Origin of the sequence: Pseudoalteromonas shioyasakiensis, from assembly GCF_001550135.1 — a bacterium.
In the GTDB taxonomy this organism is placed as follows: Bacteria; Pseudomonadota; Gammaproteobacteria; order Enterobacterales; family Alteromonadaceae; genus Pseudoalteromonas; species Pseudoalteromonas shioyasakiensis.
The window spans coordinates 1-57671 of record NZ_LRUE01000022.1; the positions used below are offsets into that span (position 1 = coordinate 1).

The window sequence follows — 57671 nt, forward strand, 5'->3', positions numbered from 1 at the left end:
CTAATGCTGATCAGTTAAGAAGTTGATCAGTTGACCGATCAGAATGATCATGCACAATCCGTAGTTAGGCAACTAACTACGGATTTTTTTGTGAATATAGAACAAGCTCTTCATTCTGCTTTCGAAGAAAGCACTCGTTATCACACGTTTGAAAAATTATCTGAAATTTTATCTTCTGACCTGATTGAACAAGGCTTTCAACAAGCTGGAGTAGCCACAGTTAGAAAGCGCAGGTTGCCTTTAGAAGCTGTGCTTTGGTCTGTTATTGGCATGGCATTATTTCGTAAAGAATCTGTCTGGAATATTGCGAATAAACTAGACATTATGCTGCCTGGCAAAAATCAGTTAGTCGCCCCGAGTGCCATGGTTCAAGCTCGCCAGCGATTAGGTGATGACCCCGTTAAGCAAGTCTTTAATAAAGCTGCTGATAATATGTACCATACAGAAGAGTTTGACACGTGGGCTGGGTTAAATTTATTAGCGGTTGATGGTGTTGTTTGGCGTACGGCCGATTCAGATGAGAATCGTGAAGCATTCTCATCGGCTAGCAACCAATATGGTGATACAGGATTCCCACAAATTCGCATGGTTTGTCATATGGAACTCACCAGCCACCAACTGATAAGCAGTGAGTTTGATAACTATAAGACGAATGAAATGAAGCTTGCTGAACGACTGATTGAGCGTACACCTAACCACTCGTTGACCATGTTTGATAAAGGGTACTATTCACTGGGCTTGTTAAATCGATGGCACAGCACTGGAGAAGAAAGGCATTGGCTAATACCTGCAAGACCTGATTTACAATACGAAGTCGTTTCTAAGGTTGGTAACAATGACCTGATAATTGAGCTCAAAACCACTAAGCATGCGCAAAAGAATTTCCCCGATGTTCCCGAAGTTATTAAAGCAAGACTGGTTAGTAAAACCATAAAAGGTAAAAATTACCGAATATTAACCTCGATGGTAGATAGACTTCGTTTTCCAAGTAGCGAAATAGTTGATTTATACAGCCATCGCTGGGAAATAGAATTAGGGTATCGAGAAATAAAGCAAACAATGCTAGATAGCACATACCACCTTCGGAGTAAGCGCCCTGATATGGTTAGACAGGAGCTATGGGGGATCCTCCTCGCATACAATTTAATTCGAAGGTTGATGACCCTAGCAGCAAAAGCTGAAGGAATATGGCCTAACCAACTCAGTTTCTCAAGCTGCTCGATGGCAGTTATTCAATACTTTTCATCAATATCAATTATGAGCCCCGGTAATATTCCAATTCACTGGGAGCATCTGTTAGGTACGCTGAGACTATTTAAACTGCCACCTAGAAGAGAAGATAGGCGATACCCAAGAGCGATAAAGCCTAAGCCATCAAAGTACCCACATAAAAAAAGAAATGCCAGTCAGCTTAACTGACTGGCATTGGCCTTTTGGCGCTTTTTTTGTGTCTGATTTAAAGGTAACTCACTATCTTTTCGTAAACTGCAACACCCCAAACTAAGGCTAGAATTAGCAAGCTCAATGTCACTGCCGCAGAAGCCATATCTTTAGCTCGTCCCGATAATACATGATACTCAATCCCTACTCGGTCAGTGAGCGCTTCTATCGACGAGTTCAGTAACTCAACAATTAATAATAACAAGTAAGGTATAAATAGGACTAACCAATGATTTAATGACTGTGCAAAAACCACTGACAAGGGTAATAAGCACACCCCTAAATAGATTTCAGAGCGAAATGCCGACTCTTCTTTAAATGCCGCTTTAAAGCCTTTAATAGAACACTTGGTTGCTTTTAAAATACGCCCAAAGCCAATACCATTTGGCTTATTAACTAGGGGAATTTTTGGTTCTTTCATTTTTTACCTACCCGCTCAGAACTAGCCTGATCATAATGATAAATTCTTACTCTGTCACCCAAATACGCTTGATTAAAAACTAGCAATCACCTGGAATGCTGCTGGTGTTAGCGCGGGAAAACTGATTGTTAGTTAATTGTTCTCTCAGTGCTTGTAGCGTTTTATAAACGCTTTTTAGGGATACCTTGTTACTTAACCAATGCGGAATGGAACCACCTGGGTCTGCGTAGGCTTGATGGCTTACTAACAAGTTACTTTGTTGCTGTTCAAAGCGCCAATAGGCGGTAAGGTCTTTAATACGCACAACGCCAGAGACTTCGGCTTTTGCATAAGGTTGGCTTTTGATTTGTAACTCGGATTTGTGCTCATCTAATGCGTGATAACAAGAATAACTCACCAAGTCACGGTCTGACACCGGCCAAGGTGAATTAAAATGAGTATAAACAAGGGTTTCTGAGGGGCTTAAGCGCTCCATTAGCGTCACGCTTTTGACATTTTCAAGCCAGTTTGCGGCGTTGTCGGTATCACTGAGCAATGCCATAAAGTCACTGGCTTTGGCATTTTTCACCAGCACAGAAGCATTAATTTCAATAATGCCAGTTTCGTGCTTTTTATAGCTAACGGTGATGTCGTCTTGCTGTTTGTAAGTTTGCCATTCAATAGGGTTAGCTACTGCCGAGAGACTCAAACATACTAACCCTATCCATAGGCACAAGTGCATTTATTTAAAACCAATAAGGGTCTGTATTAAATGACGCGTGGCGACTTTGCTCCATCGCACTGACCAGAAACTCTGACTTTTGATCAAGCCATGATTGAATTTTGGTCAGCTCTAAGTCGTCTTGTCCTGCGCATAACTGCTTTAAGTACTCAAGGGTGCTTAACTCATAAATACCATGAGAGATATCAACCCACGGCATACGGAACTCATTTCTGTCTTCTTTATCGAACAAAGCGCCTAAGCAATTGCCGCTGAGTAATGAGTTTTCAAGGCGAGTGCGTAGTGCCAAATAGTCTTTATCTGTAAACACTTGCTGCTCAGGAATAAGCTCGTGCATGTCGTGCCAGTCTTTGGCAAATAAACGCTTAGCAATATCGGCAACTGGTTTTTCTGCTGCCTGAAACTCAGCCTGCCCCCATGATTTGCGCCATTGTTTTTCAATTAACCACGTAGTTAATTGTAACAATAAGCGGTTGTATCGGGTGCTATGAAAAAGAGTTTCAATATCATCAATGCTTGGCTGTAACTCTTTTAAGTCATTAATAACTTGTGTGAGCTCAGGCGCACTGTTGATTTTTTTGTAGTATGCGTGGCGCTTAGATGTGTAGGTTTTTAGCTGGATAGCATTTTCAACCCACGCTAATTCGCTCAATAACCACTTTAACTCTGTACGCAATGAGTCGGTATCGTCTTTACTAACAATATCGTCAAACAGCCAAAATGTATGGCGAATTAAACGAATACCGTCTGTGACACGCTTAAGGGTTTTTAAGCTTGGTTTTATGAAATAGCAGGCTTCATGTTTTTGTACAAAGCGAATCGCGTAGTTAATGCTTTCTACTAAAGCTTGTTCTTGGGTTGCACCACGTTTTAGTGGCACAAAGCCAATTGATTTGCTTGCTTTTAATGGTTTGTCATCAGCAAGACGATAACCCCGAGCAGCTTTAGAATAAAGCCCTAAGCGAACATGGCTTTCACTAACCAGTTTATCTGCCAAAGCAAACAACTCATTACGACTACCTTCGATCAGTTCGATTTCAAGTTCAGAGATTGGCTCAACCTGACCCGAGGCAGCAACTTCACCTTTATCTAATACCACTTCAATTTTTGCGCCATTTTCGGTTTCGAGTAACCAAGTACGGCGTATAAAGTTAGTGCTAAAAATTGGGTATAGGTTTTCTGCAATACCAGACACTTGCATGCCATGCGGCCAAATAGCAGCATCAAATGCGAGTAAATCAGGGCGGTTACCTGACAGTGGTAAGTTGTATTCTGGGCGCTGATGTAAGCCGCCAACCACTTCGCCAGCAAGCTTGATAGTTTGTTCACACTCACCATCACAACAGCGAGTACGAAGGCCAATATCTAAAGCGCGTAATTCTCGGCTTGGCGTATCGTAATAAGCATTTTGTAAATTGCGTGACGGTTTGTTAGTAACGGTTTTTGCAAATTGGGTAATTAATGCGGGGATCAGTGGAACAACGGCATCTGACACCAAAAACTTCAGTTCTATCTCAGTATCCATTCGCTTTGCGGAGTACATTTAAAATAAATAAGTGATCAAAATAAACAAAGCAGACTGTTAATGCAAATTTTTTCCTGTTTTTTACGGTTAAGCTCACGCACGGATTACAATATCAGCCTTGCTATTAATAGTTGAAATCCCTACTATCTCTATACATAAAGAAATTATAAATTTAGCCACTTCTAGGCAAGATCACATTAACAAGGTAGATTGATGTTAAAACAGTGTATTTTTGGGTTGCTCCTTGCGGCCACCTCTTTTATTAGCTACGCAGAAGAAGCTCCAAGCAGCGACAGCCAAAACACCGCATACATAGTCGATAACCTGTACACCTTTATGCACTCAGGCCCAAGCAAAAACTACCGCATTTTGGGCTCAGTTGATGCTGGTACGCAAGTTGTGTTGTTGTCAGGTGAAGATAATGGCTACTTTAAAATTCGTGATGATAAAGATCGTGAAGGTTGGGTAGAGTCAAAATTTGTTACTGAAAACGCGGGTATTCAACAACAATTTCAAGCGCTGAATAACGACATGACGGTAATGCAAGAGCAGCTTCGCCAAGCTGAAATTGAACTGCCACAACTTCAAGAGCAGAACAAATCACTTACAGAGCAAAACCTAGCTCTTAGCAAGCAAATCGAAACACTTAAGAACACCATTGAGTCTGAGCGCAACGCAAAGCAAACAGCCAGTGCTAAAGAGAAGCGTCAGCTACTTACATATGGCGGAGCAATTGCATTTATCGGCTTACTGTTAGGTATTATCTTAACCGTGGTGTTATCTCGCCGTAAACGTTACGACGGCTGGGCATAAGCCACTAAATAGTCAATAAAAAAGCACCTGATGGTGCTTTTTTTGTATCTATATATCGAACCTTAGTCCGGTATCTTGTTTAATTTTTTCGATCACCATATAGGTGTGATGCGTACCTACCCCTGGGATATCAACTAAATCCCCCAGCACTTGGCGGTATTCATCCATATCAGACACCCGTACTTTTAATAAGTAGTCATAGCCACCAGCAACCATGTCGCATTCAACCACTTGTGGAATATTTAAAATATATTCACGAAAGACTTTAAATACCGATGTATTCGAGGTCACTAACGATACCTGCACATGTGCTAACAAGCTCTGGTTAAGCTTTGCTTCGCTAAGCTTTGCGTAATAGCCTTCGATGTAGCCTTCTTGCTCTAAACGTTTTACACGATCTAGACACGGGCTTGGGCTCAGATTTACCTGTTTTGCGAGGTTTACGTTCGATATTCTGCCATTTTTTTGCAGAGCGTCTAAAATTGCTAAATCGATGCGATCTAACATGCGTAATCTATTCGGACTGGTCATAACAGAATTTTATGCGGCTAAGTTAACGGTATGCCCTGTAAATTATCGTAAATCGAAAAATTTAACCAGCATATTCTGCTGGATTTTAATTAGAATGCACGAATTATATCAATGGTAAGAAATGCAATAAGTTCATTTCTAGACTCCACATACCAGAGGGTTACATATGCTATTTAATGGCGATTTGACAACTGAATGTCCAATTAGACAAAAGATCCGTGATTTCTACCGTATTGACGAAAATGCGGTTATTGATCATATTTTGCCTTTGGCTGAAGTAGGCGTGAAAGCGCGTAGCCGAGCGTGGGAACGTGCTCGTCAAATGGTTTTAAATATCCGTCGCGATCAGGATGGTCAAAGCGGTGTAGATGCACTATTAAATGAATTCTCACTTTCAAGTGAGGAAGGCGTTGTATTAATGTGTCTTGCAGAAGCACTATTACGTGTTCCAGATAAAGCAACGCAAGAATCACTAATTCGTGACAAACTTGCTAAAGGTGACTGGAGCTCTCATTTAGGTAGCAGCGATTCTTTATTTGTAAACGCCTCTTCTTGGGGTCTGTTAGTAACCGGTAAAATGGTTAACTACAGCGACAAGTCAAAAGAGCAGCAATTCGGTGTTCTTAAGAAAACAATTGGTCGTTTAGGTGAGCCTGTTATTCGTAAATCTGTGAACTTCGCGATGAAGATCATGGGTAAGCAATTCGTTATGGGTCGTACTATCGACGAAGCAATTGAACGTGCAGCCGATAAAGAGCAAAAAGGCTACGTATACTCATACGATATGCTAGGTGAAGGCGCACGCACAATGAAAGATGCAGAGCGTTACTTCAACAGCTACATGACAGCTATCCACGCGATTGGTAAAGCAGCAAATGGCCGTGGTCCAATCAAGAGCCCTGGTATCTCAGTTAAAATTTCTGCGATTCACCCACGTTATGAATTCACACATCGTGAACGTGTTATTGCTGAAATCGTACCTAAGTTAAAAGAACTTGCGCTTGCAGCGAAAAGCTACGATATCGGCTTTACTGTTGATGCTGAAGAAGCTGACCGTTTAGATATCTCTTTAGATGTTATTGAAGCGGTATTCAGTGATGACGATTTAGGTAACTGGAACGGCTTTGGTTTAGCAGTTCAAGCATACCAAAAGCGCGCTATTTTTGTCGTTGAGTGGGTTGCAGAGCTAGCTCGTCGCGTTGGTCGTAAACTAATGGTTCGCCTTGTAAAAGGTGCATACTGGGATACAGAAATCAAAACCACTCAACAAGATGGTTTAGATCATTACCCGGTATTTACACGTAAAGCGACCACTGACGTTTCTTACAAAGCTTGTGCAATTAAGCTTCTAGAAGCACGTGATGTACTGTACCCGCAATTTGCTACACACAACGCCTACACTGCAGCAACAATCTTAGAAGTTGCAAAAGGTGATAACGAAGGTTTTGAATTCCAACGCCTACACGGTATGGGTGAGTCGTTATTCGACCAAATCGTAACCCAAGAGAAAATTCAATGTCGTGTTTACGCACCAGTGGGTCAACACGAAGACTTACTTGCCTACTTAGTACGTCGTTTATTAGAAAACGGTGCTAACTCGTCATTCGTTAATGCGATTGTTGATACGACTAAGCCTGTTGAATCACTATTACCTGACCCTGTAGAAACACTGCAAGGTTTACGTAACAAGTACAACACGCAAATTAAGATGCCTATTGATTTATACGGTGAAGAACGTGCTAACTCAAAAGGCATGGACTTAACTGATATCAATGTAATCACACCATTTAAAGAAAACCTTGATACCTGGTTTGCTGAGCACCGCATTGAATTAAGCGATGTGCCAGAAGGCTCTCTTCCTGTGAAGAACCCTGCAAATCACAAAGAGATCATTGGTCATGTGAAACTACAATCTTCTGACGAAATGACTGCTCTTTTAGAAAATGCAGAAAAAGCATTTGAGTCATGGTCACAAACGCCAGTAAAAGAGCGCGCAAACTTATTACGTCGTGTTGCTGATATCTTAGAGCGTCATCACGATGAGTTAGTGGCACTATGTATCAAAGAAGCAGGTAAAGTAACTCAAGATGGTATCGATGAAGTTCGTGAAGCAGTGGATTTCTGCCGCTACTACGCTGCACGCGCTGAGGAACTTTCTGAAGATGAGCGCTTCGAAGCACGTGGTGTGATCTTATGTATCAGCCCATGGAACTTCCCACTTGCAATCTTCTTAGGTCAAGTAGCTGCAGCAATCGTGACAGGTAACACAGTTATTGCGAAACCAGCTGAGCAAACAAGCTTAATCGCACTTCGTACCATTGAACTTATGCTATCTGTAGGCTTACCAGAGCACGTTGTACAACCTGTTATTGCTCGTGGTAGCGAAGTAGGTAAAACCATCGTTCCTGATGAGCGTATTCAAGCTGTTATGTTCACAGGTTCTACAGAAACAGGTACTGTTATTTCGCAAACACTTGCTGCGCGTAATGATATTCAAGTACCGCTTATTGCTGAAACTGGTGGTCAAAACTGTATGATCGTTGACTCAACCGCTCTACCAGAGCAAGTTGTTGACGATGTGATCAGTTCAGGTTTCCAAAGTGCTGGTCAACGCTGTTCTGCACTGCGTGTATTATTCTTACAAGAAGACGTTGCTGATGGCATCATTGAGATGATCAAAGGTGCTTTAAAAGAGCTTCACGTTGGCGACCCGTCATTGCTTTCAACTGATATCGGTCCTGTTATCGACGAAAAAGCACTGAAAAATTTAAATGACCATGTTGAATACTTAAAAGGTAATGCCACACTTCACTATGAGTGTGCTATTCCTGATAACAATGAAAATGGTGCTTACTTCTTCGCGCCTCGTTTATACGAAATCAAAGATTTATCTGTACTTAAGCGCGAAGTATTTGGCCCATGTGTACATATCATCCGCTTTAAAGGCACAGAGCTTGATAACGTGATTGACCAAATCAATGGCACGGGCTTTGGCTTAACTATGGGTGTGCATTCACGTATCGAAGAGCGCTGTGAATACCTAGCGAAAATGTCACGTGCAGGTAACGTTTACATCAACCGTAATATGATCGGCGCGATTGTTGGCGTACAACCTTTCGGTGGCCGTGGTTTATCTGGTACAGGCCCTAAAGCGGGTGGTCCTAACTACCTACAACGTCTAGTGAAAGAAAAAGCATCACCAGATAACGTACAAATGACTAATCTAACACCTGATGAGTTAGATACTCACCACTATTCAGGTGCAGCTGAGCAGGTTGCTACGCTAATGGATAACTCATTACGCGACGAGAAAATCTGGCGTGCAACACCACTGAACGACCGAGTTTCTGCTGTGCGTCAATTACTTGCAAAAGTAGCGACTGTAGAAATTATCGACGAGCTTGCCGATGATTTAGCATTAACGCTAGCTGATGCTCGTGCGCAACTTAACCGTCTTGAAAAACACATGCGTAAGCACACTGTGTTGCCTGGACCAACGGGTGAGTCAAACACACTTCACTTAGAGCCTCGTGGCTGTGTGGTTTGTTATGCTGATAAGAGTACGTCATTTAACTTCTGGGCAATTTCGATTATCACAGCACTTGCTGCTGGTAACACAGTAATCACGGTTGCTTCTGAGTTATTCTTTGACGAAGCGGTTGCATTCAGAGACAAGTTTATCTCAACAGGTATCGCTGAAGGTGTATTCCAAGTAGCTAAACCTAATCAGTTACAAGCTATCTTGGCGCACCCTCACCTTGCAGGTGCGGTTGTTGCAGCTCGTTCATCACGCTTAGGCTACTTTAGCCAGCAGCTAGCACAACGTAAAGGTGCTATTCTGCCAGTGATCAGCTCTGAGTACTACGACACGCTAATCAAGCGCTTACTCACTGAGAAAACAATCAGTGTTGATACAACCGCATCAGGTGGTAACACATCACTAATGACCTTAGTTGAAGACGACGAGTAATCGTATAAGTTAAAGGAAATTAAACTTTCCTGAGCTAATTAAAAGCCCTCGCATTTGCGGGGGCTTTTGATTTTACAGATACCTTTTTACTATTCTTGTTTACCGAGCTACAAATTTTCTGCTAGTTTTATAGTAATGTATTCGACTAGAAGTAAAGGCTTTGAAAACACTCCCTATCAATCAACTAAAGCCCGGCATGTTTGTCCAAAGTGTGACAAAACAAACAGGCAAGATCCGTATAAAAAACCAAGGTTGGGTAAAAACACAGGGAAGTATAGATAAGCTGATCAAGGCTGGCATATTAGAAATAGCTATCGACCCAGACAAAACACTGACCTTAGACAGTGAGAATAAAGTGGTTGAGCAGCAACATAATCCGCAACCTGTTGGCGAGACGACCGCATTCGATCCTTGGCACACCACTCACAGTGTGTCGGCAGAAATGGGCAAAGCAAACAGCTTATATAACGAAGCAAGGTCATTACAAAGCAAAGCCTTTGACGATATCCGCGATGGCAACAAAATTGATATAGCCCCTTTTAAAGAACTCGCAAGTGGCTTTATTGATTCGGTTTTTCGTAACCAAGATGCGCTTGCCTGTATCACTCGTATGCGTGAAAAAGATGCTTACCTACTTGAGCATTCTATCAATGTATCAATTTTGATGAGTATTTTTGCTAAGCACTTAGGTATTGAAAAAGCCATTATTGAAGAGCTTGCGACCGGTGCTTTACTTCACGATATTGGCAAGATCAATATTCCCGATGAGATACTCAATAAGCCTGGCAAATTAACCGACGAAGAGTACCAAGTAATTCAAGACCATGCTCGTTTCAGTAAAGAAATTTTAGAGCAAGCAGGCTTGAGCGGGATTGCTGTAGATATAGCTGGCTTCCATCACGAACGTTTAGATGGCAGTGGCTACCCGTTTGGTAAAAGTGGTGACGAGATAAGCTTATATGTACGTATGGCTTCGATTGTTGATGTGTATGATGCATTGACCGCTGAGCGGGTTTACAAAGCAGGCATGGAGCCAATTAAGGCGTTTAAGATACTTAAAGATGGCTGCCCAGATAGCTTTGACGGAGACCTAGTCACTAAGTTTATTCAGTGCATAGGTGTTCACCCAGTCGGCACCTTAGTGAAACTTGAAAGCCAAAAATTAGGTGTGGTCACTCACAGTAACCCTACTAGTCCTTTAAAACCTCAAGTTAAAGTGTTTTATAACGCTAAACATGCACGCTATACCGAAGTGCAAGATATTGATTTGGCTAACAGCCGTTGCCACGATAGCTTAGAATCAGCAGTCAGGCCGAGAGACTTTAACATCGACCTGATCCGCTTTTTTAAGAGTGCTATTTTACCTTAGCCCTAAAATAAAGGCTGGCTACTCAGGCCAGTCTTGTAATGCTTTTAAAGTAAACTCATAGCCATCGTAGCTTAATAAGCTCTGCTCTGGAGTGATTTCAATGACTGATAACACGCCGATGTTATCGCCTTCGTATAACTCACGACCATTTAACTTAATCCAGCGCTTCGATGTTTCTGAAGCATAAATATGCGCTTGGTATTTAATGGTAGGAATGAGACTTTGTAATGCATCAGGCAAGAGCTCAATTGGCTCTGCATAAGACGTATTTTTAGTGCTACGGGTAATATCAACACTGTGTTTGTTATCAACATCTTCAACCGCTTTAGCAAAAGCATCTTTCAATGTATCTGGTACATCTTTAAGCTCATCATTTGTTGATGGTTGAGAAGCTGGTTGAGTTGGCTGACCATTAAGTGGCTTGCCGAGCACCTTGTATTTACTTAAATCAATGCCATTACTGCTCATTTGCTGCGGATTGATTTGTTGCATTGGCTGCGAAAACTGTGGCTGTGATTGATACACTGGCTGATTTTGATACACAGCTTGTTGCTGGTACTGAGGTTGTACTTGATAACCTTGATTTGCATACACAGGGGCTGAATTTACCGGAACTTGCACCCACTGATATTGCTGACCTTGCACTGGCACCTGCTGCATCATTTGTTGTGGTACAGATTGTTGCACTTGCCCTTGTTGCATCGTTGTTACTTGGGCTGGGTTATTGGTCGCTTGCGGGGTTTGGCTTTGCGCTACTTGCTGTTGCTTAGCGGGTTGCTGTGTTTCAGGACTTACCTGAGCCTCAGTGGCAACGCTTTCTGTGGTTTCATTGCTGTTATTAACAAGCTTTGGCTGCTCAGCAGCAGGTTTAGTTTGCTGTAACCATTTACCAATCGAAAATCCTGCCATAAGCGTCAATATTGCCGCCAGTAATAGCCCAAATGAAAAAGCTAAGCGTCGATACCGTGTTAATTCTTGCTGTTGTTTGAGCGCAAGTGCGGCTTGGTCATGATCAACGGCAGTTTGTGCGTGCTGATCTGATTGTTTAATTGCATCTAGTAATAATGACATAAATGAACACTCGTTATATTAGGTAGGATAAACCAATACCCATTCCTAATACGGCTAAAAATGAAACTGGGTAAAGCCAAACATAACTCGGCTCTTTATTTGCTACAGCAACAGGAGTGCTGGTTGGCGGCAGTGCTTCTGCGGCTGAGCGCATCACAAGTTCGCTGTCGATACTCAATTTTTGCTGTGAAAATGCCCCCACTAAACAGCGCTCACATAATAAATTGATCAATCTTGGTACGCCTTGAGTAACCTGATAAATCGCTTTTAACGCATCCCCTGAGAACAATGCTTGCTCTGTGCCCGCTTTAAATAAACGGTGCTTAACATAGGCAAACACTTGTCCTTCAGTGAGTGGTAATAAGTGATAACGCGCAGTAATACGCTGGGCAAGTTGTCTTAATTCAGTGCGTTTTAGTAGTTCTTGAAGCTCAGGTTGCCCTACTAATACAATTTGCAGCAGCTTTTTATGATCTGTTTCGATATTGGTTAACAAGCGCAGCTGCTCTAGCACATCAGGTGCGAGTAATTGTGCTTCATCAATAATTAAGATGGTGTGACCGCCCGCTTGATTGTTTGCCTCAAGGTGCTTTTTAATCACATCAGTAAGGGTCTTCAGAGTCGCATTAGTACAGTCGTACTCAATCTTTAATTCATCACAAATACTGGCAAGCAGTTCAAGTTGTGACAAAGCCGGATTATGAATTTGTGCCACTTGGGTGTTTTCAGGTAACTGCTCTTGCAGACTTCTTGTTAGTGTTGTTTTACCTGTACCCACTTCGCCTGTTAACAAAACGAAGCCACCCGCTTCACCTAATCCATAGGTAAGGTGCGCTAACGCCTCTTTATGGCGCTCACTAAGAAATAAATACTCAGGATTTGGGGCAATCGAAAAGGGTTTTTCTGACAAGCCAAAATAGCTTAAATACACCGTGTTATTCCTTGCGTTTAAAATCACGGTCTATAATGGCAAAAAACATCGCTACTTAAAACCTTGTTTACATTTTATTGGCTAAATAACGTAAAATAGCGAAAAGGCAAAATTATAGGTGTTTTATGCAGGTTTATTTAGTCGGTGGCGCAGTCAGAGACGCCCTACTTGGTCGTGACGTTAAAGAGCGCGACTATGTGGTAGTTGGTGCAACGCCTGAGCAACTGATCAGCCAAGGCTATCAACAAGTTGGTAAAGATTTTCCGGTATTTTTACACCCACAAAGTAAAGAAGAATATGCGCTAGCGCGCACCGAGCGAAAACAAGGCCAAGGTTATACCGGCTTCATTTGTGATTTCGCGCCTGATGTCACATTAGAGCAAGACTTAATACGTCGAGATCTCACCGTAAATGCCATTGCTCAAGCCCAAGATGGCAGCTTAGTCGACCCATTTTCTGGTCAGCAGGATCTTGAAAATCGTGTATTACGTCATGTCTCCGATGCCTTTAGTGAAGACCCTTTGCGCATATTGCGAGTAGCCCGTTTTGCTGCTCGTTATCATTACCTAGGCTTTACTATCGCCCCAGAAACCCAGTCACTATTAACCGAGATGGTTAAAGCCGGTGAACTGAGCACCCTCACAGCTGAGCGCGTTTGGTTAGAATGCGAAAAATCCCTCAGTGATGGCGCATTTAGCGAGTTTTTAAATGTACTTGATAGTATTGGCGGCCTGCATGTAATTAGCCCTGAGCTTGAAAGTAAATGGTGTGATGAGCTTTACCGTACTTTACAAGCTCGCTTTGCCTATGCGAATAAACTGCAAGTTAGTGACACTGCGTTGTTATTTAGCCAAGTTACCTTAGCGCTTTCAAGCGACGAGATAAAAGCGATGGCTAGCAAGATACGCTTACCTAATGAAGTGCGCGATTTAGCGCTATTTAGCCAAACACATCAAACAACGTTAAGTGCAGAAAAACCATCTAGCGAGGCCGTTTTTGCTTGCTTTAACCAACTTGATTTATGGCGTCGCCCTGAACGTTTTGAGCAAGTTTTAAAGGTGTTAGAGATAAGTCAACAACAGCCAGTAACCCGCTATGACTCTTTAGTAAATGCAGCCACGCAAGCACGAGCAGTCAGCCCGCAACAGTTTATTGCACAAGGTATTAAAGGCGCAGAAATAAAAACCGCGCTTGAGCAAGCGCGGTTAGAGATTATTAAAGGCTACTTTTCGTAGCGCACTAAACGCAAATAAACATCGGACGTTTTTGCGTGAAGGCTGTTGATGCCTTTATCAAATTGATACACCCAAGCTAGATCAGTGCGACTGATCCCTGAAGTGCTACTCCAGTAGTTTTGCAGCTTAGTCGATAAAAATGCGTTTTCGTTAATGCTAGGCTGCACACAACTATGCTCTAAAATACTTGCTAACTCTTTAACATTTGGTACATGCCAATCGCTGTAATCAGCAAAGGTTGCATTTTCAGCCCCGCGTAAAGCTTCGCCCCAAGTAAGTTGCTGGCTCGTGCCCTCGCAAGTATCCGTGTCACTATCATAACTTTGACCAAACGTACAACGTTGCCACATAAGACCCGTTTCGCTATCACTTACTGTACCATCTTCGTTTATTACAAAACGGCTATCAGGGGTCGTCTCTGTGACGGCGCTGTAACATACTTGCGCAGCAGCAAAACCCGATTGCAGAGCAATACCGGTAATTACTGTGATTAAAGGTAACTTTCGCATATTACTCTCCCGGCGTTCTAACTAAGCGCACAAAGGCGGTATTACTTTTTGGATATGCTAAGTCATTAGCACTACTCATATCGATAATATAAGCTTGCGATAAACTCGTACCATCTGCCGCTGTTTGCGAAGTCCAATAAGGCATAAATGAGCTGCTATCACTGCTTAGCTGAATATCACTTGGTTGATTTGGGAAGAAATCACTATTAAGTAACGTAGACTCACCTTGCTTGGCATAATCTAATAACCCTAATAACTCGGTGTAAGTTGGCACACGCCAATTTGTACCACCGCAAAAATCGTTGCTGTTCACATCATTAATGTAAGTTTGCAGGCCACAGTCACTGGTGCTTGGGCAAGTAGAGCTCGCAGCCCCTTGCACACTACCCGTTTGCACACCACTTGAACCATTTAAATACCAGGTATAATGGTTTGTTGCTGCACGATCGGCTGTCGACGGTGGTAATGTTGAACTGGCTTCTTTTACTTCCCAAATAAGCCCCGTGACGTTATCGCGAACACAACTAAAGCTGGTCGCATCATCTGGGAGTTCGTCGGCATATTCGTTCATTTTAGTAAAATCAAACGCTAAGTCGCCCTGACCTACTTTATCTAGTTGGTTTGCGACACTATCACGACCTACATCGGCGTCTTGGCTTGGGAAGTCTTCGCTGTCACAATTAATTTTTTGTGAGTTGTTATAGCAATCACTCATGCCTGTATCGTTAATTAAACCAAGTGGTTTTGGACTAATATCGATAATCACAGTATCTGTGTCGCTTCGCGATTTACTGTCGGTCACGGTAACTTCAAAGCTCAGCTCTGAATCGGTATCAACATCAGGGGCTACAAACGTCGTGATACACTGGTTCTGGTTTGCCAAGGTCACAGTTTCGCCTGTTAATTGCTCCCAAAAACATGACTTTGTTGCCGTCACAATTTCACTATTGCTGGCATCAAGGGTTACAGTATCAAATTCAATAATCTGTTGATCTTCACCTGCATCCGCAATAATAACTTCAACGGTTTTGTTTAAGGTAAACGACGCCTCAGTGCTTGCTGAGCCACCTTCATCATCCGTTACAGTTAAACGCCATGTCATCGCTGTATTCGATTCAAGTAGTGGGTGAGTAAAGCTAATGGTTTGATTGTTGTAGCTGTCAGCCGTTAAATCAGGGCCATCAAGTTGAGTCCACAAGTAACTGTCAACTGAGCCATTTTCATCGATATCAGCAGACTCTTCGCCACTTAATGTGATCACATCACTATATTGTGATGGTAACTCTTCAGGAGCTGTTTGCGTGATCACTGCAACTGGCAGTTGATTATTTGATGTAATAAAAATACTGACTTGATCGGAAACAAGTTGCCCATCGGTTTGATAATTCACTTTTAAAACAAGTTCAGAGTCGAGTTTAATATCAGGCGCGGTAATGGTTTGTTCAGCGCCCTCTGCAGGGAACCCTTCTAGTGCGGGGCCACTGACTCGTTCCCAAGTAAAGGTGCCATCAGCTGGTGAGCCTTGGGCAGAGACAGTAAATTCACTTTTTTCAATAATTTGCTGATCTGAGCCTGCATTAACTGTTGCTGCGATTGTATTCGAATCACTCGAACCGCCACCGCCGCCACAGGCTGTTAATGTCGTTAATGCAACTAGGGTAAGAGGCACTAATCTCATGTTTACCACCTTAAAATGCAAAGTCGGTCATGGCCGACTGCCAAATAAGCTAATAACAAGCAATTAAAGTGCCAGAGTCGGGGTTATAAATAACTTTCTTGATGAATACGTACGAAGAGCTTAGTGCCTATTTTACTGTAATCAACTTTGTACTCTCTGCCATCTAAGGCTTGGATAAACAACAAACGCTTTTCTTCTGCAAATACATCTGGGCTTGATACATACACCATCTCTAAGTAGCGCTCTTTGGCTTCACGACGGTTTTTTGGCAGGTCTTCTTTAAACGGCTCTAAACCATTTTGAGTAACTTTAATGCGTGGGTGGTTCTCACCATTCACAATCACTAAGTCGAGTTTTTTATCTTTATGTATAATTGTGTTTCGACCGCTTTTAATAAAAGAACGTTCTTGACTCATAGCCTTTTCCTACTACTTACTGCCACCTATAGCTTACTTTTTCAGTAAGCGAGTCTCTATAAACTCACTAGGATTCAGTTTCCAACGATTCAAATCAGCACTAAATTGCCAAATATCAACATCAAGTACATTGGCAGGCAATAATAAGTCGTATCCTGTCAACTGCCTTAAATGCTGCGTACGATTGGCAAACATGGCAATCAATCCTTTGTAAAGCTGACCACTTGGGGCAGTGTAGTCCGTCTCTTCTATTAACCATTTTGATGGGCAATCACCATTTTTGCAATGTTTTTGAATAACTTGCATAAATAGATGACGCTGCTCTATTAGTAATCGTCCGGCAATTCTTGGGTGAATCTGTGTTAAAAATTCATCTATGTTATTGAGTTTAATACCAACTGCATTTAACTCAAGGTATTCTAAGCCCTGTTCCACTTTTGGTATACCACTATGATGAAAATTAGCATGATTTAGCTGCCAATTCCCAACTTTGTGATGATAAATAAGTAAATTCTGAGTAAATGTTAGGCTAAAGTATGGTTCTTGAGTTTTTAAAAAGCCAATAAAAATTGCCGCTATGCAGGTTGTGGCTAAAAAAATCTCAACAATGCTAATTTCACCGGGCCTCAATAGGTTAACTAGCATAATAATGATTAACCCAATACCGCCCACAATTAAAAACTCACTGCCATGGCGGGATGCTTGTGCGCGCACTCTAAGTGCAGGAGGTTTCTTATCCATAAACAGAAAAGTAAAAAATAAACATCACAATTGTGACCAAAACTATCTTTCTAAGCGTTAAACAATAATTACATTTTGGCTCTTTACCCATACTAAAACCTCTCTTTTAGTCACAATAAAGGAACAAATTAGCCGAACTTTTAACTTTTACGCCAAATGCACAAATTTATGAGATACCTGACATACGGGGCACGTACTAATTTTGTACACTACACTCAACTAATTTTCTGGTAACACGATGATGTATTCTACACAATCTGGTAAAGCACTTTTTCCTTTTATTATTACCCTTTTGCTAGGGTTATGTATTTATTTGTATTTACCTTCAAGCCAAGGTGAGCAAAGCAACTTTGGCGACAGAGCAACGCAGGTGACAGCACACACTGTTACAGCCGAAGAAAATGCGGTGCTAATAGAAGCAATTGGTAGTGCTCGTGCTAACCAAGCGATTTATATTCGCAGTGCACAAAACGATTATGTTACCGATATCTTTTTCAATGATGGCGACTTAGTTAGTAAAGGTCAAAAGCTAGTTCAATTGCAATCTCAAGAAGAAGAGTTAGCAGTAAAAGAGTTAAGCATTAATTTACGTGAAGAACGCCGTCAACTTGAACGCCTTACTGAGCTATCTCGCTCACAGGCTACGGCTAAATCGTTACTAGAAGAGCAGCTATCTCGCGTAGACGCAACCGAAGCACAACTTGAAAGCGCTAAAACAAAACTTGCCGAAATGACGATTAAAGCACCGTTTTCTGGCTTACTTGGCAAGCGCGAAATTTCAATTGGTACTTATGTTAGCAATACTACAAACATCACCACCCTTGATGATATCAGCATCATTAAAGTCGACTTTAAAGTACCAGAAAAATACCTAGCGCAGTTACAGCTAGGAATGAAAGTGATGACCCAAAACGATGCTTACCCAGATAGAACCTTTAACGGTAAAGTGACGCATATTAGCTCGCGTATCGATTCAGTCACTCGTAGCGTTGAAGTGACTGCAAGCTTTATCAATGAAAAAGGCCTTTTACGCCCAGGTATGCTGTTAAACACCGCACTAGAGTTAAGCTCAAACCAAGCGCTAATGGTGCCAGAGAAAGCCGTCATTCCTCAGCAAGACAAACACTACGTGTTCCAAATTGAAGGTGGCGTTGCTAACAAAGTCGAAGTACATGTGGCGGGTCGTCACAATGGCTGGGTAGCTATTGATAAAGGCCTTGAAAATGGTCAGCAAGTCGTGACTGAAGGCATCATTAAAATCCGTACTGGCAGCAAAGTAAGTATCAAGGGCTAAACATGAAAATTACTGATACTAGTGTTAAACGCCCGGTCTTTGCTATCGTAATAAACCTGTTGTTACTTACCTTTGGTTTAGTGGCATTTTCTATGCTGCCACTGCGCGAATACCCAGATATTGAAACACCGATTGTCAGCGTTAGCACTGATTACACAGGTGCCAGCGCAGAGATTATTGAAACGAAAATCACCCAAGTACTCGAAAACCGCATTTCGGGTATCGAAGGCATTAAAAGTATTAACTCATCAAGCCGAAATGGTCGCTCAAATATCACCATTGAGTTTAATATCAGCCGCGATATCGATGCCGCATCAAACGATGTACGCGAACGTGTAGCCCGTGCCCTTGATAGCTTACCGGAGCAAGTTCGCCCACCAGAGGTCTCTAAGTCAAATAGTGATGAAAGCCCAATTGCCTGGTTTGTACTAAACAGTACCACTATGGATTCATTGCAGTTATCTGATTACGCACAGCGCTTTATTGTTGACCGATTAGCCGTTGTTGATGGTGTCTCTAACGTACGCGTTGGTGGCGAGCGTAAATACGCAATGAAAATCTGGTTAAACCGTAAAGCGATGGCAGCACGCGGTATTACCAGTAGCGATATTGAAAACACCTTACGCACTGAAAACGTTGAATTACCTGCCGGTGAAATCGAATCTATCGACCGTGATTTTACAGTACGTACCGCGCGTAGTTATAAAGATCAGCGAGACTTTCGAAACCTAGTAATCAAACGTGGCGATGATGGCTATTTAGTACGTTTAGGTGAAGTGGCTGATGTTCACTTAGAAGCTGCTGACGACGAAAGCTTATTCCGTGGCAATGGCCGTAATATGATTGGTTTGGGTATTGTAAAACAAGCCAAAGCCAATACCCTAACCGTGGTTGATAATGCCCGCGCAGAGCTTGAAAAAATTAAGCGTAACCTGCCAGAAGGCACCACCATTCAAGACAGCTATGACTCATCTATTTTCATCAAAGAGTCTATTGATGAAGTTTATAGAACCCTTGGGATTTCAATGGCGCTAGTTGTCTTGGTTATTTACCTATTTTTAGGCAATATCCGCGCAACCCTAGTACCTGCTGTAACCGTACCAGTGGCGTTAGTAGGCAGCTTTATGTTCTTGCTGGCTATGGGTTACTCAATCAACTTGTTAACTCTTCTGGCACTCGTGCTTGCTATCGGTTTAGTGGTAGATGATGCGATTGTAATGCTTGAGAATATTCATCGTCGTATAGAGTTGGGTGAGCCGCCACTGCTTGCTGCATTCCGTGGTGCCCGTGAAGTTGGCTTTGCGATTATTGCCACTACCCTCGTATTGATTGCGGTATTCGTGCCACTAGTGTTTATGGATGGCCGTATTGGTGCCCTCTTTACCGAATTTGCGATGGCAGTAAGTGCCGCGGTGTTCTTCTCGAGTATTACGGCGTTAACGCTTTCTCCGGCGCTTTGTTCTAAAGTGTTAAAAGCTTCAGAAAAAGAGAGTAAATTTAGCCAGTGGATGGATAGAACCTTCGCCAAAATCGAAAACGCCTATCGTAACTCTCTGGCTTCAAATATGGGCCGTAAGTGGAGCTTACTACTGACTATGATTTTGGCCGGTGTTGCCAGCTTTATGCTGTTTCAAAAAGTGCCTTCAGAGCTTACTCCAAAAGAAGACCGCGGTACTTTCTTTATCATGATGAGTGGCCCAGAGGGCGCAAGTTATGAAAATAACGCTGCAAACATGGCTAAAATTGAAGAGCGTTTAATGCCTTACTCTGAGTCTGGTGAATTGAGCCGAGTGCTTGTTCGTGTTCCGGGCTGGGGCGGCCAAGGTGGTGTTGCTATCATTGGTATGGCCGACTGGGATAAGCGTAAGCGCTCAACCTGGGAAGTGATGGACGAAATCAGCGGTAAAATGACTGAAGTGACTGATGTGCGTGCGTTTGCCATTATGCGCCGTGGTATTGGTGGCGGCGGTTCATCTCGTCCGATTGAATTTGTACTGCAAGGTAACGATTACGACCAGCTAGCCGATTGGCGAGACCGTATTATTAAGCGTGCTGAGAAAAACCCAGGCTTGGTAAGAATTGATCACGATTACAAAGAAACATTCCCGCAGTTTTTAATCAACATTGATAAAAACAAAGCCGCTGATTTAGGGGTTTCTGTATCGGATGTGGGTCGCACGCTAGAAACCATGTTAGGGCAACGCCGCGTAACGACCTTTATCGACCGCGGTGAAGAATACGATGTGATTTTAAAAGGCACCAAAGAAGACTTTGCTAACCCAACTGATATCTCAAATATCTATTTAAAATCACGTAGTGGCGAATTAGTGCCGCTTGATAGCTTAATTAGCTTAAAAGAAGAAGCCACTGCATCGCGTTTAAACCGTTATAACCGTATGCGCGCAATTACGTTAAGTGCGAACTTAGCAGATGGTTATACCCTAGAAGAAGCGCTTAACTTCTTAAATCAAGTTGCAGCAGAAGAAAACGACATCGACGGTGCAATTGACTACAAGGGTGAATCGCAGCTGTTCTATGAAGGTGCATCGGCGATGACCTATGTATTCATACTGGCACTGACAGTTACCTTCTTAGTACTTGCAGCCCAGTTTGAAAGCTTTATTCACCCATTTGTGATCATGCTTACTGTGCCACTTGGTTTAGTGGGTGCGTTATTTGGCTTGTGGTACACCGGACTTACTCTAAATATTTACAGCCAAATTGGTATCGTAATGCTGATAGGCTTGAGTGCGAAAAACGGTATCTTGATTGTTGAGTTTGCAAATCAGCTGCGCGATAAAGGCGTTGAGTTTAACGAAGCGATTAGCCAAGCGGCAACGCAGCGTTTACGCCCAATTATTATGACCTCATTGACCACAGTAATGAGCTCGGTACCGCTAGTACTTGCAAGTGGCCCAGGTGCAGAAAGTCGCATGGTAATTGGTGTGGTGGTATTTACAGGTGTTATTGTTGCAACCTTACTGACCTTATTCGTAGTACCTGCAGCATACAGCGCACTTGCTCGAAATACCCAGTCGCCTGAGTACTTGCAGAGCAAGTTAGAACAACAAGCAAAAGACAAGCCGTTAGAAGAAATTTAAACAAGCTTGAGCTTTAACAAAACGCCGTCTTTACGGCGTTTTGTTTTTTCGGCTATAGTCAGCAAAACGGTAAGGGAGTGAAATATGGATAACAACATACAAATAGCCACTTTTGGCGGCGGCTGCTTTTGGTGTATTGATGCCGCATTTAGACGCGTAAAAGGCGTGCTTAATGTCAGCTCTGGCTATGCCGGCGGTGAGATTGAAAACCCAAGTTATCAGCAAATTTGTACTGGCTTAACGGGTCACGCTGAAGTTGTTCAGCTCGATTTTGACAGCAGTATTGTAAGCTATAACACCCTACTTGAAATGTTCTTCACTTTACACGATGCCACACAGTTAAACCGCCAAGGTAATGATGTCGGCACCCAGTATCGAAGTGTTATTTACTATCATGATGAAAAGCAAAAAGCAGAATCTCAAGCCATGATTGATGCCTTACAAAAGCAAATTCGTGAGCCGATTGTCACCGAGCTTAGCCCGCTTACAAACTTTTACCCTGCAGAGCAGTACCATCAAGACTATTACAATGAAAACCCAAATCAAGGTTATTGCAGTATTCTGATTGCCCCTAAGCTTGCAAAGTTCGAACAGTATTACGCAGATAAACTAAAATGAAAAAAGCCCGCTAAGTAGGTAGCGAGCTTTTAGACGCAGAACTAATAATAACGCTGAGCTTGTTTTAACTTAAGACTAATGACATCAACGGGCAAATTAATGTCAATTACTAGCTATAAGTAAACAGCTCAACTGACCTTATTGGTTATTAGAACTGATAGCGGGCACCTACAAACAGGCGACGCTCGGCCGTGTTGTAGTAATAAAATTCGTCGTTGATGTAATCACCATCTAGGTCTGTACCATAGGCATCAACGGCGTTGTACTCTTTATCGAATAGGTTTTCTACACGTAGTGACACAGTTAAGTTGTCAGTTGCTTGGTAGTGACCAACTAAATTCCATAACGTATACGAAGGTAAGTGCGTTAACTTGCCATCACGATCACCACGGTATTGCATATCGATACCGGCATCAAAATCACCCCATGCTTTGTTTAATGACCAATTCACACTGTGATTTGACACATAGGTTAGTGACTGACCTGTCTCAGTATCTTCCGCTGAAAGGTAGGTAAAGTTAAAGCTGTGATCAAAGCCAAACACCTGGTTTTTAAAGCTAAACTCAACACCTTCGTGGCGAGCTTCGTTTATATTGGTTGGGATCCACTGCCCTGATGCATTTGGTGCCCAAGCGATTTTGTTGTCGATTTCGCTGCGGAAAATCGCAATATCAAGGCTGATATCATTCACATTGAGTGATAAGCCAAGCTCTTGGTTATCTGATGTTTCAGGGTTTAACTCTGGGTTACCTGAGCCTGGGTAATATAGGTCATTAAATGTTGGAGATTTAAAACCCGTACTTTGACTTACGCGGAATGTAGCGATGTCATTTAAGTGATAGCCAACAGCTGCGGTGTAAGTTGTTTCATCACCAAACTGTTGATCATCATCTTGGCGAACTGTTAGGTTTGCCAGTACTTGTTCGTCGTCATAATAAGCGCCAACAAACGCAGCGAATACTTCACGGCTGTCTTTTAAGTAAGTACCTGAGTTAGTGTTCACTTCATCTTTATACCAATTCAAACCGCCACTAAGAGTCAGCGCTTGATTGAAAAAGTATTGGCCATTGTAATCAATTTGCTCACGCTCAGTTTCAAACTTATCGACCACCGTTGCGCCTGTGTAATCAATACGTGAGTCATCTGAACTATCACTTGATATTGCAATATCAATGGCATGGCTGTGTTTTTCGAAAGCTTTTTTCCAACCTAGTGAAGCTTGGTAGTTTTCAAACTCGCCTTTTTCTACAGTGCTGTCTGCAGGGCTATAAGCGCTATCGTATTTTGCTTCGCCTTCTGAGTATTGTGCTTGCGCTAAAAACTCACCTAACTGCTCATTTTGATAACCTAGGTTAAAGCCAAGGTTTTTGTTCTCGTAGCCGTCTTCATCTGGCGCTAAGCCTTGCAGAACATCAAATCCATCTGTTTTTTCGTAACCGGCATTAACGGCCACATCAACACCCGCAAACTGACCACCTGTCGCTACTTGGTACTCTTGGTAAGAGTCTGAGCCAAAAGTAACATCTAAGGTCGTATTTTGTGCTTTACGCGTAATGATATTAATTACACCAGCTAGCGCATCAGAACCATATACAGCAGCACGTGAGCCTTTAATTACTTCAACACGCTCAATACTGTTTAAAGGAATATTGCTAATACTTTTATAGCCAAGTGTTGCAGAGCCGGTGCGTACACCATCAATTAAAATTAGCGTATGACGAGAACTTGCACCACGTAATGACACACCTGAGCTTTGCCCAAAACCACCATTAGCATTAATTTGAAAGCCTGCTTGAGTGGCCAGTAAGCTTGGTAAGTCACGAACATAGCTTGCTTCAATATCAGCACGGTCAATGACAGTAACGCTGGCTAATACATCATTAATTGATTGTTCGAATTTATTGGCAGTAACTGTGATGTGCTCGATCGATTGCTCGTCAGCAGATACAGAAAAAGACAACGCAGCAGCAACCGCTACGCCTAACGCAGATTTATTTAGCATGATATCCCCTAGCCTGTGCCCACCGCACACGCGAATAGTAAGTTACTTCAAGGCCGGTCTCCGGACTCTGTAAATGCATGGCATATACATTACCGTTGCGGGGGCAGTGTTGGCATTGTTTTCTCCCTGAAAACGCACCGACTTCCCGATTATCTTGCGACTATTTCACCCTTTGAAATAAAACGTATCTGAAGATACAGCAAGCACCTCGAAAATAGGCCGTTATTGTGATGATTTTGGGGAAGAAAGTCAATGGACGGCTATACTTCTAAACCAAAGTTTTAAGTCTAAAGCTTCAAGCTGCAAGTTAAGTGCTAAGGTGTAAGCCGAAAGTAAAAAAGCCAATCAGCATGGCTGATTGGCTTTTATAAAACAATGATTACCAGAAATACTCATGAGGTTTCGAGTTTCCTAACGGAAAAACAATTCCTTCTGGGTCAGCACCATTCAGCACAAGCTTACAAAGAGCTTTATTTAAACGTCTTCTTGGCTTGGTCATCGTCATTTTCACCCACCAACTTGGTGTTTGTTGGTAAAAATAAGTACTGTGTGGGCCTGTGTATTTTCTGTTTATTTTACCGTGTTTATTACGATCTATTGCTTTGTTTTTTACTGACATAAATATCCTCTAGCTGAAAATAGCTAGAAGATATCTTTTTCTCTGTAACCTAATATTTGTCTCAAAATACGCTCCTTGTAAAGTTCAGAAACTTGTAGGCTTATAGCTTAAAACTTACAGCTTAAAGCTAAAAACATAGAGTATTAATCGCGGAAGTTTTTGAACTGGAATGGTTGACCTAAATCAGCAGTACGAACAACTTGCATTGCTTCTTGTAAATCATCACGCTTTTTACCAGTTACACGTAATTCTTCACCTTGAATAGCAGCTTGTACTTTGATCTTTGAGTCTTTGATTAACTTAACGATTTTCTTCGCTACGTCTTTTTCGATACCTTGCTTAAGAGCAACGTCACGCATTACGTATTTACCGCTACGCGACTCATCTTTAAGCTCAAGGCTAGATACATCTAAGCCACGCTTTGAAATTTTCGCAGCAAGAATGTCAAAAAGTTGCATAACTTGTTGTGGTGCTTCTGCTTTTAACTTGATTACTTTGTCACTTAGTTCGATTGATGCATCAACACCACGAAAATCAAAACGCGTCTCTAGTTCACGCTTTGCATTATCTACTGCATTCTGCGCTTCGTTCATTTCTACTTCAGAAACAATATCAAATGAAGGCATGGGGTTCTCCTAACATAGTCTTTTTTAAATTCATTTATGGTTGGCAATTATAACGCTTATTTGTCGATTCTTTCTATTTTTATCCGACTTGTTCAGGTGCGATGCAAAAATTGTTTGATATACTGGCCATTCAATTTCGGCATTTTTTAGGGTTTATTGTGACAAGGCGTGTTTACCAAGTTATCTTTTTAGCCAGCATTATTGGCTTTACTATTTTATTTGCCAAAGAAATTAAAGGGGTGAGCAACCTCTTTCCACACGTTGATAAAGTGGCGCATTTTGGTATTTTCTTTGTACTGGCCATGGTGATGGACAAAGCCTTTAAATTGCCACTTATGGTGCAAATTTTACTGTTAGCCGGATATGGTGCAGCCATAGAGTTTATGCAAGATATGCTGCCTTACCGTCAAGCTTCGGTTGGGGATTTTGTAGCTGATTTTATCGGCGCTGTAAGTTACTTTATTATTAAACTTGGTTTTCATTTAGGTAGTAAGCAACGTAATGGCTAACATTTTAATTGTTGGCGACGGTGCAATTGGCTTATTGTTTAGTCATTTTTTATCTGCACAACATGACATTACATTGCTGACCCGTAAGCCGACCCTGACCACGCGTTTTTATCAAGCGAGTAATGGTAAATCACACCCAATTAAAGCTCGCCTTATTCACCACAAAGAGCTAAGCCAATCCGCCCCCTTTGACTTGGTGTTAATAACAGTAAAAGCATTTCAGGTGCAAACTGCCTTTGGACAAGTAGAACCTTATCTCAGTAAAACATGCCAAATCATTCTTTCTCACAATGGCATGGGGAATGTCGATGAGCTCAATACCCAACTTTTAAACACACAAGGGTTAGCGTTTTTAACAACGCGTTTAGCTGGTTTTAAAACAACGCCTTATAGTGTGAGCCATACAGGTAATGGTGAAAGCGTGTTAGGTGCATGTAATGCAGCTGCATGTGAAAGACTCAGTGAGCTTAAGCAGCAGTTTAGTTACTTACCACACTTTTCTGTGAGCGATGATATTCACTCATTGCGATGGCAAAAACTGTTAGTGAATATTGCAATTAACCCGTTAACAGCGATTCATAACGTAAAAAATGGCCAGCTACGTGCACCGCAATTTAGCACGCGCATAATCAATTTACTTAGTGAAGCGTGCCTGGTCGCCAATAAACAAGGGGTTAAAGTAAAACTCAGCGAGGCGCTGGATCAAGCCTATTCTGTGATGACAGCCACCGCTGAAAACTTTTCTTCTATGCAGCAAGACATCAGCCATAATCGAGAATCTGAAATTGATGCAATTTGTGGTTATGTGTGCGAGCAAGGCGCTAAGTTAGGGGTAAAAACTCCCTATAATCAGGCCATGCTGAGCATGATAAAAATAAAAAGTTAAGCTACAAGGGGAAAGGAGAAAGAGTAAAGTTACTTGCTTCTCGTTTCTCGTTTCTCGTTTCTCGTTTCTCGTTTCTCGTAATTATTTCAGGCATTAAAAAAGCGCGAACATGTCGCGCTTTTATCAGTATCTCTTACGGACGATACACTTTGACGTTGCTAAAGCCTTCTTCGTGCAAGATCAGCGCTTGTAGCTGGCTCATCACACCTTTAGCACAATATAAGTAATATTCTTTATCTTTTGGTAAGTCACCAAATTTAGTCGCTAAGCGGAAGAAAGGTAAATGTACAACTTCAATACCTTCAAGCTCTAATGGGTTTGCGTCTTCTTCTTCAGGTGAGCGAATATCAACAACAACCGCCCCTTCAGGTAAATCAGATACAGACTCAGCTTCTTTCACTTCTTCTTTTGCTTCGGTGTCGATATCGCGAATATCCATCACACGCGCATTCTCAACAACTGTATTTAGCACGTCGAAGTCAAACTTAGCTTCTTCGGCAAGAATAGTTTTGATTTTCGCTTTAACCGTTGGCTTTTTAGAAATTACGCCACAGTATTCAGGCATGCTTTCTGCCATCTCAGCCGTGCCGATTTGACGCGCAATATTGATTATATCTTGCTTGTCGTGTTGGATTAACGGGCGAATGATTAAAGTTTCCGTCACACGGTCAATCACACTCAAATTAGCCAATGTTTGGCTTGATACCTGACCAATACTTTCGCCTGTTACCAGTGCTTGTACACCTAGTTTTTCTGCAACTTGACTACCGGCACGCATCATCATTCGCTTAAGCACAACACCCATTTGGCTGTTTTCAACGTTCTCTAAGATTTCTGCTACAACAGGTTCAAAATCAACAGTAACAAATTTCACTTTATGAGTAGAGCTGAACTGTTTCCAGATATAATAACTCGCCTGCTTAACACCGATTTCGTGCGCAGCACCACCTAAGTTAAAGAACAAGAAGTGAGTACGCGCACCTTTACGGATCATTTGATAGCTGGCAACACCAGAGTCGAAGCCACCCGACATAAGCGACAATACATCTTCTTGTGTTGGCAGCGGGAAGCCCGCCATACCTAAGTGAGTTTGAGTAACAATGTATGCTTTATCATCACGTACTTCTAAGCGAACAGTCACTTCAGGGTGAGATAATTTAACGCGCGCACCTTCAACATGCTGATTTAAACCACCACCTACGTAGCGCTCTACATCGCTCGATGTGAAATCATGCTTACCAGAACGTTTACAACGCACACAGAAGGTTTTGCCCGCAATCGTATGGCCGATTAGTTCAAGTGCTTTTTGGTAAATATCGTCGATTGAGTCGAAGTCTGTTTCTGTTACTTCAATAAACTGTACGATACCTGGAATGCGTTTTAAGCCATCGATAATATCTAAGCGAACTTGCTCAGATTCTAGTAAGCTAACAACAGAGATATTGTCCCAGTTGTTTCTTACCTGAACTTTTTCGTCAACACGACGCAAAACGATCTTAATGTTATTTTCTAATAACTTGGTAAAACGCTTACGAACAGATTTACTCTTGATCGCGATTTCAGGGTGTAATTTGACGATAAATTTAAGCATAGTTCACTCTTAGACTGTGGATTTCACACGCCCTGAGGTATAGCAACCTCAAGGGCGCGCGATTATAACAAAAATTATAGCGTCTAGGAAATAAACTGCTTTGCGGGATTATTGTTCGCTTTGCTCTGTTTCAGCAAGGGCTAAATACTTAGCTCTTAATTGGTTAACTTGCTCTAGGTGTTGCTCAGTGCAATGAGCTTTTAATAGCAGTAATACTTTTAAAATACCGTTATAAATATCAGCTCTGGCAAGTTCACCACTTAAGCGACGAGCTTTGATGTAAGGCGTCCAAAAGCTCACGGTCATTTTAAGCATATGCGCAAGTTCTGTAACATCTTCGTCTTCAATGCAAATAACACCACCTTCACGTAATGCAAATAGCACATCTTTGACTTGCTCTAAAAGCTCAGCTTGAAACGCAATATAGCCTTTTTTCAGCTCTTCATCACGAGATAAAATATCGCCTAAGTTGTCGTAGAAAAACTGAAAACGCCACATTAATTCAAACAGTGAATCTAGATAACCGGCTAGATTCTCTAGCGCATCATCATCAGGCGTCAAAGGCTTAAAGTGTGTGTGTAAGTGGTCGCTATACAAAGCAAATATGTGACGAATAATATCTTCTTTATTTTTAAAGTGATAATACAAGTTACCTGGGCTTATCCCCATATGCGAAGCGATATGATTGGTTGTTATGGCACGCTCACCGTGGCGATTAAATAACTCGATGCTGGTGTGTATGATCTTGTCCTTTGTGCTCATAGCCTAATTACTCTGTTTTTTATGATTATTACGTTCCCCAGCCGAGCAGTATAAACAAATGCGCGGCAATTAAATACTACCTTGAAAAATATTAACCTCAATCGGTTTAGTACCTTATATAGGTGAAGGTTCCTAATCCGATACGCGTATTTTCTAAGCTGCATCGTCGAGAAAACACTGTTAATATAGCAGGCAAATTTATAAATCGCTGATAGTTATGAACGTTACTGCAATCTATCCGGGCACTTTCGACCCACTTACAAATGGCCATACAGACTTAATTCATCGCGCGGCAAAAATGTTCGATAAAGTAATTGTTGCCATTGCGCATAACCCAAGTAAACAACCCTGCTTTACCCTTGATGAGCGCGTTGAGCTTGCTAATAAAATTTTGGCGCATCTTGATAACGTGAATGTAATTGGTTTTTCAGGCTTATTAGCTGATTTAGCTCGCGACCATAATGCCGAAGTGCTTATTCGTGGTATTCGTGCGGTGTCTGACTTCGACTATGAATTTCAGTTAGCTAATATGAATCGTCGCCTGAATCCAGATCTAGAAAGTGTATTTTTAACACCGGCAGAAAAAAATTCATTTATTTCATCGACTCTCGTCAAAGAAGTCGCACGCCACAATGGCGATGTGAGCGAGTTTGTTGACCCTATTGTAGCTAAAGCCTTACAGGATAAAATTCACGGATGAAATTAAAAAAGTTCATTAGCTTAACTGCATTACTAATGATCTCTGCACCTAGTGTTGCTGGGCCATGGATAGAAAGTGACGACCCTTTACTTCGCGCTTCAATCGAAATGCTATTTAACCAAGGCATTATTAAACAGCCTATTAATAGCTACCCATTAATGTGGCAAGGTATCGCACGCGACCTAGACGTTGCCAATACCAGCCAACTAGATGAACGAAGCTTATTTGCCTACCAGCATGTTAAGCATGCCCTTGATAATGCTAAACAAAAAAGCAGCTCAGGTATTCGCCTAAACTACAACAGCGAACCTCTCGCTCAGCAAGGTTTTGGTAAACGCCACCAGCAAGAAAGCGGTGTAAATAGTTATGGTTCAATCACAGGGAAGCGTGTTAGCGCTAAAGTCAGTGTAAATTACGCCGATGACGCCCTTGATAAGCAGCATGTTACTTACCAAGATAGCTATTTAGCCGTACTCCTGGGTAATTGGTCACTTAGTGTGGAGCAAGTAAGCCATTGGTGGGGGCCAAGTAACGATAACGCCCTACTACTATCAAATAATGCGGCGCCAATGAAAGGCGTGCGCTTTACCAGAGCAAATACACAATATGTCGGTCCAACTTGGTTATCATTTATCGGTAACTGGCAGTTAACGGGTATCTACGCCAAACAAAAGCCATATCTAAATAACTCAGATGACGGTGACTTTTGGGCGCTCCGATTTGCAAGCACCCCATTAACAGGCCTTGAAATAGCAATTAACAGTGCAGGCTCTGATTATTTAACTAACCTAGAAATTGACCCTGTTACACTCGAAAGCAATGAATCAACACATCGTTTAACTAGTTTAGATGTTAAGTACTCAACCACTTTAGCGGCTCAACCTATTGCTTTTTATGCTGAGGTAATGGGTCGAAATGAAAGTGGCTTAGCACCGAGCGAGCCATTTTATACGCTAGGTGTTGAAAGCTATTTTGGCTCGAAAGAGAGCCTATTAAAAAGCTATTTTGAATACTCAAATACAGAGCAAACTTGTGAGCAAATTAGCGATTGCGTATATGGCTCTGGCAGCTATACACAACGCTCGCGCTTAATTGGCAGCTCAACACCACTACAAAGCAAATCGGCTATCCTTGGCGCCTATTACCACACTCTAAACGGTTATGGTGGCCATGCTAAGCTTCGTTGGATTGAAAGCGAAACCAAACACGCTGAGCTCGCGTCAGATATGAGTCAGCTGCAGTTAGAACTCGGTTATCAGCAATCTGTGTTTAACGGCCTGTGGAAAGTGACAGGACTTGTTTCAAAAGATGAAATAGGTGATGAGTCAGAAACAAATACAGCCCTTAGAACCAGTTGGGAATACCGCTTTTAACTAATTGAGGTTAAGCTGGTTCAGCTTGACCTCGAATTCGCCTATAAAGCTTCACAAGCCCTAAAAAATCTTTATTACTGAAAAGTGCGATGAGCATCATTGCATCCATAATATTGACAGTAACCGTATAAAAGCCCCATAACCACCACTCTTCGGTATTCTCAAGTATATTAATATCTATATACATGCTGATAAAAAGAGAGCTGTTAATTAATAAACCTAATAACACATAGAGTTTTGCAGGGTAACTATCGATCGATTTACCTTTAGATATAAGCAGTATTGCACCAATACAGGTGAGATCTAGAACTGTCCAAACTACATAGGCAGTTGCATAACTCATCGACTCTATCTGGAAAGTAGCTGAAGTTAGTGGATCTGAGGCTAAATAAGACAAAAACATTGTTAGCGAAATCCACATTAAAGTTTTATCACCATTGGGAACTATTGATTTACTAACCATGTTATATAGGAAAGCCATCAGAAATCCCCACATAATAAATGTTGCTAGATAAGCACTTACATACTTATGAAACTCAGCCAAAGCTTTTCACCTTTTCTTTTGAAAAATTCATGCATACAACACGATGAAGCTTTAGAAAATCCTTATTAAAAAGCAACACGAGAATCATAGTGACATCTACAGTGTTTACGCCAAATGAGTACAAAGTCCAAAGAAACCATTCAGATTTGTTTTCGTATATAAAAATATCGATGTATATCGATAACATTAGGATGGAATTGAGAGTAAGTCCGAAGAGGATATATGTTGTTCCGCAAAAGTTAGCTACCTTGGCACAATACATCCAAGATAAGACTAAAGCTATAGTGAGTAAGTCAAAGTAAAACCTGTTCAAATAACTATAAACAGAGAGTTTAACGAAGCCGCTGATGAAGTATGAAATCATCATAATAAAAGATAAAACAAGAACTCTACTATCTGTTTTATTGATATTAACCGCTAAGTTAAATAAAAAGGCCATCAAAAAGCCCCACTCTATGAAGGCCCCTAACAAGTCCCCCAAAAAAGCATCTATATACATCTTTAAGTTCTATAACTGCTTTTGAAGTTGTTTTGACTTACCTGTACGTAAAAAGCGGTTCTTTAACGCATTTAGACCCAAGATATCTCTATCAACGATGAGTGCGATAATCATCGTAAAATCGAGTAAGTAGACGGTGAATGAGTAAAAGTCCCATAAGAACCAAGGACTTACATTACCAGTAATATGTAAATCATAATACATCAATAATTGAAGTATCGTATTTGAGCAAAGTACAAAAATTACATAGGTAAATGCTGGTGACTTAACACCCTTAATAAAGTAGGTACAACTAAAAATTACAGCTAGGGTAATTACATCATAGATAGCCCAACTAAGGTAGACACTTGAATTATCGAACCAAGAGAATAGATGATCACTTGTAAAGTATGATGCAAAAACAACGAGCGATAGCATTAACAGAACATTATTTCTTTTAGCATTTGCAATCCAGAGAAAGGCATTAAAAAAAAATGCCATCATTAATCCCCATACAACCATTGCAGGAAGAGATAAACCAAAATGTTCTGTTAAATACATCTTTTACTCATAGTGTAATTAATTTGGGCGTTTATCCGGATCTAATACAATGATACCACCGCGTTGGATTTCAGCACCGCCAGATAAAGCCATGGCTTCACTTGATAAAGTTACTGTATCAGATTGCAGGGTTTTATTACTAGTAGTTTGTTCCATAGCTGGCTTTGTTTGTTGCATTTGGCTGTAAGCTTGCATTTGCAATTGGCTATTGTTTGAAACTTGCATAAGTTAATTCCTTTAAGTTAATTGTTTTTTCAGTACAGCTTACAATAGCTTGCAAGCTGAGTTAAGCGTTCTCATTTTTTTGACGCTTTTTTATACTTCATCGCGACGTTGCCACCGCGCTGATAATAAAAGCAATTAACGATCCAACTTTTATAAATTTTGATCTTTTTGATCATAAAAGTCAGCAAATCTAAATTTCAGGCATAAAAAAACGCACAGGGGTAACCGTGCGTTTTTCTCATCCAGGGAATTTAAGCCACGTGTTTACACGGGATCACCGCGCTATTACTTGGCTTTAAAATATATTCCATTGCCACTTCATCGCAGTTCTCTTTGCGAAGGCAAAGCTCACAATCTTTGATCACTTTTTCTGGCAAACTGTCCTTGCTACAAAAGCTGAAACCTTGGCTTGCAAAAAACTCTGGCACTCTTGTCAGGACAATTACCCGACTAAGCGCCAAGCTTTTGGCTTTTTTTAGCAAATGTTCAACAAGTTGACGCCCCTGGCCGGCAATTCGTGATTCGGGGTCCACCCCGAGCGAGCGAATTTCAGCAAGGCCAGTGTCGTAAATATACAGCGAGGCACAGCCTGCAACTTGGTTTTCAACTTCAGTGACAGCAAACTCATTAATTGAGTGAATCATGTCGCTTTTAGCTCGTGGTAGGTTTTCACCTACCGTAGCCCAATGCTGAATTAGCTTAGCAATAGACTCAACATCATTTAAGGTTGCGTCACGTACCGCTATTTGCTGTTTTTTTTTGCGTATTTGATGGCACTAGTTACTTGCTCAACAGAGGTGCCACCCAGAGCTTGTCTTGCTTTAATACAGGCGTCTAATTCTAATACAGGATATACATCTGATTCGAAAATGCTATGCACAGACTTAAATTGCTCTAAACTTAAATCTTCTAAGTTATTCCCTTGTGCAATAGCCATTTGCACGAGCGTACCAACAATGTGGTGACCTTCTCTAAATGGAATACCTTTAGCCACTAAATAGTCAGCAAGTTCAGTCGCATTTGAGTGACCACCTTTTGCAGCTGCTAATGTTTTATCTGCATTAACTTTAATGCCTTTGATACACGCTTGCGCCATATGAATACATGCCAGCCAAGTTGGCATCGCATCAAATAAGCCCTCCTTGTCCTCTTGCATATCTTTATTGTAAGCAAGTGGTAGGGCTTTTAGTGTCATCATCATGGCACTGAATGCGCCAAAAACACGGCCTGTTTTACCACGGATTAATTCAAGTGCATCTGGGTTTTTCTTTTGCGGCATTAGTGAAGAACCTGATGTCACCCCATCAGAAAGCTCAATAAAGCCCGCTTCACCAGAGTTATAGAAAATTAAATCTTCAGCCATGCGCGACAAGTGGATCATCGAAATCGATGCGCAGCTTAATAGCTCAACTACAAAATCACGATCTGATACAGCATCAAGGCTATTGCGTGTGGCACCGGTAAAACCTAACCCTTCGGCAAGAGTTTGCCTATCAATTGGGTACGCAGTCCCGGCTAATGCACCGCTACCAAGTGGGCAATAATTCATACGATTTTTGGCATCGGTTAAGCGGCTTTCATCACGCTCAAGCATTTCAACATAGGCCATACACCAATGACTAAATAGCACAGGTTGGGCGCGCTGTAAGTGTGTGTAACCAGGTAAAATAGTGCCAAGCTCACGCTCAGCTAAGGCAATAAACTCACCTTTCAGCTCTGCGATTGCTTCAAGAATATGCTCAGCTGTATCACGACACCATAAACGGAAATCTGTTGCTACTTGGTCATTACGGCTACGACCGGTGTGTAACTTTTTAGCAAGGTCACCCACTTTATCAATCAGTGCTGATTCAACATAAGAATGAATATCTTCATGTCCTGCTACAGCAACTGCTTGTGGGTTCGCTTTAACTTCATCTAACAGCTTATTAAGTGCTGCAACTAGGTCATCGTATTCTTGCTGGTTTAAAACGTTTACTTGTTTTAACGCTCCAGCCCAAGCAACTGAACCAATAATGTCTTGCTCTGCAAGTTGATAATCAAAAGGAAGTGAATCGTTGAATTGTTTAAACGCTTCATCTGGACCCGTAGAAAAACGTCCGCCCCATAGTGCCATTGAACTGTCTCCAAATTCGGCTATTGCCCTGCAATGCAGGGCAATAATTAAATTACTTTTTCGTTAGTGCTGAGATTCTGCTTGAAAGCGAGAATAAACGAATGAAGCCTTCTGCATGTGATTGGTCATATACATCATCTTCGCCGAAGGTTGCGAAATCTTCGCTGTATAAGCTATTCGGTGATTTTTTCTGTACCGCAGTGACTTGGCCTTTATAAAGCTTAAGCACTACTTCACCCGTTGCTAACTTAGACAGTGATTCAGCGCCTGCAAGAATCGAGTCTTTTAATGGCGTAAACCAACGACCGTCATAGACTAAGTGAGAGAACTCGCCACCAAGTACTTCTTTCCATTTACGGCTTGATTTATCTAGCACTAGCTCGTCAATAGCTTGAAGAGCAGCCATGATCACAGTGCCCCCTGGTGTTTCATAACAGCCACGCGACTTCATACCCACCAAGCGGTTTTCTACGATATCAACACGACCCACACCATGCGGAGCAGCAATGTCATTTAATTTAACTAAGCAGTCATATGGTTTAAGCGATTCACCATTAACAGCAACCACTTCACCTTCAACAACGTTTAATGTTACATATTCTGCTTCATTGGGTGCTTGCTCTGGCGAGTTAGTCCAAGTCCATACTTGATCACTTGGTTGGCACCATGGATCTTCAAGCTCACCACCTTCGTGAGAAATATGCCAAGCATTCGCATCACGGCTATAAATTTTTGTTGCTGACGCAGAACATGGAATATTACGCTCAGCTAAGTAATCAAGTAATGACTCACGGCTTGATAAGTCCCACTCACGCCATGGTGCAATCACTTTTAGATCTGGTGCAAGGGCTGCGAAACATGACTCAAAACGTACTTGGTCGTTACCTTTACCAGTACAACCATGTGAAAGCGCATCAGCACCTACTTTACGGGCAATTTCAACCTGCGCTTTAGCAATGATTGGACGCGCCATAGATGTACCTAGTAAATAAGTGCCTTCGTAAATAGAACCCGTTTTTAAAGTTGGGTAAATATAGTCGCTGACCATCTCGTCTTTTAAGTCAACGATATGGCATTCCGACGCACCTGAAGCTATGGCTTTTTCTTCAACGCCTTCAAGCTCTTCTGCGCCTTGGCCAACATCAGCAACAAACGCGATTACTTCACAGCCGTAGTTTTCTTTTAACCATGGCACGATTGCCGATGTATCAAGACCACCAGAATAGGCTAATACGACTTTTTTAATTGAACTCATTGGTGTTCCTTAAACAAAATTTGGATTTAATAATGTGACAAGTAGAGCATTTTGCGCGTGCATACGATTCTCTGCTTGTTGGATAATTTTTGATGCTGGGCCATCCATTACCTCAGAGGTAATTTCAAACTCACGATGCGCTGGCTGACAATGCAGTACCGTTTGCGCACCGGTTTTCTCTAGTAGGGCTTGGTTAAGCTGATAAGGCATATATTTAGCTTTAACCTGCTCAAGCGGTGTTTTATCACCCATTGAAACCCAGGTATCAGCATAGACTGCATTTGCGCCAACTGCCGCCTCAATTCTGTCACTCACCATGACAGAGGCACCATTCATTGCTGCAATTTGCTCTGCTTGCTTAAGAATTTGCGAATCTGGCGAACTACCTTTAGGACAAACTGCAACAAAATCAGTACCTAAAGTAGCGGCTAATAACATTAGAGAGTGTGTGACGTTGTTACCTTCACCTAAGTAAGCAAGCTTTAGTTTGCTAACATCGCCATGGACTTCTTGCAGCGTTAAAAAGTCAGCAAGCGCTTGGCACGGGTGATATAAGTCACATAAGCTATTAACAACAGGCACCGATGAATACTCAGCAAGCGTGGTCAGTGTTTTGTGTGCATTCACACGAGCAACAATGCCATCTGCCCAAGTTGAGATATTAAGAGCAAAGTCTTTAACTGATTCACGAGCGCCCATGGCACCATTTTGTGAATCTAAATAAACTGCGTGACCACCTAGTTTATTAATACCAATATCAAATGATAAACGAGTACGTAAACTTGGCTTTTCAAACAATGTAACCACTGATTTGCCCGCTAATGCTTGGCTGAAGTCAGCTGGGTTTGCTTTAATTTTTTGCGCTAAATTTAGTAATTTAAGTGCGCCTTTTTGGTCTAATTCAAGACCATTTAAGAAATTCTTTAACATGAAATACCTATGGTGTAATTTTCGTTCCTACATGTTCGCCTTTTAATAAAGCGACTAAGTTCTCTGGCTTCAGCCAGCTTGAGATATACACACCACGTCGTAAATGTTGGGCAGCAAGAAGGCTGGTCTTTACTTTGACCTCCATCCCGCCCTGAATGACTCCTTCAAGGATAAGTGTTTCGATTTGCTGCGTATTAAGTTGATGTAGAGGCTGCTTATTGGCATCAAGCACAGCTTCTACGTCTGTCATAAAAATAAGTTCTGCATTAAGCTCTTTAGCGATAGCCGCTGCAGCTTCATCTGCATTGACGTTGTACCATTGGCCATCTTCCCCAAAGCCAATAGAGCTCACTAGGGGTAAACGACCTTGTTCAAGCATGCTAGGTAGCACGCTGTCACAACTACCTGAGCACTGACCTACTTGCGCCAATACTTTAAGTTTTTCAGATACCAGTACACCCGCTTCATAAAGGCTTAAACCCACAGGTTTGTGGCCAGCGCTGATTGCTTGGCTCATCAATTGTTTATTGGCACAACCGGCAAGAGCACCAACAATATATGGCATTTGCTCATTTGGGCTGATACGTAGACCTTGATGTTTTGCAGTCACAAAGCCGGCGTCTTTAAGCCAAGCATCCACCAAGGCACCACCACCATGAACAATGACAAAGTTATCTTGTTGCTCAGAGGCTAAAACATCAAAAAGCGCTTTTGCGGCATCTGCGCTATTTAACACAGCACCACCGACTTTAATGATCCAAGTTTTCATTACAGCGCTCCTACTAAGCCAGTATGGTGAGGTTCACCCATGGCTAAATTAATGCACTGTAATGCTTGCCCAGCGGCACCTTTTAGAAGGTTATCAATCGCTGACATAACGATGAGTTGCTCACCTTTTTGTTGCCATGCAATATCAACATATGGTTGTTTAGCTACGCCTTTAATGCTTGGAATTTTATTGCCAAGTAAACGAATTAAAGGCTCATTTGCTAACACTTGATATGCCGTGCTCACTTGCTCTGCAGTTACACCTGGTTTTAATTGCACATAAATAGTTTCTAAAATTCCACGGGGGAAGTTACCCAAATGTGGCGTGAATAGCACAGAGTGACCAAGGTGCTGCTCAATCTCAGGTGTGTGTCTGTGGTTAAACAAGCCATAAGGAGCAAGTGACACTTCGCAAAAGTGAGTATTAACACTGGCTTTTCTACCAGCGCCTGTAACACCTGACACCGCATTAACAATAATGGCTTGATCAGCTAATAAACCCGCTTCTTTAAGTGGTTTTAAAGAATTAAGTGCTGCTGTTGGGTAACAACCCGCTACAGCAACAAGGTTTGCTTTACTAATCGCATCGCTATTCCATTCAGCTAAACCATATGCTGCTTGCTCTAAAAGCTCAGGATGTTCATGTGCGAAACCGTAATAAGTTAGGTAATCCTCATTCCCAGCTAAACGGAAACCACCAGATAGGTCGAATACTTTTTTACCCATGGCTAAAAATTGGGGAGCAAGATCAACACTGACCTTGTGATCTGTACACAGGCATACATAGTCAGCATTGCTTTCGATATCTTTGTACGCTTCAGAAGTTAGAGGTTGCAGTGTGTACTCTAACAATCCAAGGTGCTCAGGGTATAAATCGCTTAATAATTTACCTTTATCTAAACTCCCTTCAGACACATAACATGCTTTAAGGGTCAGTTTTGGATGCTTAGCAACTAAACTTGCCAGCTCTGCGCCGCTATAACCACTCGCGCCAATAATCACTACATTCATTGCTTACTTTTACCTATTAAATCTGTTTATCGATACGCCTAAAATTACTCGCTCAATTGCGAATAAAAACACTGTCTAAAGTAATGAAATCAGGTTATCGTCGTTTCGTGTTCATCGTACAGCTTTACTAATATTTATGCTTAAAAAGTGAATTGATATTCATCATAAATACTTTTATATTGTTATGCAATTAGATTGAATAATTATTTTTGGATTTTTTTATGTCGCTACCCTCTTTTATATCTATGTATCAGCAGCTAATTGCTGCCCCTTCAATTAGTGCGATTGAAGATTCTTTGTGCATGAGCAATAAAGGGGTTATTACCTTGCTCGCAAACTGGTGCGAAAGCCTTGGTTTTACATGTGAAATCACAGAGCTTGAAAACGGTAAAGGCCGTTACAACTTATTAGCGAAGCGCGGTGAAGGAGATGGCGGTTTAATGCTTGCAGGTCATACTGACACAGTGCCATTTGATGATAGCCGCTGGAATTACGATCCGTTTAAACTCAGCGAACATGACAATAAACTTTACGGTTTAGGTAGTATTGATATGAAGGGCTTTTTTGCCTTTGTATTGCAAGCAATTAGTGAGCTCGATGAAACTAAACAAACAGAGCCACTATTAATTTTAGCCACAGCCGATGAAGAAACCACAATGGCCGGTGCACAACAAATTTGCCGCCACCCAGACTTAAAACCAGCGCGCTGTATTATTGGTGAGCCAACTGATATGACACCAGTATTTACTCATAAAGGCCATATGAGTACAGCGATCCGAGTAATTGGTCGCTCAGGCCATAGTTCAGATCCTGAACGTGGTTTAAACGCCATCGAAGTCATGCATAAAATGATTACAAAATTGTTAATCATCAAAGAAGAATTAAAGAATAAATATTCAGTTGAGCACTTTGAAATTCCGTACCCTACTTTGAACCTTGGCCATATCCATGGTGGCGATAATGCCAACCGCATTTGTGGCTGCTGTGAAATGCACATTGATATGCGGCCTTTACCTGGTTTAAGTGTGCAAGAACTACAAGCGATTTTGCTAACAGCCGCAGAAGAGATTAATGCCCAATACCCAAATGCAGTGAGCGTTATCGACATGCATGAACCTATCCCAGCATTTAGTGGTAGCACTGATACAGCATTAGTAAAACTGGCCGAAAAAATCTCGGGTCAACCAGCTGTCGCTGTAAACTATTGTACCGAAGCTCCTTTTATTCAACAGCTTGGCTGTGAAACCATCGTCATGGGACCTGGCTCAATTAACCAAGCCCACCAGCCAGATGAGTTTTTGGCGATGGAAAAAATAAAACCTTCGCAAGCTATTATCAGTGACATGATTAAAGCAAGCTGCTTTAGCGAATAGGAGCATCACGCTCCCTTTTCTAATCCATATACTTACTCAAGTACTTTTTAAATACCGGATCAGTTTTCGCCAGCTCTTTTTGCTCCGCTAAAATATCTTTTAGAATTGCTTTAGAGGTTAACGGGTTGGCTAATACAACGCGAAATACCACGGTGGGTTGATGGTCATATTTTGCAGGAGTTAAACGAGTACGCGATACAAAAGAACGACCCGCTTCACGCTGACGCTTTTGCATGCTTGCAGTAAAGCGATTCAACGAAGCGTAAATATCTAATTTCGTTTCTTCGTCAGCATCTTTAAGCTTCGCTTGGATTTCTTTTGGTACGTAACGATAGGTTAATAAGCAAAGCTCAGGCTCTGAGATTAACTCAAAGTCTTCATCCTGCTTGATCATGTCGGCAAAAGTGCGGGCTTTCACGATACTGCGATCAATTAGCATCTCGTAGCCTTTACGGCCAATAACACGTAAGCAAGCATGCACTAACATTGCCATACCAGGGCGGCTGCCCTCAAGGGTATGACTGCCTAAATCTTTTGAGCCTTTACGAAGAATATATTCCGCATGATGCTCAATAGCATCCGTCGCAGCTGGGTCTTTAAATAACACCAGACCAGCCCCCATTGGTACATACATTTGTTTGTGTGCATCAATGGTTATTGAATCAGCACGTTCGATACCGCTCAATAGGTGGCGGTAATTTGAAGATAATAAGGTTGAACCACCCCATGCAGCATCGACATGAAAATGACAGCCAAGTTCTTCGCTCAAATCAGCCATTTCATTTAGTGGATCTATGCTGCCTGTTTCAGTCGTCCCTGCAACACCCACAAGTGCCATTACCTTAATGCCAGAGGCTTCAAGCTCATGGGCCTTTTTACGCATCGCATCGACATCAACTTTATTATTTTCGCCGGTTGCAATTGCGACAATGTTATCGCGACCAATACCCAGTAAATCAACGGTTTTGCCTAATGAGTAATGGCCTCGCTCAGAAACAAGCACAGCTAAGCCTTTATAACCATAATGCAGCATTCCAGCGATTAAACCCTGTGCAGCAATACCTTTATAGTCACCATCCGCTTTTAATAAACGGTTGCGGGCTATCCATAAAGCAGTAATGTTAGCGACAGTGCCACCTGAACAAAATGCGCCTAATGACGTTTTCGCACTGTGCATCCATTTACTATAAAAGCTGTCGTCCTCACCATAAGCAAGGTGATGCATCATGCCCAAAACTTGTCTTTCTAGAGGCGTAAATGCCTTTGAAGTTTCAATTTTTACTAGGTTTTGGTTAAGACCGACCATTAACTTAGAAAGCGGTAACACAAAATGCGGTAATGCTGAGGTCATATGGCCAATAAAGCTCGGCGCAGCGGTATGAACAGAATGAGCAACCAACTGCTCCATAATGTCTTGAGCATAGTCAGATACAAAGGTCGGCTCTTCTGGAATAGTAGCCGTTTGAAAGTCTTTTTCAATTTCGTGCAAAGGCTTTTCGATAGCAGCTATGTTCTCATTTAAGAACCCTGCTAAGTTGCTAGAAATTTCAGATTCGATTTTACTTAATGTCGAGTCTGGTGCTTCTGGCACCGTAAAAATACGAATCAAGCTTTCTTTAGAGGCGACGGCACAACGCTTTTGATCCATCCTAATACCCATAATTAGCAGCTAAAAATGCACCCGATGATGGGACATCTGGGTAAGCACTTTTGCGGCACTGTTTCTACGAAATTGGCTAACTTTACTGGAATATCACGAAAATGTCTCGCATAAAGCAAAAAAGCGCTAATTTCGATGACAAAAAAGTGATCGGTTAATGAAATTTGCAGTCATTTTATACTATCAGACACGCTTTTTTTGAGTATAATCAAACGATAACTGCTAAGGGAACCTCTATGCCCAAAGGAATGCAAAAAACCAGCTGGCTGCTATATGGCTTCGCCGCATTTTTTATTAGCTTATTTGGCTATATCTATTACACCTATGAAACCACGCGTAGTGAGATCATGGAAAATATCGATACCAAACTGCTTAATGCCGCGGTCAGTGTCAAACATATCCTAGGTGATGACTATCACAATATAGTTAATGCGGGCTTACCAATCTCTTCGGCAATATATAAAGACAAAAGCCGAGCCCTATCTGAGTATGCAAAACAAATGCAGCTTGCCTATGTGTACGCAATGGTACTGCGCGACGGCAAAGTCTACTTTAGTGCGTCGAGTTACACGCAAAAAGATCAAAACAATGGCCGCGTAACACAGTTTCTAGATGCCTACCCCGAAGCGACAGAACTTAACAAAGAAGCTTTTTTTTCAACAGAGCCTGTATTTGAGGTATCAAAAGATCAATGGGGCTATTTTAAAAGCATCTTTGTCACTTTTGTCGATGATAATGGTCACACCTATATAACGGGTGCCGACATAACCATTAGTGACTTAAATCAGCAACTGCAGCACAGTGTGACCCGTGCAATGATCACAGGCTGTTTCTTTTTCTTTATTGCAGCGCTAATTGCTGGGCTGTATTTTTTACAACTAAAACGCTCCCTCTCAACAGATGCCCGCACCGGCTTTGCTAACCATGTCGCGCTGGAATACTACATAAAGAAAACCACCAAACACCGTATGGAGCTAGCAGTTATTGCCATTAATGAGTTAGAAGATATTAGCAGTTTTTATGGCACTGAAGTGAGCGACAAAGTAATGGGTAACTTGCTTAGCTATTTTCAATCAAGGATGCCTAGCGAAGGGTTTGTCTATCGATTAGCAACGAATAAAATTGCGCTATTACGAACGCATAGTGATGAGCGTAATATCGATGATGTTATTAATGCTTTTAACTATGCAATTCCTGCGTTGAAAGAGCCTTATATCTACGTGAGCTTGTATGCAGGTATTGCTACAGGTAATAAATTAATGCTGATTGAAAATGCCCATGTTGCGCTGCAGCAAGCAAAGCTTAATAATCAGCGTATTGTACGTTATGAAAATGTGTTTAAGCAGGTTGAAGAGAAATTTAGAAGCAATGTTACGCTTGCCAAAGAAGTAAAAGAAGCCTTCGATAACAATCGCATCGTACCTTACTTTCAAGCGGTCTATAATAACCAAAGCAAACACATTGACCATTATCAATGCCTAGCCAGAATGGCCAGTGCTACAGGTCGTATTCATGCGCCAGATTACTTTATGATGGTGCTAAAGCGCTCACGTATGGACGGTCTTTTAAGGCGCACCATGTTTACTCGCTGCATTGAGCAGTTTAGGAAAACCAATGTGCGATGGAGTATCAACATTACCGCACAAGATATTCTCGACCCAAGCTTAAGCGAGTTTTTAGAGTTACAACTTAGGCGCTATCCGCAGCCTCATAATATTATTTTTCAGTTTTATGAGCGTGATGCCATTGCTTACTTTAGTGAAGTAAAAACCTTTATTAACACCCTAAAAAATAAAGGTGCTCAGGTTATTATCAATGAATTCGGCGCGGGCTTTTCAAACTTACCCCACATTAGAAAGCTAGAAATTGATGGCTTGAAGCTAGATAAAGGGTTGGTGAGCCAAATTCATACCAATACTGATAACTATCTGTTTATTGAAAACTTGGTGAAATATGCTCAGCAATTAAAGTTAGATGTAATTGCTGAGCAAGTTGATAACGAACAAATAGCTGACGCGCTTGCTCGAGCGGGTGTTACTTTAATGCAAGGGAGTCACTTTGCACCACCGACCCCCTATATTCATTAAAGGTTGATCACCAAACGGTGACTTTGTTGACCACTGGCCCAATATTTACGTTCGAATGGAGTAATTGCAGTATCGCTTTCATACAGCTCAACATCGCACTTATGCCCTGCAAGCTCTAATGAGCGAGCAAACTCTTTTACGTATATATCCCAGTTGCTTCTCAGCTCTAAGCGGCCGCCTAATTTAACGATATACGGAAAAATTGCAGCGCCGTGCCAGCGTCTTTGCAAGTGCTTTGCTTTTGGCCAAGGGTTTGGATACAACAAGTAATGATGACTCGGTTGCCAGTTTGCAGCCACCGCTAAGCGCCAAAAATCATTTAAATCAGCTTGTACTAAAATGTACTGCCCTGCATCTGTTTGCTTGTATTCAATATCATGCTTATCTAAACGATGTGATGACTTATCAATACCAATCACCAATGCATCAGGGTGACGTTTAGCTAAGTTAGCGGTGCTTTCACCCACACCACAACACGAATCAAGAATAATAGGCCCGTTAAATGCCTGCACCTTTTCGTTTACCTGATCAAAAGCTGCTTGCGTATGCTCTGCAATCGGCTTTTTAAATTCAGCACTTAAGTGCTTTAAAACAATTTCGTCTAGCTTTTCATGTAAGCCAGGTTGATTCGATACAATACTTCTCGAATTTGCATCCGTCATTAGTGTCTAAGCCCCACACCACGTTTAATAAGGGTTAATGCTAACGTAAATAAACCCACAATAAATAAACCAAGTACACCAAATGCTACCGATAAATCGACATCAGACACACCTAAGAAACCATATCTAAATGCATTCACCATATAAATAATTGGGTTTACTTGCGATACGCCTTGCCAAAATTCTGGCAACAAGGTGATAGAGTAAAACACCCCACCGAGATAAGTCAGCGGCGTTAAAATAAAGGTCGGGATAATACTAATATCATCAAAGCTATTAGCATAAATTGCATTGATAAGTCCACCTAACGCAAATACAGCCGACGTTAAAATAACCGTAGCCATAATCACAAAAATATTATGAATTTGAATATCAACAAATAGCAAAGAGACACAGGTAACAATTAAACCAACCAGCATACCTCGTGTCATACCACCGCCCATGTAGCCAAGTACAATGATGTAGTTTGGCACTGGTGCAACTAAGAGCTCTTCAATGCTTTTTTGAAATTTAGTCGAATAAAAACTCGAGGCAACATTCGAGTAAGAGTTGGTGATCACCGACATCATAATCAGACCTGGGACAATAAACTCCATATAACTAAAGCCACCCATATCACCGATACGAGAACCAATCAGATTACCAAAAATCACAAAATACAGGCTCATCGTGATTGCCGGCGGAACTAAGGTTTGCACCCAAATACGTAAAAAGCGAATACACTCTTTGATCCAAATACTTTTTAGCGCTACTCCATATTTAAACATTATTCGCCTCGCCCTTGTTCTAATAACCCTACAAACAGCTCTTCTAAACGGTTTGCTTTATTTCGCATACTCAGCACAGTATTACCTTGTTCAGTCAGCGCACTAAACACCTGGTTTAAGCCCTGTGACTTCGCCACTTCAACTTCTAAAGTGTGATCATCGGTCAGTGTGTATTTATAACCTTCAATGCTAATTGGCTGCACTGGTTGCTTTAAATCAAGTACGAAAGTTTCTTTATCAAGCTTGGCAAGTAACGCTTTAATGGTGGTGTTTTCAACAATCACACCACTGTCGATAATCGCGATGTTTTTACATAACAGCTCGGCTTCTTCTAGATAATGGGTGGTCAAGATGATGGTCACACCTTGCTTATTAATCTCGCGAAGAAAATCCCACATAGAGCGGCGTAGCTCAATATCAACACCCGCTGTTGGTTCATCTAAAATGAGTAATTTAGGTTCATGCATCAGTGCACGAGCAATCATTAAACGGCGTTTCATACCACCTGAAAGGGTGCGCGCTTGTTTATCTTTTTTCTCAAATAAACCTAGCTGCTTTAAGTATTTTTCAGCACGCTCATGCGCCAGCTTTCTTGGTACACCGTAATAGCCTGCTTGGTTAACCAAAATTTGATTTAGTGTTTCAAACTGACTGAAATTAAATTCTTGCGGTACTAAGCCAAGTTCAGACTTAGCAGCTTCAAGGTCTGTATCAATATCGTGACCAAATACCTGGACACGACCGGCACTTTTATTCACTAACGATGAGATAACACCAATAGTGGTTGATTTACCTGCCCCGTTTGGTCCAAGTAAGGCAAAGAAGTCGCCTTGCTGAACTTGTAAATCAATGCCTTTTACGGCTTCAACACCATTTTTATAAACCTTTTTTAGGCCTTCAATATTTAATGCGATCGTTTTTTCGCTCACTGTTTGCCCTCTCCATAACCCCAACGTTTCGTCAAAGTATGTTCAATGTTTAAATGATCTAAAATTCGCGCCACCATAAAATCAACCAAATCTGAAATCTGCTCTGGTTGATGATAAAACCCCGGTGCCGCAGGCATAATAGTTACGCCTAGTCGTGCTAGCTTCAGCATGTTTTCAAGGTGGATTTCGCTAAATGGCGTTTCACGCGGAACTAAAATCAGCTGCCCACGCTCTTTAATAACCACGTCAGCAGCGCGTTCGAGTAAGTTATCTGATGCCCCGACCGCAATTGCAGATACTGAACCTGCACTACAAGGGCATACCACCATTTTTTTCGGCGCAGCTGAGCCGGATGCAACTGGGCTAAACCAGTTGTCTTTACCAAATACTTTAAGTTGCTCAGGAGCGGCATTAAAAAGTGTACTCAGCTGCTCTGTCGCTTTGTCTTCATTACCTGAAAGTTTGATATTCGATTCTGTATCAAAGACCACTCTTGCCGCACTTGAGATCAGTACATACACCTGAAACTGCTGTTCAAGTAATACTTCTAATAACCTTAAGCCATAAGGGGCCCCTGAGGCACCACTAAAAGCTAACGTTATTTTATCTTTAAATTGCATACAGTTAAGCTCCGTATACTGGTTAGTTTTGTTCAAGGGCAGTGATTAAACGCTGATGAATACCTTCAAAACCACCATTACTCATAATTAAAATATGTTGTGACGGCGCACTATTGCCAACAACCTGAGTAATGATTTCCTCAGTGCTTTTCATGCAATGCATACCTGCTTTGTCTGCGTACTCTTTAAGTGACCAGCTTAAATTTTCTGGCTCAAATAAATACACATCATCTGCTGCATCGAGTGAATCAATCAGGGTTTGTTGATGCACGCCCATTTTCATAGTGTTTGAACGAGGCTCTAAAATAGCAATTATCTTCTCAGTGCCTACTTTTGCACGTAGACCTGCTAAGGTCGTTTTAATTGCCGTTGGATGATGGGCAAAATCGTCATACACTTTTATTGAGTTAACGTCGGCTTTAAGCTCCATACGGCGCTTAGGAGAGATAAACTCAGCTAAGCCTGCAATACTGACTGATACCGCGATGCCTACGTGTCTAGCTGCTGCAATGGCCATAATGGCATTTTTGACATTGTGCTCGCCCATAGCTTGCCAACTGACAACACCTTGCACTTGTGAATTTAGTAGCACTTCAAATTCACTACCATCAGCTTTAAGTAAGCGATAATCCCAATCACCCGCCAGTGTTTCGCTCTCGCTCCAAAGGCCGCGTTCAATCACATCTTGTAGTGCTTCGTCTTGGCTTGGCCAAATCACTTTGCCACTACAGGGTAATGTACGCATCAAGTGGTGAAATTGTTTCTTTATCGCGTTTAAATCTTCAAAAATATCAGCATGATCAAATTCAAGATTATTTAGAATTAAGGTGCGTGGTAAGTAATGTACAAATTTACTGCGTTTATCGAAAAACGCCGTGTCGTATTCGTCGGCTTCAATAACAAAAAATGGCGTTTCGCCTACACGGGCAGACACACCAAAGTTTTGTACGATACCACCAATTAAAAAGCCCGGTTTCATTCCTGCGTATTCTAGTAACCATGCCAGCATACTGGCTGTAGTCGTTTTGCCGTGTGTTCCGGCCACAGCCAACACCCAAGAGTTTTGCAGTAAATTATGCTTTAACCATTCTGGACCAGAAGTATAAGGCAAGCCTTTATCAAGTACGTATTCAACGCAAGGGTTGCCTCGGCTCATAGCATTACCTATCACCACCATATCTGGCGCGGGTTCTAGTTGGGCAACGTCATAACCTTGGGTGAGTGTAATCCCTAGCTCTTCTAATTGCGTGCTCATCGGCGGGTACACATTTTGATCAGAGCCTGTCACTGTATGACCTAACGATTTAGCGATTGCGGCAATACCACCCATAAAGGTGCCACAAATTCCAAGAATGTGAATATGCATCTACTGTCCTGAGCAAAATGAATAAGAGATAAGTAAGGCGTTATAATGCCAAATATAAGCTTTACTTACCATTACTACACGGCATTAGAGTATTGCCAAATAGCCGACATAAAAAAACACCTCAACTTGAGGTGTTTTTTAATTAAGTTTAAAGCCTATTTTACAGCATTAAGAATGCAAACAAACCTACACCTAATAGTAAGCGATAGATAACAAATGGCATCATGCCCATGCGCTCAATCACTTTTAAGAAAAAGAAAATACATGCATAAGCCGATACAAATGATAAACCTGCGCCTAATAGAATTGCATGCCAATCAATCGCCTCGCCCGCTGTAGCCAACTGATACACATAATATGAACCAGCTGCAGCAATAACTGGAATTGACATTAAAAACGAAAAACGTGCGGCGCTTTGCTTGTTTAGACCCAACATTAAGCCCACAGTAATGGTAATACCTGAACGGGATGTACCAGGAAATACCATAGCGAGCACTTGCGAGAAGCCTAATAAAAGCGCACTGAAAAAGTTTACTTGGTAAATATTCTTAACTTGCTTTGCTTTTACATCGGCATACCAAAGTAACAAACCAAATACGATGGTTGAAGTAGCAATAACCCAGGCATTACGCGAGTAGCTTTCCACAAAATCTTTAAATAAATAACCAATTAATAATGCTGGAATGGTCGCAACAATAATCCACCAGCCTAAACGACTATCATCGGTTGCCCCTTGTGAACCAAACGATTTAAACCACGCACCGAGAATATCCACCACTTCTTTACGAAAATACAGTACCACAGCACCTAGCGTACCTACGTGTACCGCAACATCAAATGCCAAGCCTTGGTCGTGCCAACCTAAAACTTGTGAGGGTAAAATTAAATGTGCTGAGCTCGAAATAGGTAAAAACTCAGTCAATCCTTGAATTAAGGCTAAAACAATTATCTCAATAATACTCATGGGTTAGAAAACTCCACCTTCCATAGTTTTTGTTGTGGGTTATTATAATTATTCCATAACTCAGCCAAAGTTAGCTTAGCTACGGGGTGATAAAAATCAGGAGCAATTTCAGCTAGAGGCTGCAATACAAACGCATTTTTGGTTATTTCATCCCGCGGTAATTGCGCAGGCGAATCACAGATAATGTCATCATAAAACAATAAATCAAGGTCTAATGTGCGAGGACTAAACTTTTTATCCTCACGAGTGCGGCCATTATCAAGCTCAATTTTTTTCAGTAGTTTACATAGTTCAGCTAATGGCATATCTGTTTTTGCTGCGACCACTGAATTATAAAAATTACTACCTGCAAACCCCACCGCTTCACTTTCATAAACAGACGAATGTATAAAGTCTGGAAAAAAAGGCTTTAAGGCAATAAGCGCTTGTCGAAGATAATGCTCTTTATTGACATTAGAGCCTAAGCTTATAAAAATTTGCGCCATGGTTAGTTTGCCTTACGACGGGTGATCTCAACTCCCACCGTTTGCGCTTGTGGTACTGCGGCTGGTTTACTAACACGTATAGTGACTTGGTTAGTCGCAAACTCAGCTAAAATAATGGCAGCTAATTGCTCAACTAAAGTTTCAAGTAACTCAATTGGTTTTGCCGTTGTATGCTCAATCACTCGTTCACTCACTTTGGCGTAATCAAGTGCTAAATTTATATCATCAGTTGCCGCTGCGGCAGAAATATCACATAACATTTCGATATCAAAATACAGGCTTTGTTTACTTTCTTTTTCAAAATCATACACGCCAATAATGGTGTCTACATGTAGTTGTGATATATATACCTTGTCCATTGATACTCCAAGTGACATGAATATTAAAACAACTCCTCATACTAAACGCTTATTGATAACAATAATGCGCTATATAAGCTGTCATACTGTTTTAATATATAAAAATTACCCCTACAATAACGGATAGATGCATTGCAATAAGGTGCTTACATTCTACTCGATGAGAGCGGCAGATGGTTTTGCCGCCAATGATAGCCCAAAAGTGCAGATTAAAAAATAAGGAAGCGCGTGTTAGAAGTTTTAATGTTAGTTTTAGCTTACATACTGGGATCGGTCTCTTCCGCTATCCTTGTATCACGGCTGTTTAAACTACCAGACCCACGCAGTCATGGATCGAATAACCCTGGTGCTACAAATGTTTATCGCCTTGGGGGAAAAGTCCCCGCTGTTTTAGTTCTTGTCTTTGATATTTTAAAAGGAACCATCCCTGTCTGGGGTGCCTACTTTTTAAAAATAGACCCGCTAATGCTAGGTTTAATTGGTGTGGCAGCCTGTTTAGGGCATATGTATCCGCTGTTTTTTAGCTTTAAAGGTGGTAAGGCTGTCGCGACCGCTTTTGGCACGTTATTACCCATTGGTTTATCGCTAGGTGGGATGCTGATCGCAACCTGGCTCATAATTATTGCTATCACACGATATTCATCGCTTGCAGCACTGGTTACGGTTTCGTTAGCACCTCTTTATACTTGGTGGATAAAACCTTTGTATACCTTGCCAGTTACCTTTTTAACCGTGTTGATAATTTTCCGTCACAGAGCAAATATTACTCGCTTGATGGCGAGGGAAGAGCCTAAAGTAGGGGCTAAGAAAAAAGCCCCAGAGCAGGAATAGTGTTATAAATTAAAGTGCTTCGAGTGAATCAATAGGCCAGCGCGGCTTTGTTTTCATATCAAGGCTAGCAAACTGACCTGCTTTCAAACGCTGCATACCAGCATAAGCAATCATAGCGCCGTTATCTGTACAAAACTCTGTGCGCGGGTAATAAACGCGCCCTTTCATGCCTTGCATTACTCGTTCAAGTTGCGCACGCAATTGCACGTTTGCACTTACACCACCGGCAATCACTAAACGTTTGATACCTGTTTGCTTTAATGCACGCTTACATTTAATGATTAGAGTATCTATTACCGCTGTTTGGAATGCATGAGCAATATCAGCTTTGGTTTGCTCGTCATCATCGCTATCACGAATCGCAAGAGACGCTGCTGTTTTTAAGCCACTGAAGCTAAAATCTAAGCCTGGTTTATCAGTCATCGGACGTGGGAATACAAAACGCTCAGGCGTACCTTGCTCCGCAAGTTTTGCTAGACGTGGGCCACCAGGGTAATCAAGACCTAATAACTTCGCGGTTTTATCGAATGCTTCACCGGCAGCGTCATCAACTGACTCTCCCAGCACTTCGTATTCACCAATGCCAGATACTTTAACCATCATAGTATGACCGCCAGACACCAGTAGTGCGATAAACGGAAATTCCGGTTTGTCCTCTTCAAGCATTGGCGCAAGTAGGTGGCCTTCCATATGATGAACAGCAACAGCAGGAATATTCCAACCATAGGCCAACGAGCGACCAATAGAAGTTCCCACAAGGAGTGCACCAACAAGTCCAGGGCCTGCGGTGTAAGCAATGCCATCTAAGTCTTCTGGGCCACAACCAGCTTGTGCAAAAGCAGCATCAATCAAAGGTAAGGTTTTACGTACGTGATCGCGTGACGCAAGCTCAGGTACCACACCGCCGTAATCGGCATGCACTTTTACTTGGCTATACAGTTGATGTGCTAATAAGCCTTGTTCATCATCATAAATGGCAATACCCGTTTCATCACATGATGATTCAATACCTAAAATTCGCATCAATTACTCCGCCAAGAAAAAACAAACGCGTATTTTACAGTGAAAATACGCATTACTGAATATTAAATTGCAATACCTATGTTGGTTTGGCCGTCAGATACAGCAAGTTGCTTAAGCTCTTTTACGTTCTCTGAGGTAATTCGGCCCATTTGCTCTACAAAATCAATAAGCTCTGCAAGCACATCAATTTCATACTGCATTAAAGGGTGTTCACGAACAGCTTTGTTATCAGCAATTTCACCATCTACTGTTAGTTGATATTCAATAAAACGAGCCACTGAAGCCTGTGAAATTTTACTAATATTTAAAAACTCTTGTTCATCTTTAGCTATCAAACCGTGCAACATGCCAAGCAAAGCGGTTGCTGTATCGATTGCGGGATAAGTCCCGAACATGTCAAAGTCAGTAAGCTCTGGCACATTCGGCTCTATTTTTTCAATTTGCTTTTCAAGGCTGATTTTACTTTTTGGTAGTAAGATTTTTTCCCAGCAGACACTTAATGCGCTACGAAAAACCGCGGCATCACCAAACCCTGTTGCTTCACTAAATAAGCTGTAATTAGGCAGCATACGCTCAAGTAATGCGCCACCTAAAACCGCTTTTTGCAAATAGTTTAATTCTCTAATACGTTGAAAATTATTCGCTTTTGTCATTCTTTACAGTCCCACAAGACCAACATATTTCAAATGTTGCTCCGTTAAGCTCATGACACTTAGGACATACCCAGTCAGGAGCCGATTGTTTTAATTGCCGGTAGTTTAGCAATATTTCTTGCGCCTGGCGCTCTTTTAATGCGTAAACGAGTATATCGACCCCTGTTTGTTCAAATGGGATCTCTCCAAGCGCACCTTGTAAAAGCTCACCTTGCAGTTGCGATTCGATCCCTTTACTTTTTAAAAGCCCTTTAATAATGTTGGCTTCTAAGCCATTTTCAGCCTGAAACACTTTCACCCAAGCGAATGGGTCCTGCTTAGCAGGTTGATTTAAATTATTGTTTTGCAAATCACTTCCCTTTTACTTTTCTATCTTTAAATCCTAAACTACGCTAGCAACTAACTTCGCTGCAATGCTTATTTCAAGGTAGCCACATGACTTTAACAACACCGGGACTGTTATTCCCAGCAATTTCTTTACTGTTACTTGCTTACACCAACCGTTTTTTGGTGCTTGCTCAGCTTATTCGAGAGCTCAATGCACGTGAAGGGGAAAGTATCCGCCCGTTAGTTGTTGCGCAAATTACCAATTTAAGAAAACGCATTAAACTCATTCGGGTTATGCAGGTTTATGGCGTTGCCTCTTTTTTAATGTGTACCTTATCAATGTTTGCTTTATTTATTGAGTTTAATACTACTGGAATCATTTTATTTGGCATCAGCCTCGCTTGCTTAGCCTTATCACTTCTCACCTCTTTGTATGAGATCCACATTTCTTGTGATGCTATTGAAATCGAATTAAAGAATATCGAAAAAAAACCAGTTTCAGATAAGGCAGAGTAAATTTCTGCCTCTATACTTATTGTATGAGATACAACAATAAGTGGTGTTTTTGTGGATGATTTCTTATTTTCTGAAGAACAGTTAGAAGAAAATAATATAGAAACTGAAGAGCCTGAATACTGGCATATTCTTGTTGTTGATGATGAAGAAGATATCCATCAAGTTACGAAACTAGTATTAGCTGGCTTCACTTTCGAAAATAAAGGTCTGCGCTTTTATGACGCCTACTCTGCGGCGGAAGCAAAAGAGTTTTTAAAAAAAGATATTCCCTTTTCTGTTGCTCTAGTTGATGTAGTAATGGAAACCAATCATGCTGGTCTTGAGCTTATTCAATACATTCGCGATGAAATAGAAAACCACGATATTCGTTTAATTCTTCGCACAGGTCAGCCAGGTGAAGCCCCTGAAGAAGCGATTATCCGCGATTACGACATTAACGATTATAAAAACAAAACTGAGCTCACCGCGATTAAAATTAAAACCTTGCTCTACTCGGCGTTAAGAGCACATCGCGATATTCAAATTATAGACCGGCACAAGCATGGTCTTGAACAGATCATCAACGCGTCTGCTAACTTTTTAAAATGTGACAGTGTTCATGAATTTGCTTCAACAATTTTAAGCCATGTTACTAACGTGATGGGCATTAATGACACGCAAATTTATTGTGCTGCGGCCGTTAATCTACAATCGTCACCAGCAAAAGATTTTCAATTACTTGCAGCCTCAGGTGTAGGCCCCACACCACAGCAAAATACCATTCCTGATGAAGTAAAAAACTTATTTATAGATGCACATGAGCGAAAATCATCACTAAAAACAAGTAATGATTATATTGGTTACTTCCCTACCAAAGCCGGCCTTGAAACCATGCTTTATGTTCATAAAGGCAGTAAGTTACAGGCCACAGAACATCAACTGTTAGAGTTTTATGCCAACAATATCGCGCTTGCTTACGATAATTTAAAACTCAGAGAAATGGTAAAAGAGTCGCAAAAAGAGCTGTCGTACATTCTTGGAGAAGCAGTAGAAAAACGCTCTAAAGAAACCGGCTCTCACGTTAAACGTGTTGCTTTATATAGTGAATTACTTGCTCAGCTTTCAGAGCTTAACCCATTTCAATGTGAAATCATTAAGCTTGCTTCACCATTACATGACATAGGTAAAATCAGCATTCCAGACAGCATATTGAATAAACCTGGTAAACTCACTGATGGTGAGTGGGAAATAATGAAAACCCATGCAGAAATCGGCTATGAAATATTAAAAAACTCAAGTAACGAGATATTGACATGCGGTGCTTTAATTTCTTACCAGCATCATGAAAAGTGGGATGGTTCAGGGTATCCGCAAGGTTTAATGGCAGACGATATTAATATAGTTGGCCGCATAACCGCCCTCGCCGATGTGTTTGACGCCCTTTGCAGCGACCGTTGTTATAAGAAGGCTTGGCCATTAGAAGAGGCGTTAACTCTCATAAAAGATCAGCGGGCGAAACATTTTGATCCAATTCTAGTCGACTTATTACTTGAAAATTTACCACTTTTCTTAGAGATTAAGGACCGTTATCCTGATTAGATGTAACTTTTCTGTAAAACACTTCCCAAAATAGGTACAATAATTTACTATGCCTACCGTGAAGTATAATAATATTGCCTGGACGTAAAAGGCTTACTTATAACAAGGGACTATTAAAGTGAGATTTGAACAACTTGAACAATTTGTGGCGCTCGGGGTGCTGAGGCATTTCCGACAAGCTGCAGAAAAAACCCAAATCAGCACTTCAGCGTTAACTCGCAGTATTCAGACGCTCGAAGATGAAATTGGTTATGAGCTCGTTACCCGCTCTACACGCTCAGTTAAGTTAACCAAAGAAGGTGAACTTTTCCTTGAGTACGCTAAACAAACCCTCGACAACCTAGAAGAAACCAAAAAGCGTTTATTCGAATCTTTAAACGGTTGCACTAACGAAAAATTAGTTATTGGTTATACCAACAAAGCAAGCACGGTTGTGCCTGTTTCTTGCGGCCAATTTTTAGCGCAGTATCCGCATGTAAAAATCGAGATGCAACTACAAGAGCAAAGTGAACTTGTACGTAAACTGCAATTAGGTGAAATTGATATTAGCGTATGCTCGCAGGCAATGAACAGCATTGGTAGTGATATACATTTACCTGATCAACTGATTATTTTTGTAGCTAAAAACCACCCACTTGCGCATAAGAGCGACATTAGTAAACGCGACTTTGCAGACTACCCTATGTACAGCTGTTTTTCACAGTCTAAACAAGTGCAAGCTATGCTAAACGATGCTATCGAATCTTTTGATAAAACATCAAGCATCAAAGTAGGTAGCATCGAGCAAGTAATGGATGGCCTTAAAAAGTCAAACCACATCGCAATAGCCAGTATTGAACACACAAATATTGTCTCTTCAGATCCAGATTTACTGTTATTGAAAACCAATAAAGGTATCGCACACGAGCAGCTTGTGATCCAAACAAATCAACAAATCAATGAGAATTCTCATGTTAGTCATTTACTTGACCTCATTGAAAAAACGGCGTTATCAAGCCAAAGCTAATAGCTATAATATATACTGCTAGCCTGTAATTAATCAGGCTAGCCAATCCGCTTTATTTCTTCATCTTTTAATGCATAAAAAGCGTGCATCGCAGAATTTTTCATATACACTTACGCACCTTTTTTTGATTGTGCACATGAATGACCGCACCGCTAATTACCGACACATACTTAGATGCTATTGAACGTACAGGATATGCTGTTGTTGAAAACGCGATTGATGAAAGCTTAATTGCTGATTTAATTGCAGATTGCTATCGCATTAATCCGCATTTTCATACCGCAGGTATTGGCCGATTAAACGACCAACAAATAGATAAAACTGTGCGTAAAGATAAAACCTTTTGGTTTGATAGCTCTAGCCAAGCACAAATTACTTATCTGGCGACCATGGAAGCAATAAAGACACAGTTAAACCGTAGCTTCTATTTAGGCTTATTTGATTATGAATGCCATTATGCAAAGTATCAACAAGGTGACTTTTATAAAAAGCACTATGATGCCTTCAAAGGCCGTTCGAATCGCATTTTTACAACGGTTTGTTACTTAAATACGCCAGAGTCTGGCGGTGAATTGGTGATCTACAAACCAAAAAGTAAAGACATTGAAATAGTCATTAAACCTCAAGCGGGCTTATTGGTTATGTTTGAAAGCGAACGCTTTATGCATGAAGTATTACCCGCAAACGATGTACGCTACTCTATTGCAGGCTGGTTCAGAAAAAATGCCTCAATCAGCGGTATTATCGACCCACCAAGGTAATTAAAATGGCAGTGGCAAGGATGCTGCTATACCGATAAAAATCACTAACCCTACATAATGGTTATTCAAAAATGCTTTGAAACAAGGATCTCGTTCTCGTTTATGAATAAGCATTTGTTGATAAAGTAAAAAACCAACCGCTGCAGCTAAGCCCACCCAATAAGGCAAGCCAAGGTGATTACTCATACCTATGTAAGCAAGAATCGTAATAAACAAGGCATTGAGTAAAAAGATGATGTGTCTGTCATAGCTGGCAAACAAGATTGCCGTTGATTTAACGCCAATCTTTAAATCATCATCTCTATCAACCATGGCATACATAGTGTCATAAGCCACAGTCCACACAAGATTCGCGGTAAATAGG

General features: G+C 41.5%; 54 protein-coding genes, 1 pseudogene and 1 riboswitch (1 of these 56 running past the window's edge). Of the genes and pseudogenes, 19 read left to right on the forward strand and 36 right to left on the reverse strand.

The genetic code is table 11. From position 1 onward, the window contains the following. The first annotated feature begins 90 nt into the window (after positions 1–90). On the forward strand, positions 91–1419 hold the full coding sequence (locus tag PASHI_RS16510; protein WP_062564240.1) for an IS4 family transposase: 1329 nt from the start codon (positions 91–93) through the stop codon (positions 1417–1419). Between the two features lie 37 nt (positions 1420–1456). Here the strand turns inward: PASHI_RS16510 and PASHI_RS16515 are convergent, their stop codons facing one another. From PASHI_RS16515 to PASHI_RS16525, 3 genes are all read right to left on the reverse strand, one after another. Continuing rightward, positions 1457–1861, reverse strand: coding sequence for a diacylglycerol kinase (locus PASHI_RS16515; protein WP_062566398.1), 405 nt, complete (start codon positions 1859–1861; stop codon positions 1457–1459). 79 nt (positions 1862–1940) lie between these two features. Then, positions 1941–2549: an START domain-containing protein gene (locus PASHI_RS16520; protein WP_062566399.1), complete on the reverse strand. Its 609-nt coding sequence runs from the start codon at positions 2547–2549 to the stop codon at positions 1941–1943. A gap of 37 nt (positions 2550–2586) precedes the next feature. After that, a complete protein-coding gene (locus PASHI_RS16525; protein ID WP_054560917.1) occupies positions 2587–4107 on the reverse strand; it encodes a CYTH and CHAD domain-containing protein in 1521 nt (506 codons plus the stop codon). Positions 4108–4320: 213 nt separating this feature from the next. Here PASHI_RS16525 and PASHI_RS16530 point away from each other — a divergent pair, with 213 nt between their 5' ends. Next, positions 4321–4920 carry a TIGR04211 family SH3 domain-containing protein gene (locus tag PASHI_RS16530; RefSeq protein ID WP_054560918.1) on the forward strand — a complete coding sequence of 200 codons (600 nt, stop codon included), beginning with the start codon at positions 4321–4323 and terminating at the stop codon, positions 4918–4920. 48 nt (positions 4921–4968) lie between these two features. On the opposite strand, the gene PASHI_RS16535 is transcribed toward PASHI_RS16530, so the two are convergent. Further along, complete coding sequence (locus tag PASHI_RS16535; protein ID WP_054551119.1) at positions 4969–5451, reverse strand: winged helix-turn-helix transcriptional regulator; 483 nt, start codon at positions 5449–5451, stop codon at positions 4969–4971. Between the two features lie 166 nt (positions 5452–5617). Between PASHI_RS16535 and putA the strand changes: the two genes are divergently transcribed. Both putA and PASHI_RS16545 read left to right on the forward strand, forming a co-directional pair. Then, a complete protein-coding gene (putA, locus tag PASHI_RS16540; protein WP_062566400.1) occupies positions 5618–9421 on the forward strand; it encodes a bifunctional proline dehydrogenase/L-glutamate gamma-semialdehyde dehydrogenase PutA in 3804 nt (1267 codons plus the stop codon). Positions 9422–9581: 160 nt separating this feature from the next. Continuing rightward, positions 9582–10790 carry a cyclic di-GMP phosphodiesterase gene (locus PASHI_RS16545; RefSeq protein ID WP_062566401.1) on the forward strand — a complete coding sequence of 403 codons (1209 nt, stop codon included), beginning with the start codon at positions 9582–9584 and terminating at the stop codon, positions 10788–10790. An 18-nt stretch (positions 10791–10808) separates the two neighbouring features. Here PASHI_RS16545 and PASHI_RS16550 read toward each other — a convergent pair whose 3' ends face one another. Together PASHI_RS16550 and PASHI_RS16555 are read right to left on the reverse strand one after the other, a co-directional pair. Continuing rightward, a complete protein-coding gene (locus PASHI_RS16550) occupies positions 10809–11861 on the reverse strand; it encodes a general secretion pathway protein GspB (protein ID WP_062566402.1) in 1053 nt (350 codons plus the stop codon). Positions 11862–11874: 13 nt separating this feature from the next. Beyond that, positions 11875–12792 carry an ExeA family protein gene (locus PASHI_RS16555; protein WP_062566403.1) on the reverse strand — a complete coding sequence of 306 codons (918 nt, stop codon included), beginning with the start codon at positions 12790–12792 and terminating at the stop codon, positions 11875–11877. A gap of 125 nt (positions 12793–12917) precedes the next feature. On the opposite strand from PASHI_RS16555, the gene PASHI_RS16560 reads away from it, so the two are divergent. Beyond that, positions 12918–14027, forward strand: a complete 1110-nt coding sequence (locus PASHI_RS16560) for a tRNA nucleotidyltransferase/poly(A) polymerase-related protein (protein ID WP_062566404.1) — start codon at positions 12918–12920, stop codon at positions 14025–14027. On the opposite strand, the gene PASHI_RS16565 is transcribed toward PASHI_RS16560, so the two are convergent. From PASHI_RS16565 to PASHI_RS16580, 4 genes are all read right to left on the reverse strand, one after another. Further along, on the reverse strand, positions 14015–14536 hold the full coding sequence (locus PASHI_RS16565) for an Lcl C-terminal domain-containing protein (RefSeq protein WP_062566405.1): 522 nt from the start codon (positions 14534–14536) through the stop codon (positions 14015–14017). The two genes, PASHI_RS16560 and PASHI_RS16565, sit on opposite strands and share 13 nt — an antisense overlap. Before the next feature lies 1 nt (position 14537). Beyond that, positions 14538–16214 (reverse strand): Lcl C-terminal domain-containing protein, encoded by a 1677-nt coding sequence (locus tag PASHI_RS16570; RefSeq protein ID WP_062566406.1) that lies wholly within the window; start codon positions 16212–16214, stop codon positions 14538–14540. An 83-nt stretch (positions 16215–16297) separates the two neighbouring features. Beyond that, positions 16298–16630, reverse strand: coding sequence for a hypothetical protein (locus tag PASHI_RS16575; protein WP_062566407.1), 333 nt, complete (start codon positions 16628–16630; stop codon positions 16298–16300). A 33-nt stretch (positions 16631–16663) separates the two neighbouring features. After that, positions 16664–17371, reverse strand: coding sequence for a DUF2982 domain-containing protein (locus PASHI_RS16580; protein ID WP_062566408.1), 708 nt, complete (start codon positions 17369–17371; stop codon positions 16664–16666). Between the two features lie 241 nt (positions 17372–17612). Between PASHI_RS16580 and PASHI_RS16585 the strand changes: the two genes are divergently transcribed. From PASHI_RS16585 to msrA, 3 genes are all read left to right on the forward strand, one after another. Beyond that, positions 17613–18665 carry an efflux RND transporter periplasmic adaptor subunit gene (locus PASHI_RS16585; protein ID WP_062566594.1) on the forward strand — a complete coding sequence of 351 codons (1053 nt, stop codon included), beginning with the start codon at positions 17613–17615 and terminating at the stop codon, positions 18663–18665. 2 nt (positions 18666–18667) lie between these two features. Then, positions 18668–21766 (forward strand): efflux RND transporter permease subunit, encoded by a 3099-nt coding sequence (locus tag PASHI_RS16590; protein ID WP_062566409.1) that lies wholly within the window; start codon positions 18668–18670, stop codon positions 21764–21766. Positions 21767–21850: 84 nt separating this feature from the next. After that, positions 21851–22384 carry a peptide-methionine (S)-S-oxide reductase MsrA gene (msrA, locus tag PASHI_RS16595; RefSeq protein WP_054560929.1) on the forward strand — a complete coding sequence of 178 codons (534 nt, stop codon included), beginning with the start codon at positions 21851–21853 and terminating at the stop codon, positions 22382–22384. Positions 22385–22532: 148 nt separating this feature from the next. Here msrA and PASHI_RS16600 read toward each other — a convergent pair whose 3' ends face one another. The 3 genes from PASHI_RS16600 to PASHI_RS16610 all read right to left on the reverse strand — a co-directional run bounded on the left by PASHI_RS16600 (position 22533) and on the right by PASHI_RS16610 (position 25631). Continuing rightward, positions 22533–24386 (reverse strand): TonB-dependent receptor domain-containing protein, encoded by a 1854-nt coding sequence (locus PASHI_RS16600; protein WP_062566410.1) that lies wholly within the window; start codon positions 24384–24386, stop codon positions 22533–22535. A gap of 34 nt (positions 24387–24420) precedes the next feature. Next, positions 24421–24576: riboswitch (cobalamin riboswitch) on the reverse strand. A 189-nt stretch (positions 24577–24765) separates the two neighbouring features. After that, the gene (locus PASHI_RS16605; RefSeq protein WP_054551105.1) at positions 24766–25005 is read right to left on the reverse strand and encodes a hypothetical protein; all 240 of its coding nucleotides are present in this window, start codon (positions 25003–25005) and stop codon (positions 24766–24768) included. A 143-nt stretch (positions 25006–25148) separates the two neighbouring features. Further along, positions 25149–25631: a YajQ family cyclic di-GMP-binding protein gene (locus PASHI_RS16610; protein WP_054551104.1), complete on the reverse strand. Its 483-nt coding sequence runs from the start codon at positions 25629–25631 to the stop codon at positions 25149–25151. Between the two features lie 158 nt (positions 25632–25789). Here PASHI_RS16610 and PASHI_RS16615 point away from each other — a divergent pair, with 158 nt between their 5' ends. Beyond that, a complete protein-coding gene (locus PASHI_RS16615; RefSeq protein WP_055021578.1) occupies positions 25790–26140 on the forward strand; it encodes a VanZ family protein in 351 nt (116 codons plus the stop codon). Beyond that, positions 26133–27026, forward strand: a complete 894-nt coding sequence (locus PASHI_RS16620) for a ketopantoate reductase family protein (RefSeq protein WP_062566411.1) — start codon at positions 26133–26135, stop codon at positions 27024–27026. Before PASHI_RS16615 ends, PASHI_RS16620 begins: the two co-directional genes overlap by 8 nt. Positions 27027–27159: 133 nt before the next feature. On the opposite strand, the gene thiI is transcribed toward PASHI_RS16620, so the two are convergent. Both thiI and PASHI_RS16630 read right to left on the reverse strand, forming a co-directional pair. Further along, positions 27160–28617: a tRNA uracil 4-sulfurtransferase ThiI gene (gene thiI / locus PASHI_RS16625; RefSeq protein ID WP_062566412.1), complete on the reverse strand. Its 1458-nt coding sequence runs from the start codon at positions 28615–28617 to the stop codon at positions 27160–27162. Between the two features lie 108 nt (positions 28618–28725). Next, the gene (locus PASHI_RS16630; RefSeq protein ID WP_054560933.1) at positions 28726–29379 is read right to left on the reverse strand and encodes a TetR/AcrR family transcriptional regulator; all 654 of its coding nucleotides are present in this window, start codon (positions 29377–29379) and stop codon (positions 28726–28728) included. Positions 29380–29596: 217 nt separating this feature from the next. Between PASHI_RS16630 and coaD the strand changes: the two genes are divergently transcribed. Further along, positions 29597–30079, forward strand: a complete 483-nt coding sequence (coaD, locus tag PASHI_RS16635) for a pantetheine-phosphate adenylyltransferase (RefSeq protein WP_058585805.1) — start codon at positions 29597–29599, stop codon at positions 30077–30079. Beyond that, positions 30076–31452: a capsule assembly Wzi family protein gene (locus PASHI_RS16640; protein ID WP_062566413.1), complete on the forward strand. Its 1377-nt coding sequence runs from the start codon at positions 30076–30078 to the stop codon at positions 31450–31452. The genes coaD and PASHI_RS16640 overlap by 4 nt, the downstream gene beginning before the upstream one ends. A gap of 10 nt (positions 31453–31462) precedes the next feature. Here the strand turns inward: PASHI_RS16640 and PASHI_RS16645 are convergent, their stop codons facing one another. The 8 genes and pseudogenes from PASHI_RS16645 to argC all read right to left on the reverse strand — a co-directional run bounded on the left by PASHI_RS16645 (position 31463) and on the right by argC (position 39340). Beyond that, on the reverse strand, positions 31463–31996 hold the full coding sequence (locus tag PASHI_RS16645) for a hypothetical protein (protein ID WP_062566414.1): 534 nt from the start codon (positions 31994–31996) through the stop codon (positions 31463–31465). Between the two features lie 508 nt (positions 31997–32504). Further along, positions 32505–32978: a hypothetical protein gene (locus tag PASHI_RS16655; RefSeq protein WP_156426502.1), complete on the reverse strand. Its 474-nt coding sequence runs from the start codon at positions 32976–32978 to the stop codon at positions 32505–32507. A gap of 75 nt (positions 32979–33053) precedes the next feature. After that, positions 33054–33260, reverse strand: coding sequence for a hypothetical protein (locus PASHI_RS16660; protein WP_062566416.1), 207 nt, complete (start codon positions 33258–33260; stop codon positions 33054–33056). Between the two features lie 251 nt (positions 33261–33511). Then, positions 33512–35376: pseudogene (argH, locus tag PASHI_RS16670) on the reverse strand (argininosuccinate lyase). 52 nt (positions 35377–35428) lie between these two features. Next, complete coding sequence (locus PASHI_RS16675; protein WP_054551091.1) at positions 35429–36631, reverse strand: argininosuccinate synthase; 1203 nt, start codon at positions 36629–36631, stop codon at positions 35429–35431. 9 nt (positions 36632–36640) lie between these two features. Then, the gene (locus PASHI_RS16680; RefSeq protein WP_055198268.1) at positions 36641–37561 is read right to left on the reverse strand and encodes an ornithine carbamoyltransferase; all 921 of its coding nucleotides are present in this window, start codon (positions 37559–37561) and stop codon (positions 36641–36643) included. 7 nt (positions 37562–37568) lie between these two features. Then, positions 37569–38330, reverse strand: coding sequence for an acetylglutamate kinase (argB, locus tag PASHI_RS16685; protein WP_054560942.1), 762 nt, complete (start codon positions 38328–38330; stop codon positions 37569–37571). Then, the gene (argC, locus tag PASHI_RS16690; protein ID WP_062566418.1) at positions 38330–39340 is read right to left on the reverse strand and encodes an N-acetyl-gamma-glutamyl-phosphate reductase; all 1011 of its coding nucleotides are present in this window, start codon (positions 39338–39340) and stop codon (positions 38330–38332) included. Before argC ends, argB begins: the two co-directional genes overlap by 1 nt. Positions 39341–39561: 221 nt before the next feature. Between argC and argE the strand changes: the two genes are divergently transcribed. Beyond that, complete coding sequence (gene argE / locus PASHI_RS16695) at positions 39562–40713, forward strand: acetylornithine deacetylase (RefSeq protein ID WP_062566419.1); 1152 nt, start codon at positions 39562–39564, stop codon at positions 40711–40713. Positions 40714–40732: 19 nt separating this feature from the next. Here argE and panP read toward each other — a convergent pair whose 3' ends face one another. Next, positions 40733–42361 carry a pyridoxal-dependent aspartate 1-decarboxylase PanP gene (gene panP, locus PASHI_RS16700; RefSeq protein WP_054560945.1) on the reverse strand — a complete coding sequence of 543 codons (1629 nt, stop codon included), beginning with the start codon at positions 42359–42361 and terminating at the stop codon, positions 40733–40735. A 248-nt stretch (positions 42362–42609) separates the two neighbouring features. Here panP and PASHI_RS16705 point away from each other — a divergent pair, with 248 nt between their 5' ends. Continuing rightward, entirely contained in the window at positions 42610–44460 is a 1851-nt protein-coding gene (locus PASHI_RS16705; RefSeq protein ID WP_062566420.1) for a bifunctional diguanylate cyclase/phosphodiesterase, read from the forward strand. Here the strand turns inward: PASHI_RS16705 and trmB are convergent. The 8 genes from trmB to folB all read right to left on the reverse strand — a co-directional run bounded on the left by trmB (position 44457) and on the right by folB (position 50612). Further along, positions 44457–45122 carry a tRNA (guanine(46)-N(7))-methyltransferase TrmB gene (gene trmB / locus PASHI_RS16710; RefSeq protein WP_062566421.1) on the reverse strand — a complete coding sequence of 222 codons (666 nt, stop codon included), beginning with the start codon at positions 45120–45122 and terminating at the stop codon, positions 44457–44459. The two genes, PASHI_RS16705 and trmB, sit on opposite strands and share 4 nt — an antisense overlap. Beyond that, complete coding sequence (locus PASHI_RS16715) at positions 45122–45889, reverse strand: ABC transporter permease (protein WP_036970898.1); 768 nt, start codon at positions 45887–45889, stop codon at positions 45122–45124. Before PASHI_RS16715 ends, trmB begins: the two co-directional genes overlap by 1 nt. After that, positions 45889–46818: an ABC transporter ATP-binding protein gene (locus PASHI_RS16720; protein WP_054551082.1), complete on the reverse strand. Its 930-nt coding sequence runs from the start codon at positions 46816–46818 to the stop codon at positions 45889–45891. The genes PASHI_RS16715 and PASHI_RS16720 overlap by 1 nt, the downstream gene beginning before the upstream one ends. Beyond that, the gene (locus tag PASHI_RS16725; RefSeq protein WP_054551081.1) at positions 46815–47438 is read right to left on the reverse strand and encodes a flavin prenyltransferase UbiX; all 624 of its coding nucleotides are present in this window, start codon (positions 47436–47438) and stop codon (positions 46815–46817) included. The genes PASHI_RS16720 and PASHI_RS16725 overlap by 4 nt, the downstream gene beginning before the upstream one ends. 22 nt (positions 47439–47460) lie before the next feature. Continuing rightward, on the reverse strand, positions 47461–48804 hold the full coding sequence (gene mpl, locus PASHI_RS16730; RefSeq protein WP_062566422.1) for a UDP-N-acetylmuramate:L-alanyl-gamma-D-glutamyl-meso-diaminopimelate ligase: 1344 nt from the start codon (positions 48802–48804) through the stop codon (positions 47461–47463). 160 nt (positions 48805–48964) lie between these two features. Then, positions 48965–49768, reverse strand: a complete 804-nt coding sequence (locus tag PASHI_RS16735) for an undecaprenyl-diphosphate phosphatase (RefSeq protein ID WP_054560951.1) — start codon at positions 49766–49768, stop codon at positions 48965–48967. Beyond that, complete coding sequence (gene folK, locus PASHI_RS16740; protein WP_062566423.1) at positions 49765–50253, reverse strand: 2-amino-4-hydroxy-6-hydroxymethyldihydropteridine diphosphokinase; 489 nt, start codon at positions 50251–50253, stop codon at positions 49765–49767. The genes PASHI_RS16735 and folK overlap by 4 nt, the downstream gene beginning before the upstream one ends. Before the next feature lie 2 nt (positions 50254–50255). Further along, positions 50256–50612: a dihydroneopterin aldolase gene (folB, locus tag PASHI_RS16745; RefSeq protein ID WP_062566424.1), complete on the reverse strand. Its 357-nt coding sequence runs from the start codon at positions 50610–50612 to the stop codon at positions 50256–50258. A gap of 228 nt (positions 50613–50840) precedes the next feature. Here folB and plsY point away from each other — a divergent pair, with 228 nt between their 5' ends. Next, positions 50841–51443 carry a glycerol-3-phosphate 1-O-acyltransferase PlsY gene (gene plsY / locus PASHI_RS16750; protein ID WP_062566425.1) on the forward strand — a complete coding sequence of 201 codons (603 nt, stop codon included), beginning with the start codon at positions 50841–50843 and terminating at the stop codon, positions 51441–51443. Positions 51444–51452: 9 nt separating this feature from the next. Here the strand turns inward: plsY and tsaD are convergent, their stop codons facing one another. The 3 genes from tsaD to PASHI_RS16765 all read right to left on the reverse strand — a co-directional run bounded on the left by tsaD (position 51453) and on the right by PASHI_RS16765 (position 53468). Beyond that, a complete protein-coding gene (tsaD, locus tag PASHI_RS16755) occupies positions 51453–52466 on the reverse strand; it encodes a tRNA (adenosine(37)-N6)-threonylcarbamoyltransferase complex transferase subunit TsaD (RefSeq protein WP_054560954.1) in 1014 nt (337 codons plus the stop codon). A gap of 62 nt (positions 52467–52528) precedes the next feature. Continuing rightward, on the reverse strand, positions 52529–53119 hold the full coding sequence (locus tag PASHI_RS16760) for a YjaG family protein (RefSeq protein WP_054551075.1): 591 nt from the start codon (positions 53117–53119) through the stop codon (positions 52529–52531). Then, positions 53103–53468 carry a putative signal transducing protein gene (locus PASHI_RS16765; RefSeq protein WP_055198283.1) on the reverse strand — a complete coding sequence of 122 codons (366 nt, stop codon included), beginning with the start codon at positions 53466–53468 and terminating at the stop codon, positions 53103–53105. The genes PASHI_RS16760 and PASHI_RS16765 overlap by 17 nt, the downstream gene beginning before the upstream one ends. Positions 53469–53554: 86 nt before the next feature. Between PASHI_RS16765 and PASHI_RS16770 the strand changes: the two genes are divergently transcribed. The 4 genes from PASHI_RS16770 (at position 53555) to PASHI_RS16785 (ending at position 57307) form a co-directional block, all read left to right on the forward strand. Then, complete coding sequence (locus PASHI_RS16770) at positions 53555–53962, forward strand: DUF2721 domain-containing protein (protein WP_054560956.1); 408 nt, start codon at positions 53555–53557, stop codon at positions 53960–53962. A gap of 51 nt (positions 53963–54013) precedes the next feature. Continuing rightward, positions 54014–55540 carry a response regulator gene (locus PASHI_RS16775; RefSeq protein ID WP_062566426.1) on the forward strand — a complete coding sequence of 509 codons (1527 nt, stop codon included), beginning with the start codon at positions 54014–54016 and terminating at the stop codon, positions 55538–55540. Between the two features lie 118 nt (positions 55541–55658). Next, positions 55659–56546 (forward strand): LysR family transcriptional regulator, encoded by an 888-nt coding sequence (locus tag PASHI_RS16780; RefSeq protein ID WP_054560958.1) that lies wholly within the window; start codon positions 55659–55661, stop codon positions 56544–56546. Between the two features lie 140 nt (positions 56547–56686). Next, positions 56687–57307, forward strand: a complete 621-nt coding sequence (locus PASHI_RS16785; RefSeq protein WP_062566427.1) for a 2OG-Fe(II) oxygenase — start codon at positions 56687–56689, stop codon at positions 57305–57307. Here the strand turns inward: PASHI_RS16785 and ubiA are convergent, their stop codons facing one another. Then, positions 57308–57671 carry the 3' portion of a 4-hydroxybenzoate octaprenyltransferase gene (gene ubiA, locus PASHI_RS16790; RefSeq protein ID WP_062566428.1) on the reverse strand. 515 nt of this gene lie beyond the right edge of the window, so 364 of the gene's 879 nt are visible here — the last part of the coding sequence; its start codon lies off the right edge, out of view; its stop codon occupies positions 57308–57310.

Excerpts from the sequence above, each read along its gene's own strand:
- PASHI_RS16620 (WP_062566411.1), top strand. The coding sequence starts at position 26,133 with ATGGCTAACATTTTAATTGTTGGCGACGGTGCAATTGGCTTATTGTTT.
- PASHI_RS16530 (WP_054560918.1), top strand. The coding sequence starts at position 4,321 with ATGTTAAAACAGTGTATTTTTGGGTTGCTCCTTGCGGCCACCTCTTTT.
- putA (WP_062566400.1), top strand. The coding sequence starts at position 5,618 with ATGCTATTTAATGGCGATTTGACAACTGAATGTCCAATTAGACAAAAG.
- folB (WP_062566424.1), bottom strand. The coding sequence starts at position 50,612 with ATGGACAAGGTATATATATCACAACTACATGTAGACACCATTATTGGC.
- mpl (WP_062566422.1), bottom strand. The coding sequence starts at position 48,804 with ATGCATATTCACATTCTTGGAATTTGTGGCACCTTTATGGGTGGTATT.
- PASHI_RS16525 (WP_054560917.1), bottom strand. The coding sequence starts at position 4,107 with ATGGATACTGAGATAGAACTGAAGTTTTTGGTGTCAGATGCCGTTGTT.
- PASHI_RS16655 (WP_156426502.1), bottom strand. The coding sequence starts at position 32,978 with ATGATGGCATTTTTTTTTAATGCCTTTCTCTGGATTGCAAATGCTAAA.
- tsaD (WP_054560954.1), bottom strand. The coding sequence starts at position 52,466 with ATGCGAATTTTAGGTATTGAATCATCATGTGATGAAACGGGTATTGCC.
- PASHI_RS16590 (WP_062566409.1), top strand. The coding sequence starts at position 18,668 with ATGAAAATTACTGATACTAGTGTTAAACGCCCGGTCTTTGCTATCGTA.
- PASHI_RS16585 (WP_062566594.1), top strand. The coding sequence starts at position 17,613 with ATGTATTCTACACAATCTGGTAAAGCACTTTTTCCTTTTATTATTACC.
- PASHI_RS16575 (WP_062566407.1), bottom strand. The coding sequence starts at position 16,630 with ATGAGTCAAGAACGTTCTTTTATTAAAAGCGGTCGAAACACAATTATA.
- folK (WP_062566423.1), bottom strand. The coding sequence starts at position 50,253 with ATGGCGCAAATTTTTATAAGCTTAGGCTCTAATGTCAATAAAGAGCAT.
- PASHI_RS16660 (WP_062566416.1), bottom strand. The coding sequence starts at position 33,260 with ATGCAAGTTTCAAACAATAGCCAATTGCAAATGCAAGCTTACAGCCAA.
- PASHI_RS16680 (WP_055198268.1), bottom strand. The coding sequence starts at position 37,561 with ATGTTAAAGAATTTCTTAAATGGTCTTGAATTAGACCAAAAAGGCGCA.
- PASHI_RS16785 (WP_062566427.1), top strand. The coding sequence starts at position 56,687 with ATGACCGCACCGCTAATTACCGACACATACTTAGATGCTATTGAACGT.
- PASHI_RS16580 (WP_062566408.1), bottom strand. The coding sequence starts at position 17,371 with ATGGATAAGAAACCTCCTGCACTTAGAGTGCGCGCACAAGCATCCCGC.
- PASHI_RS16600 (WP_062566410.1), bottom strand. The coding sequence starts at position 24,386 with ATGCTAAATAAATCTGCGTTAGGCGTAGCGGTTGCTGCTGCGTTGTCT.
- thiI (WP_062566412.1), bottom strand. The coding sequence starts at position 28,617 with ATGCTTAAATTTATCGTCAAATTACACCCTGAAATCGCGATCAAGAGT.
- argC (WP_062566418.1), bottom strand. The coding sequence starts at position 39,340 with ATGAATGTAGTGATTATTGGCGCGAGTGGTTATAGCGGCGCAGAGCTG.
- PASHI_RS16550 (WP_062566402.1), bottom strand. The coding sequence starts at position 11,861 with ATGTCATTATTACTAGATGCAATTAAACAATCAGATCAGCACGCACAA.
- PASHI_RS16770 (WP_054560956.1), top strand. The coding sequence starts at position 53,555 with ATGACTTTAACAACACCGGGACTGTTATTCCCAGCAATTTCTTTACTG.
- PASHI_RS16705 (WP_062566420.1), top strand. The coding sequence starts at position 42,610 with ATGCCCAAAGGAATGCAAAAAACCAGCTGGCTGCTATATGGCTTCGCC.
- PASHI_RS16515 (WP_062566398.1), bottom strand. The coding sequence starts at position 1,861 with ATGAAAGAACCAAAAATTCCCCTAGTTAATAAGCCAAATGGTATTGGC.
- PASHI_RS16735 (WP_054560951.1), bottom strand. The coding sequence starts at position 49,768 with ATGAGTATTATTGAGATAATTGTTTTAGCCTTAATTCAAGGATTGACT.
- PASHI_RS16630 (WP_054560933.1), bottom strand. The coding sequence starts at position 29,379 with ATGAGCACAAAGGACAAGATCATACACACCAGCATCGAGTTATTTAAT.
- argE (WP_062566419.1), top strand. The coding sequence starts at position 39,562 with ATGTCGCTACCCTCTTTTATATCTATGTATCAGCAGCTAATTGCTGCC.
- PASHI_RS16675 (WP_054551091.1), bottom strand. The coding sequence starts at position 36,631 with ATGAGTTCAATTAAAAAAGTCGTATTAGCCTATTCTGGTGGTCTTGAT.
- PASHI_RS16570 (WP_062566406.1), bottom strand. The coding sequence starts at position 16,214 with ATGAGATTAGTGCCTCTTACCCTAGTTGCATTAACGACATTAACAGCC.
- PASHI_RS16535 (WP_054551119.1), bottom strand. The coding sequence starts at position 5,451 with ATGACCAGTCCGAATAGATTACGCATGTTAGATCGCATCGATTTAGCA.
- trmB (WP_062566421.1), bottom strand. The coding sequence starts at position 45,122 with ATGACGGATGCAAATTCGAGAAGTATTGTATCGAATCAACCTGGCTTA.
- panP (WP_054560945.1), bottom strand. The coding sequence starts at position 42,361 with ATGGATCAAAAGCGTTGTGCCGTCGCCTCTAAAGAAAGCTTGATTCGT.
- PASHI_RS16565 (WP_062566405.1), bottom strand. The coding sequence starts at position 14,536 with ATGCGAAAGTTACCTTTAATCACAGTAATTACCGGTATTGCTCTGCAA.
- PASHI_RS16715 (WP_036970898.1), bottom strand. The coding sequence starts at position 45,889 with ATGTTTAAATATGGAGTAGCGCTAAAAAGTATTTGGATCAAAGAGTGT.
- PASHI_RS16760 (WP_054551075.1), bottom strand. The coding sequence starts at position 53,119 with ATGACAAAAGCGAATAATTTTCAACGTATTAGAGAATTAAACTATTTG.
- PASHI_RS16605 (WP_054551105.1), bottom strand. The coding sequence starts at position 25,005 with ATGTCAGTAAAAAACAAAGCAATAGATCGTAATAAACACGGTAAAATA.
- PASHI_RS16560 (WP_062566404.1), top strand. The coding sequence starts at position 12,918 with ATGCAGGTTTATTTAGTCGGTGGCGCAGTCAGAGACGCCCTACTTGGT.
- PASHI_RS16640 (WP_062566413.1), top strand. The coding sequence starts at position 30,076 with ATGAAATTAAAAAAGTTCATTAGCTTAACTGCATTACTAATGATCTCT.
- PASHI_RS16725 (WP_054551081.1), bottom strand. The coding sequence starts at position 47,438 with ATGCAATTTAAAGATAAAATAACGTTAGCTTTTAGTGGTGCCTCAGGG.
- msrA (WP_054560929.1), top strand. The coding sequence starts at position 21,851 with ATGGATAACAACATACAAATAGCCACTTTTGGCGGCGGCTGCTTTTGG.
- argB (WP_054560942.1), bottom strand. The coding sequence starts at position 38,330 with ATGAAAACTTGGATCATTAAAGTCGGTGGTGCTGTGTTAAATAGCGCA.
- coaD (WP_058585805.1), top strand. The coding sequence starts at position 29,597 with ATGAACGTTACTGCAATCTATCCGGGCACTTTCGACCCACTTACAAAT.
- PASHI_RS16610 (WP_054551104.1), bottom strand. The coding sequence starts at position 25,631 with ATGCCTTCATTTGATATTGTTTCTGAAGTAGAAATGAACGAAGCGCAG.